This is a genomic window from Micrococcus sp. KRD012 (genome assembly GCF_017168555.1).
GTDB lineage: Bacteria > Actinomycetota > Actinomycetes > Actinomycetales > Micrococcaceae > Micrococcus > Micrococcus luteus.
Genome location: NZ_JABFBB010000003.1, coordinates 438,242 through 483,608, shown reverse-complemented (window position 1 = coordinate 483,608; position 45,367 = coordinate 438,242). Strand labels below are relative to the sequence as shown.

Here is a 45,367-nt window from a genome sequence, read left to right as displayed (position 1 = left end):
CCCCTGACCCACCCCTGCATCCCAGCCCCAGCTCATTCCCACCCCGACGGCACGGTGCCGTCGCCACCGACCGAAACGGATCCCTTCGTGAGCACACCGACCCGCAATCCGACCCCCTCTGATCCGTCAACACCGGGCACCACATCCCGCAAGGCCAAGACCATCGTCTGGGTCGTACTGGCCGCTGTGGTGCTGGCCGGGCTGATCGTCGGAGTGGTGGCCGCCAGCGGCCCCCGCGACGCCGCCCCCCAGGGCTCCGGGCAAACTGCCTCCTCCGGGACCGGGCAGAGCGCCCCCTCGGAGGCCACGCCGGTGATGCGCCCAGACAGCCGGGTACTGTCCAAGGCCCCGAACGAGCAGGCCGTGCTGGTGGAGTTCCTGGACTTCGAGTGCGAGGGCTGCAAGGCCGCCTACCCGGTCGTGGAAGAACTGCGCGCCGAGTACGCCGACACGGTGACCTTTGTGCACCGCTACTTCCCGCTGCCCGGACATCCCAACTCGATGACCGCCGCCGTAGCCGTGGAAGCCGCCGGCCAGCAGGGACAGTACGAGGCGATGTATCAGCAGATGTTCGACACCCAGGAGCAGTGGAGCCATACCACTGAGGACCGGAGCCCGGTGTTCCGCGGTTACGCCGAGGATCTCGGCCTGGACATGGCCGCCTACGATGCCGCGGTGGCTGACCCGGCCACCCGCGACCGCATCGAGGCCGACGTGGCCGACGGGACCGCGCTGGGCGTGCAGGGCACCCCGACCTTCTTCCTGGACGGACAGATGCTCACTCTGAACACCCTCGAGCAGTTCCGCGCCGAGGTCGACGCCGCCGCCACGACGGACTGACCGGGCCCATGAGTGTCCCCGACACCGACACCAATTCACCCGTGACGATCCCCACGACCACCACCGACCGCCCTGCCGGTACCGGGCAGGCCTCCGACGTAGCGGGGATACCGACTGTCGCCCGGCACCGTCCGTTCGGCCTGGTGCTGTTGATCACCGGGGTGGTCGGCTGGGTGGCCTCGGCGATCCTGGTGCTCGAACGCCTGGAGCTGTACGAGGATGCCGGGTACATCACCAGCTGTGACATCAACCCCTGGGTGTCTTGCGGGAAGGTGATGGGGACCTGGCAGTCCGAGCTGTTCGGCTTCCCCAACCCGTTGATCGGCATCGTGGCGTTCGCCGTGGTCATCACCACCGCCATGGTGACCCTCTCCGGGGCGAGCCCCGGGCGCTGGTACTGGGCCGGCCTGCAGGCCGGGGTCACCGCCGGCACGGTGTTCACCATCTGGCTGTGGTCCCAGGCGTTGTTCGAGATCCACATCCTGTGCCTGTACTGCATGATCGTGTGGGCGGCGATGATCCCGCTGTTCATCCTGCTCACCGTGCGCAACCTCGCCCACGGCGTGATCCCCGCGCACGCCGCGGTGGTGCGGTTCTCCGCCGGCTGGGCCGGAACCCTGGTGGCCATCGCCTATGTGGCCGTGGCCGCCTCGGTGTTCTGGACCTTCTTCCCGGCCCTCACCGGTTACTGACACACCAGCCGCACTACGGCCCGCCCACGCGCCCGCAACGAGGAGAAACCACACCATGGCCGAGACCGACGTGCTAGTTGTTGTGGGTCATGAGGTTCTTGCCACGGGGTACGGGCTGAGATGAGACGAGCGGGCCTCTCCCGCAGGATGGAAGTTCCTCAACAACCCACCTGCCAGAAGAGACCCGCTCATGACTCACGCTAACGCACCCCTGACCCCGACCGGCCGTCTCAGGATGGTCCACCGCCACCTGCACGACGGGATCCCGCAGGCACACGTGGCAGCCGAGTTCCGGGTGAGCCGGCCCACGGTGGCCACCTGGGTCGCCCGCTACCGCGCCCAGGGAGAAGCCGGCCTTCAGGACCTGCCCAGCCGGCCGCACCGTTCACCTGCCCAGCTCGATCCGGTCCTGGTCGCCCAGATCCACGCCCTGCGGCGGGAGCGCAAGTGGTCCGCACGGCGCATCCATCACCACCTCGCCTCCGAAGGCCACCAGCTGTGCCTGCGCACCGTGGGGAGGTGGATGCACCGGCTGGGCATCTCCCGGTTGCGAGACCTCGCGCCCACGGGTGAGGACCTGCGCCAACGACCACAGAAGATCACCGCCCGCGGCCCGGGGCACATGGTGCACCTGGACGTGAAGAAAATCGGGCGCATCCCCGAGGGGGGCGGCTGGCGTGCTCACGGCCGGGACTCCGAGAACGCGCGAGCGGCCAAACGCGGGCCTGGCCGGCGGGTCGGCTACACCTACCTGCACTCGGCGATCGACGGGTACACCCGCCTGGCGTACACCGAGGCGTTGGAGGACGAGAAGGCGGTGACCACGATCGGGTTCTTCTGCCGGGCGAGGGCGTTCTTCGCCGCCCACGGCATCACCGTGGACCGGGTGATCACGGACAACGGCAACAACTACCGGGCCGCGGACTTCACCCGGAAGGTGGTCTCGCTCGGAGGCCGGCACCACCGGATCCGCCCCTACACCCCGCGTCACAACGGGAAGGTCGAGCGGTACAACCGGCTGATGGTCGACGAGGTCCTCTACGCCCGCCCGTACTCCTCAGAGCACGCACGGCGTGAGGCCCTGGCGGTGTGGGTGAACCACTACAACTACCATCGGCCTCATACCTCCTGCGGAGACGCTCCTCCGGCCTCACTGGCACCGACCCGAGTCAACAACGTCATGCCCTCCTACAGCTAGTGATCGGCGCCCGCCAAGCAGGGCTGGCGCTCGGGCACTACCTGAGGCGTGAGGAGCCGAGCTGTCGGCAAAGCCGGACACAGGTTGGGAAACCGAGAAGGGCAGGCAGTAGGTTCCTTGTCCAACAGGCCCTCTACCGCCACGTCGCGACAACCGGGCAGCTCCGTGAGGATGGAGGCAAGGTCCTCGCCCGGAAAGGAAGTACATGATCGGCTGGCTGGAGCGGTGGCAGATTCCCTTGTACCTGGTTGCCCTGGGAGCCGGTGCCGCTTGCGGAAGCGGCATAACCGAACCGACACCGTGTCCACGATCAAGGGCCAAGGCCCCACTCCTACTCCGGCCTCACCTGACCCCGCTCCGGCACCACCACCGCGGCCGAAGTCGCCGACGTTTGATCGCCTCGATGAAGGGAAATTCGCTATGCCGCCGATCGACCAGTGGGTCACGTTCGAACCCCTCACCGGCTCACCCGTCGGCATCGCCGCTCTGCTGTTCGCGGCACTGTATCTGCGAGGAGCGATCTGGATGTGGCGAAACAGGCGCCGTTGGGCGATCGCCCGCACAGCATCGTTCCTGATCGGGTGCGCCCTGATCTTCGCTATCACGATGTTCGGTGTGAACCGTCTCGCGACGGAATCCATCACAGCGCTGGTGTTCCAGCAGATCACCCTGCTGACCGTCGTTCCGCCGCTCCTCATCGCAGGGTCACCCGGGCTGCTGCTCCTGCGCAGCACACCGCACACCGGCCTCGGGCGTCTCGTGCTCCGTGCCGCGCACGGGGGACTGCGCTCACGATTCTGGAGCGCCGCACTGCACCCTGTGGTCGCCATCGTCATTGCGATACTGCTGTACCCGGTCCTCTACCTGACCGACGCGATCAGCGTCATCATGCGCATCCCCTTCGGCCAGGACGCCTTGCTCTTCGTCATCCTCGTCCTCGGCATCGTCTCGGCAACACCGCTATGGTCCTCCGATCCGCTACCGCGCCAACCCTCCTTCGCCGCACGATTCGTCGATATCGCCGTCGAGATCCAGATCCACGCCATTTTCGGCCTGATCCTGCTCCGTACCGCCACACCGCTGTTCAGCGCATACGCCACCCCCACAGGCAGCCATGACCCCGTCATCGACCAGGCGATCGCCGGCACGCTGGTATGGACCTACGCGGAGCTGCCGATGTTCGTAGTGCTCATCGTCTGCCTGTCCCGCTGGCGAGCCCGCGACGTGCGCACCTCGAGACAGCGACAGAAAGCCGAGGACGCCGAACTCGACTCTTACAACGAGTACCTCGCCAGCCTCTCCCGAAGACGGAACGAGAGCTAGGGCATGTCTGACAATCGTTTGGACCACGCGAGCACAGCGTTCAACACCACGGCGGCCCGGTAGACGATCGCGTACTTGTCGTACCGGGTCGCCAGGCCCCGCCATTGCTTCAGGTGCGCGTACTGGCGCTCGATCACGTTCCGGCCCTTGTAAGCCTGCGAGTCCAGGCCCACGGGACGGCCACCGGCCGAGCCGCGGCGCCTGCGGTGGCCCTGCTGATCCGCCGGTTCAGGGATGACCGCCTTGATACCGCGGGCACGCAGGTGGGAGCGGATCGCCCTGGAGGAGTACGCCTTGTCACCCAGGACCGCGTCGGGGCGGGTGCGAGGCCTTCCTACCGGCCGTGCCACACGCAGTTGCCCCAGTAGGGGCAGCAGCATCGGGGAGTCTCCTGCTTGGCCGGGGGTGATCAGGCTGACCAGCGGCAGCCCGGTCCCGTCCACGAGCTGATGGATCTTCGTGCTCAGCTCGCCCCGTGAGCGCCCGACGCCGTGATCGGTCGGCTCCTCATGCGGATTCTTGTAGTTCGACCCATCCCCCTTGTGTGGCGGGTGATGTTCGTGGCGTGCTGGTGGGCGCGGGCGATCGTGGAGTCCACCGAGACCGACCAGTCGATCAGACCTTCAGCGTCCGCGGCGGCGGTCAGCGTCGCCAGCACCGTGTCCCAGGTGCCTTCTTCGGCCATGCGCCGATGCCAGGTCCACACGGTCTGCCAGGGCCCGTAGACCTCGGGCAGATCCCGCCAAGCGATTCCGCACCGGTATCGGTAGATGATCGCCTCCACCATGGTGCGGGCATCGGCGAACGGCCTGCCGGCCCGGCCGGTCCGGGCAGGGAGCATCGGGGCGATCAACTCCCATTGGGCATCGGAGAGCATCTGGAACCGGGACATGCCCCCAGGGTGCCAGCTGACCCGTGGATCCATTCTCAGACACGCCCTAACCCCTGGGCCTCGCCCCGCGACGTGCGCCAGCAGGTGCGTCCCTCTTTCCGCAGAAGGTCGGGGGTCCTCAAGACCTTGTGCAACTGGTGTCACCCCAGAGCCGCTCGGAGCGTCCAGGCGGGTATGCCAGAAGCGACCCCCTGTCCCTCAGGGGATGGTGGGGGCGTTGTCCTGGTGTGAGGGCGAGGTCCTGATCCTTCAGAGGCGGCATGGCGGTCCGTCGTGCGGGGGTCAGATCAGCGGTGCGGCGCTCACGGACAGGTTGGTGCCCACACCCGTGGCGTTGAGGTAGACGACGGTGGTGCCGTAGCCGGAGACCGTGATGGACCGGTAGAGGGAGATGGCCGTGACGGCGGTCGAGCTGGCGCCCGTGGACCCGGCGACGCTGTAGGGGGACTGCCCCGTGGTGCCGCAGGCCTCAGTGCGGTCCAGGCCGAGCCGGCAGGTACCGTCGGTGCGTCCTACGGATCCGTTGGCCGGGACGGCGAGGCCGTTGGTCGCGTTGTAGGTCTTCCCGTTGTTCAAGGCGATCCGGGAGGTGCCGCCGTTGCTGGTGGAGGAGACGGATCCGGTGCGCACCCCGCAGGCCGCGGCCTCGTCGCTGAGGCGGAAGTCGAAATCGAGGGCCACCTGCTTGTTGGACAGCCTGCCGAGCGTCTCGTTGGTGATGCGCAGGTAGGTCAGGGTGAACGCCGAGGCTGGGAGGGGCTTGCCTGCGGTGTACCCCGCGCAGGAGGAGGCGGCCATGGCGGGCGCGGCCGTCGATGCGGCCACGGCCGGCACGGCCCAGGCGAGGCCGGTGGCTACTGAACGGCGGGAGATTTCCATGAGGGGTACTCCAGTTAGGGCACACAAAAGAATTCAGGTGCACACGATTAGGTTCGTGAAAGCAGGAGTGTTCGGCTACGGCCGTCGGTGCATCTGAGACTGCCGGGGTGCCGGGGTGTGGTCAGACCACCTGTCTCCTCAGAGTTCAGGTATGTTAAATCTCATGCATGCATCGCCATTGGAGCCTCGGATGACCGCCGGTGTGGATCGGCCGGCGGATGGCAAGGTCGCCGTGGAGAGGGTGGATCGCCCCGGTCGTCGGGGAATGCGGCTGCTGGGGCCGGCCTTCGTGGCGGCGGTGGCCTATGTGGACCCCGGCAATGTGGCTGCGAACCTGACGGCGGGGGCCCAGTACGGGTACCTGCTGGTCTGGGTGCTGGTCGCAGCGAACCTGATGGCCATGCTCGTGCAGTACCTCTCGGCGAAGCTCGGGCTCGTCACCGGCCGCTCGCTTCCGGAGCTGCTGGGGCACCGGTTGCCGCGCGGGCGGCGTTTGGCGTACTGGGTGCAGGCGGAGATCGTGGCCGCCGCCACGGATCTGGCCGAGGTGATCGGAGGGGCCATTGCCCTGCACATCCTCTTCGGTATCCCCCTGCTGGCCGGCGGGGTGATCGTCGGGGTGGTCTCGATGATCCTGTTGGGTGTGCAGTCCCGGCGCGGGCAGCAGCCCTTCGAGTTCGTCGTCATGGGCCTGCTGGCCGTGATCACCCTCGGGTTCGTCTCGGGACTGTTCTACGGGCCCATCTCCTGGGGTGAGGCCGTGGCGGGCATGGTCCCCCGGTTCGAGGGAACCCAGACGGTGCTCCTGGCGGCCGGCATGTTGGGGGCCACGGTGATGCCCCACGCGATCTATGTGCACTCAGCTCTGGCGCGTGACCGCCATCAGGGGGCCCACGCTCATCCGGGCACCCTTGGCAGGCTGCTGCGGGCCACCCGGTGGGATGTGGGGCTGTCGCTTCTGGTGGCAGGGTCGGTGAACATCGCGATGCTGCTGCTGGCGGCGGCCAATCTCTCCGGGGTCTCCGGGACGGACAGCATCGAAGGTGCCCATGCGGCGATTACGGCCGCGCTGGGCCCCACGGTGGGTGTCCTTTTCGGCGTCGGCCTGCTGGCCTCCGGGCTGGCCTCCACCGCGGTGGGCTCCTATGCGGGGTCGGAGATCATGGGCGGGCTGCTGCACTGGCGCATCCCTCAGATGGTGCGACGGGTGCTCACGCTGATCCCCGCGCTGTTGGTCATCGCCTCCGGGGTGGATCCCACCTGGGCGCTCGTCCTCTCCCAGGTGCTGCTCAGTGTCGGCATCCCCTTCGCCATGATCCCCCTAGTCCGCCTGACCGGTGCCCGGGCCGTGATGGGCCGACACGTGAACTCCGCGCCCCTGCAGACGGCGGCATGGGTGGTCGTGGCTCTGATCGTGGCCCTGAACGCCGTGCTGCTGTGGCTGACGTTGACCGGGCAGGAGTGAAGGAGGCCCCGCTATCGTGCAGGCCATGAGCCTTGACGAGATCACTCCGGTGGCCCAGGACTACCTCAAGGCAATCTGGTCTGCCACGGAGTGGGGAGACGCGCCGCTGAGCACGAAGAGCCTGGCCGCACGAATGGGCACCACCGCGCCCAACGTCACCGAGACGGTCAAGCGCCTGGCAGCTCAGGGCCTGGTCGAGTACCAGCCCTACAAGCCCGTGACCCTCACCGGGAAGGGACGCGAGCACGCGATCGCGATGGTGCGCCGACACCGGCTGCTGGAAAGCTTCCTCGCCGCGACCCTGGGCTACTCCTGGGACGAAGTCCACGCGGAAGCCGAACGACTCGAGCACGCCGCCTCCGACGAGCTGATCGAGCGGATCGATCAGATGCTGGGCCGCCCCACGCGCGATCCCCACGGCGACCCCATTCCCACTCCCGAAGGGCAGCGGGCACAGCCAGCCCACGCGGTCCGCCTGGACGTGGCCGAGCCGGGGTTCTACCGGGTCCTACGCATCTCCGACGCCGACCCGCAGCGTCTGGTCCGCTTCCAGCAGGCCGGACTCGTTCCCGGCACTGTCGTCGAGGTGACCGAGGCGGGCCACTCCCGACTGCGCGTGGTCGCAGTCGGGCCCGTGGAACTCATCGAGACGGATGCGGCTGCCATCTGGCTGGTGCCGAGCGCGACTCGAGGATGAATCGTCCTCACCTTCATTGCGCAGCGGTGCCGCCCCCGTCGAGAAGCAGGCTGTCCAAGGGGGTATACCCCTTTACACACCCCCCGCCGCCACGAGAGGGTCACGTCAGAGTGGGTTCAGTTCGGGCCCGTTGGACATACCTGACGGAGGGTCTTAAACGTGGTTGGACAGACCGTGGGGTACGTGCGGGTGAGCTCGGCGGAGCAGAACCTGGACCGCCAGCTCGAGGCGGTGGGGGAGTGCGACCGCGTCTTCGAAGACAAGATCTCCGGCAGCTCCCGCGCCAAGCGCGCCGGGTTGGCCGAGCTGATGAAGTACGTGCGGGAGGGGGACCTGGTGAAGGTCGCCTCGATGGACCGGCTGGGACGGGACACCCGGGACCTATACGCGATCGTGGATGAGCTCACCGAAAAGGGGTGCGCGGTGCAGTTCGTGTCCGAGCGGATCACCGTGGACAAGTCCGGCAGCTCCCCGGTGGACGGGCTGATGCTGGGCATCCTGGCCGCGTTCGCTGAGTTCGAGCGCCGGCGGATCAAGGAGCGTCAGGCCGAAGGCATCGCCCTGGCCAAGGCCCGCGGCAAGTACGTGCAGGCCCCGAAGCTCTCGGACACCGACGTGGAGCAGGCGCGGGTGATGATTCAGATGGGGATCCCGAAGGCGGAGGTGGCGCGCACGTTCGGGGTGAGCCGGCAGACGCTGTACACCTCGCTGGCTCGGGGTGTGGAGACGGGGGGCTGAGCCTGGCCTGGAAGAGGGTTGCGATTTTTTCGTTTCGTCTCCCATACTGCTTGCATGACCACCACGCTCAACGACAAGCACACGGTGATGCCTCCCACGGACCTGGAGGAGATGCTCGATTTGAGCAGGTTCCTGGGGGGCTTGACGCAGCCGGCCGCCCTGCTGGGACCTGACGGGCAGACCGTTCCTCTTCCGCTGGAGGCGTTCAACGTCCTGCGCGACGTGGTCGAGGCCATGCGGGTGGGCAAGGCCATCACCGTGGCCCCGGTCGATCAGATGCTCACCACTCAGGAGGCGGCCAACTTCCTGGGCATCAGCCGTCCCACGCTCGTGAAGCTGCTGGAGAGTGGGCAGCTCCCCTACGAGTTGCCCTCCGGGGGACGCCACCGGCGGCTGCGCCTGCAGGACGTGGTGGAGTACCAGGAACGGAAGCGCCGGGATCGTCGTGCTGCCCTGCAGGAGCTCGCGGGCTCGGCCTCGGAGGCGGGGTTGTACGCCGAGGACGCGGATCGCTACCGGGACGCGCTCCGGCAGGCGCGCCGCGACCTGGGGCAGGAGGCCGAGTAGTGGCGCGCTTCAGTGCCGTGCTCGACGCCTGCGTGCTGGTGCCCATCGCGCAGGCGGACACTCTGCTCTCCCTGGCAGACGCCGGCCTCTACCGGCCGTTGTGGAGTGAGCGGATCCTCGAGGAAACCATCCGTGCGCTGGAGGCGATCCATCCGGACATGAAGGAGTCCGGGGCGGCCCGTCACCGCGCTGCCGTGATGAACGAAGCGTTCGACGATGCCTGCGTGGAAGGGTGGGAGGAGCTTCTGAGCGCGATCAGCCTGCCTGATGAGAACGACCGGCACGTGGTGGCCGCGGCGATCCAGGGGCGCGCGGATTTGATCGTGACGGCCAACCTCAAGGACTTCCCGACGGAGGTGCTGGGGCGGTTCAACCTGGAGGCCCAGCACCCGGACGAGTTCTTCGTGAACCAGCTCGACCTAGACCCCGCTGAGGTGATGCGTTCCTTGCAGGTGCAGGCATCGGCCACCCGCAACCCGGCTCTCACCGTGGCGGACATCCTCGCGAGCTTGGAGCGGTGCGACGCTTGGAGGTTTGCCGAGGCGGCCCGAGCTCAGACCTGGCGGCTGGAGAGCTCGCAGGTGGGAGGCGGAGGAGTCGCAGGCGGGGTTGCCCCACTGAGCAGTGCCGACCGATGAAGATTATACTTCAGTTTTCATCAAATTATGATCATTGGTGCTTCGCTTCTGGACTTGTCGAGGCGGCCATGCTTTACTGTCTGCGTGGATCGAGCCGAAGAAGCAGCCCAGGGCGCCTTGCACGCCATCACTATCGCCTGCACCGAGAGCGGCCTTACTGACGCCTTGCGCGGGCTGGTGCAGGAGGTCTACTCGATCAACCTCGCTCGATACGAGCCTGACGAGCTCGGTGACACTGCGAGGTCCCTCGGCTTCCAGGGCCACGAGAACATGACGGAGCGGGCCCTGCGGCGATTCCGCCACGATGACCGTGAGCGCGCCGACACTCACTGGAGCATTGACGGGCTTCATGTGGCTACTCCGCGGAACGTCCTCACCTTCGAGCTCGCGGGCGCGAGCTTTTTGACGATGAAGGTCCCACCTGCGCAGCGGCGTACTCCTGACTGGGAGGGTGGCATCGACTGGAGGCAGAAGAGTAACGCCCGGTTGGCGTTCGCCACCGAGAACTCGGAAGTTCTGAAGCACAGGACCCCTGCCACCGGCATGGTGCCTCTCTTCTCATTCTCTGGTGCCCCCGGAATTGTGCGGAAGTTCATGTTCCTCTGGGCAGGGGAAGCCAGCACCGGGCTGACCGCGGGCTGGCTGGCCGTTCCCGTGCTCGGTGAGAGGCCCTTCCTCGCCCATCAGAGGCTCTGGTGGGACACCGACCTCGACACGCAGGCCACGCCGACGCCCATGGCTGATCGTGGCCCGAACTTCGATGAGAGACCCGCAGCAGCCCTGTCGATGGCCCTCAAGCGGCGGCCTCAGGAAGGCCAGGCGTGACCCGACCTTCGCATCTCTCCGCTGCGGGTACGGACTTCGATGGCACTCGGCTCACTGTGGCTAGAAGGCTGCGCCGGAAGACCAAGGCGACTCTCGCCCGGGAAGTGGGAGTCACCCCCACGGCCATCGGGCAGTTCGAGAAGAACCTCTCGAAGCCGACTCAAGGCGTCCTGGCCCGGCTTTGCTTGCAACTGGGCCTGCCTCGGGAGTTCTTTGGCGCAGGACGACCCTTGGCGCTCCTGCCCGCGTCCGGGGCCCACTTCCGCTCGTTGCGCTCTACGTCTGCGGCGTCCAGGGAGCAGGCGCTGGCCTATGGCGAGCTGTGCCTGGAGCTGGTTGACCTGGTGGGTGCCTACGTCGACCTTCCTTCGGTGTCGCTGCCCGAACTGGAGCTACCCGAGGAGCTGACCGATGAGGCCGTTGTTGAGGCGGCTCGGCTTACTCGTGCGGCGTGGGGCATCGCCCCTGGCCCTGTGCCATCGGTCGTCCAGGCTCTGGAAGCGCATGGAATCATCGCCTTGCGGTTGCCGACGGAGACGGATGCGGCTGTGGACGCGTTCTCGACATACTCCGGAGCAAGACCACTGGTTTTCCTCTCCCCGACCAAGGATGACAAAGCTCGTAGTCGGTTCGACGCGGCCCATGAGTTGGGCCATCTGGTTCTGCACCCCGACACGGAGCCTGGGTCGAAGCTAGTGGAGCAGCAGGCTCACCAGTTCGCCGCTGAGTTCCTCATGCCTCGAGACGAGATCGTTGAAGACCTGCCCCGGCGTATCAACTGGCCGGCGTTCCATGAGCTCAAGCGCCACTGGGGGGTCAGTCTGCGTGCCCTGGTTTACCGTGCTCACTCGCTGGGGCGGCTCTCCGAGGCCTCGTATCGACGTGCCAACCAGCAACTCTCCGTTTGGGGGCATCCCGAGCCCGGGCCTCTCGGCCCGGCAGAATCGCCGCAGGTGCTCGGGATCGCTCGGCAGCTGATCACTGATGGCGGGTACGACTTCGAGGCCATCATGGCCGCTGGCCGTATCGCTCCCGAGGTTACTGAAGCGGTCATGGATGCTGCCTCGACTGTGCGGCCGAAGTTGCAGTTCGTCGTCTGAGAGGGGCAGACCTCTACTCCGGCGCCGGTGCTTCTATTCCATCCGCCGTATAGGGCGTTGCTACGAGGTCAGCTCCGCATATCGGGTGAAGAGCAGCTCCTGACGTTCTAGCTCGGTACGGCACCGGCGGGGTGCTCCCATGATCTTGTCCATCACCGTGTCCAACCCGTCGTGGGCCCTCACCAGGACCGGGTCCATGCTCAGAGGTGCGTAGTGCTGAGCCAGGGATCGCTCGGGGTGGAGAGCCCGGGCTTCGAGGACGTTCTGGCCGGCCTTGGCCAGAGAGGCCCGGTCCTTGTTGGTCAGAGCAGGCAGGGGGAAACCGTTCCAGGTAATCGTGCTGGAGAAGGACAGGTCGGACTTCATACGTCCGCCGACGGTCTTCATCCAGGTGATGAACATCGAGGAGGAGGCCACGGCGAAGACGATGCCGTCGGGGTCCACGGCACCGTAGACCTTGTTGGAGATGATGACGTCGGGCTCGAAGTGGGCCACGGGCAGGTAGGCGCGCCCCTCACTGCTGACTTCTGGGATCCCGACGAAGGGCACATCGGAGACGAGGCCGCGCTGGCGGAACAGGTGGGGGAAGCGCGCCCAGTCCCGGGTGGAGGCGGCCTTGGACTTGGCCCGTTCGGCGGCGACACCCTCGAGACGGCGCTTGAGCTCGGGGGAGCGGGAGGGCGCATCCGGGTCCATATCGGTCAGCCAGAGGCACCAGCGTTGCTGGCCGCGGATCAACTCGACCGCGCCGACGTAAGGGCGCACGTAGGGGGCCATCACGGGATCGGCCATCACGGCCTGGTACTGCTCTGCGGTGACGATGAGGTTGCCGTCATCCGTGGGCTTGGAACCATAGACGACCTCCGGCATGTCGGGGGCGAGTGGGGTGCTGCGCTTCTGCACCAGCACGTTGGGTCCGTCCACCAGGTAGGCGTTGATGGTCTTCACCGCGGACACTTCGCGGGCCTCGCCGCGTGCATGCTCGTACTTGAACAGGCGCGCCTTGGCGTCGGGCTCGCGGGTGAAACCGACGATCACGCAGTGCACCGCGGCCTTGCCAGGGGCCTGGGAGTCCCACGCGAAGGTGCGGTGGGCGAACTTGATCCGCCAGCCGGCGGCGAAGATCGGGGCGAACAAGCGGGCCGGCTGGTCCCCCTGCACGATCGAGTTCGTCGTCACGAACGCCCACTCCCCATCCCGCTCAGCCAGCAGGCGCAGGGTCAGTGCGTGCCAGGAGGTCACGAAGTCCAGGCGGGAGAGCTGCTTGCCTTCTCCCCAGGCCGCCTGCATTAGCGCCAGCTGGGCAGCCGTGCGGGTGTGGTCACCTAGGAACGGGGGGTTGCCGAACACGAACGTGCGCCCGGCCGGGGCGGGGAGGGCCTGAGACCAGTCGAGGGTGAGCGCGTCGTGTTGGTAGATCGTGGCGGTGATCTTGATCGGCAGGCGTACCGGGGCCTGGCCGAGCGCGGCGGCCAGCTGCCGGTTGGCCTGGTGGTCCACGAGGAACATGGCGGTCTCGGCGATCTTGGCCGGCCACCAGTTGATCTCGATCCCGTAGAACCGGTCGATGTGGATCCGCTGGTCCAAGCTCACGTCCAGGGACAGGTCCTGGGACCCGGTGCGGCGGCGCTGGTCGGCCAGCAGGTCCGTCTCGATCTCGCGCAGCTTGGCGTAGGCCAGGTTCAAGAAGTTGCCGGCTCCGCAGGCCGGGTCGACGTAGATGTTGGCGGCCATCTCCTCGATCAGCCCGATCACCTCACGCCGGGTGGTGGTCTTGTTCTGGATGAGCCGGTCCGCGCGGGCGCGGTACTCGTCCAGGAAGAGCGGGCCGATGGTCTTGAGGATGTTCTCCTCGGAGGTGTAGTGCTCTCCGTCCCCGCGGCGGGCCTGCTTGGACTTGACCAGTTGGAACATGGAGCCGAATACGGCCGGGGAGATCTGGGTCCACCGGAACCGGCAGGCGGCCACGAGCGCGTCCCGGAAGTCGTTGGTGAGGAAGCCGGCCGTGGAGGTGCCGTCGAAGATGCCGCCGTTGACGTAGGGGAAGCGGGCCAGAGAGTCCGGCACGCCGCGGCGCCGGTTCTCTGGGGTGTTGAGCACGCGGAAGAGCGCGTCGAGCTGGGGGCCGAGGTTGTCGGCGGTGGTGTCCCACTCCACCCAACGCTGGAACAGGTCGGCCTCCCACAGGCCGGCGTCGTCTCCGTAGAGCAGGAACAGCAGCCGGGTGAGCAGGATCGAGGCCTGCTGGGTGGCGAACTCCTCCTCTTCGGCGTCCTCGGGGGCCTCCTCGCCCACGGGTACGTCCACCTCGTCCCCGACGAGGGCGGTGAACATGGAGGCCATCAGCTGCGCGGCCGCGATGGAGGCCTCTTGTTCCTCGGTCTTGGTCACGGTGTCCCGGCCGGCCAAAAACATCAGCTCGTCCACGTGATCGGCGGCGTCCTGCACCGCGAACTCGGACACCCAGCCGGCCTCGCCCAGACGTTCGACACGGATGCGGGCGAAGTCGGTGACCAGCACGTACTTGGGCCACTCGTGCTGACCGATGGATCCGCCAGCCAGGTAGTCCAGGGCCTGGTCGTGGGCGACGTCGAGGTCAGAGCCCAGGGACTTGGCCTCGCCCAGGGCGACACCGGACCAGAAGAAGTCGATGTAGCCGGCCCCACCGGTGGAGGCGCGCGCGGCCCCGCGCTCGAACAGGTCGATGCGCTCGGGGATCACCTCGAAGGTGCGCAGCAGGTCGGACCAGAACTGCTGGGCGAAGGACTTCTCCGTGTGGGTTTGTCCATCGGCGCGCCAGCGGGCGATGCGTTGACCCCAGGCATGTCCGAAGTCGTCCAGGGCTGCGCGGATGACGCCGCGATCTGCAAGTTGCTCCACAGGCACAACGTACACGGGGCCCTGCCGTTCTAAACCTAAGAATCGGGGCCGAGAGGGTCAGCTGGAAACGGGCGGTTTCTCTACGTGGGTGTCGATGAGGAAGCCGGCGATGGCGAACCCCGCGTTGACCGCGAGCTTGGCATGGCGAGGTGCCGGCCCCACAGAGCGCTTGCCTCGACCGTGGGCGTCGCTGAGGGCATTCCTCATCGCGGCCAGTCCTCCAACAAGCGTTGCCGCCCCACTGAGGATCTGCTTGATGATCTGTTCGCTGTGCTGATCCGGTGCCACCTGCATCGCACTTGAGGTGGCCTTGTAGAGCCGAGCGAGATCCCACCCGTCTTCGTACTTCACTCCGCGTTCATCGCAGATGTGCTTGCACACGCTCTCGATGGTGGTGCGGGTCGCGGTGATAGCTCCGTCGGGGTCGTCCTGGACTTTGGTCAGCGCGGCCTGCCAGGACCTGTTGACGGCCTCCCAGTCCTCGAGCTTCTGCAGGGACTCCTGTGCTGCCTGCGCGCCGGGGGTGCCGGCGGAGAGGAGCATGCCCCGTAGCCGGGTGAGCTCCCCTTCAGGGGGGCGGCCGTTTTTGAACTCGCCGTCGTAGGAACACAACTCCAGTAGCACGGCGCGTTGTTGAGGCGGCGGAAGAGAATGCAACCCGGTCTGGAAGATCTGCCATCGGGAGGGGCTCCCGTTCCACCGATAGGGGCCCAGCACGTCGGTGTAACGAGCGAAGAAGTCATGGAGCTGGGGGCCGCTGAAGCCTGTCTCCTTGGCGAAGAGCGAGGTGGCTAGAGAATCGATCCGGAACGGCAAAAGCGTTGGAGAGGTAGAGGCCATATACGCTCCTAGGGCGTGTCTGACAAACAGTCTAGGGGCCCACTGGCACCTTGGAAGGCATGTCCCGTTTCCAGATGCTCTCCGATGCCCAGTGGGAGCTGATCGCCCCGATGCTGCCTACTCACACGGGCCGGCCCGGCAGGCCCTTCTCGGATGCGCGGATGATGATCGAGGCCATCATCTACCGGTACCGGTGCGGGATCGCCTAGCGCGATCTGCCCAAGGTCTTCTGGCCGCGGCAGAGAAGTGTGGACCTGGTATCGACGCATGGCCGAAGAAGGCACCTGGGATCGGGTGCTTCAGATGCTGATCGCCGCAGCGGACGCGGGCGGTGCTCGCGTAATCCAAACGATTGTCAGACACGCCCTAGTGGCTGTGCTCACCCTCCTGGCCACCATCGTGCTCAGCTGGGTCGGTCTGGGAAGTTAGGCAGCCGCCGACGCCTGAAACGCCGGTAGCGTCGGCCGCGCGGGACACGGGGTACCCCTAACGACCAGCAACTGGGCTCATGTTGGGGACCTTGGCGGCATCCTAAGGCGCTCCCCTGAAGAGGGCCGCCTTGTGCACCACCGCAACGCTGACCGTCACTCGGTACTGACCTGGCAGGTCCCATCGGTGCCCGCGTCCTTAACTGCACTTGGTTAGGGGCGGGCGCCGTCGTATGCGGTGGCGGCAGACCCTAGTGATTCCACGGCCGGTGTGCAGGGTCTGGGTCTGGGCCAGGTTGGGGGGGGGGAGTCTCTTAGACGGGGGTGGTGAAGGTTCCGGCGAGGTTCTGGAGTTGGTAGATCCACGCCGTCCAGATTCCGGTGGCCATCAGGACGCCGACCAGCACGAGCAGGGTGCCGCCGGCGATATTGAAGGCGCGCATGTGGCGGCGCACGAAGCCCAGTGCGGTGCTGACCCAGCCCAGGCCTCTGGCGACGAGCACGAAGGGTATGCCCAGTCCCAGGCAGTAGACGAAGCCGAGCAGGGCCCCGCGCCATGCCCCTCCGGTGGTGGTGCTCAGGGCCAGCACGGCGCTGAGGGTCGGTCCCATGCAGGGTGTCCAGCCCAGGCCGAAGCCCAGGCCCAGCAGTGGGGCTCCGGCCAGGCCGGTCCGGGGGGTGAAGGAGGGGGTCGTGGTCCGTTGCAGGAAGGTGAGCATGCCCATCAACGCCAGTCCCATGAGGATGACGAGGACGCCGAGGATGCGGATCAGCAGGTCCTGCCAGCGCAGCAACCAGCCGCCGATCAGACCGAAGGCGGCCCCGTAGAGGGTGAAGACGGCGGCGAAGCCGAGGATGAACAGGCCCACTCCGGTCATCACCCGGCGGCGGTTGTCCGGGCGGGTGGGGTCGGACAGTCCGGAGACGTAGCCCAGGTATCCGGGCACGAGCGGCAGGATGCACGGCGAGAGGAAGGAGACGATTCCGGCGATGGCGGCCAGGGGGATGGCCAGCAGCAGGGCGCCGGATTGGACCGTCTGAGCGAAGTACTCGCCCATTTATTTCCTCCTACGGGTCAGGACGGGGGTGCCGGGCCAGAGGTCTCGGGCGGGCTGGGCACGGTGGTCAGTGGATGTAGGAGAAGACGCCCATCATCCCGGCCTCGGCGTGGTAGGCGTTGTGGCAGTGGGTTAGCCACTGGCCCGGGTTGTCCGCCTCGAAGTCGAAGACGATGGTTTGCCGGGGTTTGATGATGACCGTGTCCTTGCGGGCGCCATGGTCGGCCAGCTGGAAGGTGTGGCCGTGCAGGTGCATGGGGTGCCACATGTCGGTGTCGTTGGTCATCGTGACCCGCACGCGTTCGTCCAACCGGAGTTCGAAGGCGCCCTCGAAGGGGTTGGCCGGGTCGAAGCGTCGCCCGTTGATGCCCCAGTCGTACTCCATCATCGATCCGGTGAGGCGTACCTCGTGGGTCCTGGTCGGGTCCTTGGGTGGGAGCAGGACGGATTCGTGTGCCTTCAGTCGGCTGCCATCGAGCACGGTTCCGCCCAGGGTCTGCGGGAGCCGACCGGAGAGCGTGGTCTTTGGACCGGCTGCGATGATGCCGTAGGCGTGGCCGGTCTTGCCCTCGGGCAGGGCCAGTACGGGCACCGCCTGGTCGCCGAGGGTGATCAGCACGTCCAGGCGTTCGCCCATCCCCAGGACGACGGCATCGGCCTGGCGGGGCTGGACCGGGAACCCGTCGGTGTGGGTGATGGTCAGTTCCTGGCCGGGGATCCCGACCCGGTAGGCGGTGTCTCCGGCCGCGTTGATCAAGCGCAGGCGGATCCGGTTGCCCGGGGTGCTGGAGAAGGTGTCCGGGTCGGATGGGGGGCGGCCGTTGAACAGGTGCACGGGGATCTTCACGTCGCCGGCGTCCCCGCCCAGATAGTCGCTCTCAGCGCCCATGAGCATGTGCTTCATGGGCATGCCCGAGGAGCTGTCCTGGCTCATGGACCCGTGGTCCATGCCCGCCATGCCGGCCATGCCCTCCATGTCGCCGGACATGTCCATCCCGGCGGAGAGTTCCTCGACGACGTCCTGCGGTGTTCCGGTGATCCCGTCGAGCCAGTCGTCCAGGATCACGACCCATTCCTGGTCGTAGCTGAGGGGCTCGTTGGGGTCCTCGACGATCAGGGCCCCGTACAGGGCGCGTTCGCGCTGGGTGTCGAAGTGGGAGTGGTACCAGTACGTGCCCGGATGGGACAGCCGGAAGCCGTACGTATAGCGTCCTCCGGCGGCGATGGGGTCCTGGGTCACCCCCTGGACTCCGTCGGCGTCGTTGCGCAGGGCCAGCCCGTGCCAGTGCACGCTCGTGTCCTCGGGCAGGTCGTTGGCGACGCTGACCTTGAGCAGATCCCCGGTCTGGGCGCGCAGCAGCGGCCCGTTGAGGCCGTCGTTGTATCCCCAGGTGGTCAGGCCCCGACCCTGGAGGGAGGTCTCGAGGGGTGCGGCGGAGAGCCGGTGGGTGACGGTGGTGCCCGAGGCGGCGCGTCGTTTCTCGTACTCGGCGACCAGCGGGTCGGTGGGCAGGATGCGCCCTGACGGTTGGGGGCTGATGGCGGGATCGGCGCAGGCGGCCAGCCCGGCCAGCGCCAGGGCCCCGACGGAGGCGCCCAGGAAGGTGCGGCGGGTGGTCAGTGAGGAGGTCATCGGTTCTTCTTTCCGTCGTCCGGCCCCGTGTCGCAGGCGGGCGCGACGGGGCCGGGCATGGCTGATCAGTTGCTGGGTGAGGCCGGTGGCGTACCTGGGCTGCGTGCCGCTGTCACCCGGAGGTATTGGCGGACCCTGCGCTCACCGGTGGGGCGCGGCCGGGGGCTTTAGGTGCGGCTGATGGCCAGTTGAGCCAGTGAAGGGTCCACGGGGGCCGGAAATGGGCAACCCAGGGCAGGGGTGGTGCGGTCAGTCCCCCACCGGGGCTAGACAGGAGGGCCCGGGAGGCCAAGTGGGAGACGACAGGTGCCTTGGTCAGGGCCGAGGCGCAGGTATCGTCCACGGCCTCCAGGGCACAGACCGGCAGCCCGGGGTCGGCTGCCTCATCCCCGGCAGGCTCGGCCGGGAGCACGACCTTGGGGACCATGCCGGCCGGACCGATGGCCCCCGGCCCGAGGTGATGAACAGTTGTGGCGGCGGCCGTACCGGTGGCGGCCCAAGCCGCGCTGGTGCCCGTACCAGCGTGCATCCCGAGCAGGCTCAGGATCAGCGCGAGGGTGCCCAGAACGGTTCGCAGGGCGGGCCAGCCGGACAGGGGGTGGCGGGAAGTGCTTCGGTGTCCTGCCGCCATCCGCGTTGTCCTTTCCTGTCCGTCTGCGCTGATCGAGGTTCGGGTCCGGGCCGGCTGGGGGCGGTGGGGCCCGGTCACAGCAGCTGTTCGGTGGTGTTCCCGCCGTCGGTGGTGGACAGCACGGTCGAACCGATGACCAGCAGTGCTTCGGTCTGCCCGTCGTCGGTGATGCCGGCGCCCAGGGCGGAGGCCGTGCCGACCGGGCGGTCGCTGGCGGTCCAGGTGTCGCCGGCGTCGGTGCTGGTCAGCAGGTGTCCCTCGGTGCCGGCGCCCACGGCGGTGGTGTCATCGGCCCAGGCGACCAGGTGCATCAGCTGGGGGGTGTCCAGGGTGGTCCAGGTCGCGCCGTGGTCGGTCGAGCGCAACATGCCGGTTTCGGTGGTGGCCAGCACGGTCCCGGTTTGGGGGGAGATCGCCAGCGATGCCGGGGCGACGGGGATCTCAAGGCTCTGCCAGGTGAGGCCGTCGGTGCTGGCGCGCAGTTGCCCATCGAAGCCGAGGACCCCGTTCGGGCCGGCGGCCAGGGCGTGGAAATCGGATGCGCCGCCGCGGGAGAGCACCGTCCAGCTCTGGCCCCGGTCGGTGGACTCGGCCAGGCCCAGCGGCTCGGGCAGGTCGGTGCGCGGCGCGGGGTGACCCGAGGCCAGGTAGCGGCCCTCGGGAGTCAGGGTGAAACCCATGAAGTCCACGACCGGACCGACCTGGGTCAGCTCCCCGTCCTGGAGCCGGAACAGGCCCTGGTGGGTGGCCAGCAGCACCTCACCGGACTCGGGGTCCCGGGTGAGGGCATGGACGTGGGTGATGGCCGTGCCGGTGCCCTGCGTGCCGGTGCCGGCCGCCGGGGATGTCGCGGGGTTCGGCGCGGCGCAGGCGGTGAGGGTGCCAGCGCCGAGCAGGGTCAGCCCGCCGGCGATCAGGGTTCTGCGGGTCAGGGGGGTCATGGAGCCTTTCCGCCCCGGGCCAAAAGGCGGGGCTTATACCATTGTCGGCCGGTGACGCGCCGGGATGAGGCGGTTTGCCTTGAAGATTCGATGAAGATTCCCCGCCCCGGCACCGTTCTGAGCCGCCGGGGCGCGAGACAGAGCGAGACTGGACCCATGAACTCTGGCACTGGGACTGACACTGGGACTGGTCCGGCGGCCGGCCGGGTGTTGGTGGTCGATGACGAGAAGCCGCTGGCGCGCATGGTGGCCACCTACCTGGAGCGGGCCGGCTACGGGGTGGCTCTCACCCACACCGGCCCGGCCGCAGTGCAGGCCGCCCGGGTTCACGAGCCCGACGTGATGGTCCTGGACCTGGGCCTGCCCGGGCTGGACGGGATCGAGGTGTGCCGGCGGGTGCGGGCCTTCTCCGAGTGCTATGTGCTGATGCTCACCGCCCGCGGCGATGAGCACCACCGGCTGGAGGGATTGGCGGTGGGGGCCGATGACTACATCACCAAACCCTTCAGCGTCCGGGAGCTGGTCGCCCGGGTGGGGGCGGTCATGCGCCGGCCGCGCACAACGGTGTCAGCCCCCGAACCGGAACGGGTCTGCGGTGACCTGGTCATCGACCTGGCCGCCCACGAGGCCCGCGTGTCGGGCCAGGTGGTGCAACTAACGCGCACGGAGTTCGACCTGCTGGCCGCCTTGTCGGGGCGCCCGCACCAGGCCTTCTCCCGGCGCCAGCTGATCGATATCGTCTGGGACCCGGCCTGGGTGGGCGATGAACGGCTCGTGGACGTGCACATCAAGAACCTGCGCCGCAAGCTCGACGCGGACCCGGCCCGCTATATCGACACCGTCCGCGGGGTCGGCTACCGGATGGCGGAGCAATGACCGGCCGGCGGCGCTACCAAGGATTAGCGGCCCGGTTCTTCCTCGCCCAGCTGCTGGTGGTGGGGGTCAGCGTGCTGGCCGCGGTGGTGGTGGCCTCCCTGGCCGGCCCACCACTGTTCCACGAGCACCTGGAACAGGCCGGGGCCGGACACGATGCAGCCCAGGTGCTGCACGTGGAGCAGGCCTACCGGGACGCCAATTTCTGGACTCTGGGCGTGGCCCTGGCCACGGCCTTGATCTGTTGTCTGGCATTGACCTGGCATGTCGCCCGCCGGATCCAGAGTCCGATCAACGCCCTGACCCAGGCGGCCAAGGCCATGGCCGGTGGACGGTACGACACCCGCGTGCCGGCCATGGGCGCCGGCACCGAGGTGGAGGAGCTGGCAGGGTCTTTCAACACCATGGCCGCACGGCTTCAGCGCACCGAGGACACCCGTCGACGGATGCTCTCGGACCTGGCCCACGAGCTGCGCACCCCCGTCTCCGTGCTGACCGTCTACCACGAGGCCCTGCAAGACGGGGTGTCCCACTGGGACGAGCCCACCGGTGAGCTGATGGGCGAGCAGCTGGCCCGGTTGACCCGGCTGGTGGAGGACATCAACGACGTCTCCCGCGCCGAGGAGGGCCGGATCGAACTGGACCGCAGCCCCCAAGGGGTCAGCGGGCTGCTGCATGCCGCGACCGAGGCCCACAAGGAGGCCTACGCCACCAAGGACGTGGCCCTGACCATGGACGCCGATCCGGGCCTGGCCGTGGACGTGGACCGCCAGCGCATGGGCCAGGTCCTGGGCAACCTGCTCACCAACGCCCTGCGCCACACCCCGGCCGGGGGCCGGGTCACCCTCGAGGCCCGACAAAGCCCGTCCGGGGTCACGCTCAGCGTCACCGACACCGGGGAGGGGATCTCTCCCGAGCACCTGCCGCACGTCTTCGAACGCTTCTACCGCGGGGACACCGCCCGCGACCGTGACCACGGCGGCTCCGGGGTCGGCCTGGCCATCTCCCGAGCTCTCATCCAGGCCCACGGCGGCACCCTGAGCGCCACCTCCACCACGGCCGGGGCGACGTTCACCATCGACCTGCCCACCAAGCAGCCCCCCGACCAGCCCACCTACCGGCGCACCCGTTTATCCACCGTGAACACCGGCGCTCCACCCCTTGAATGATACCCCCGGGGGGTATATACCAAGAGGAGAGGCGCCGTCCGGCGCCGCCCTCAGACCTGAAGGAGACCGTCATGACCGAATCCGCCCGCACCCCGCTGCTGGGGGCCACCAACGGTTGCTCGTGCTGCGCCCCAGCCGCCGACGCCACCGCCCCCGCCGGGCGCCAGAGTGCCGACCCAACCGGGACGAGCGCCGGCGCCGCGACCTACCAGGTGGAGGGCATGACCTGCGGACACTGCGTGGGCTCCGTCGCCGAGGCCGTGAGCGCCCTGGACGGGGTGGACGATGTCCGGGTCGAACTGGTCGCCGGCGGGGCCTCCCCCGTCACCGTGACCGGGCCCGCCTCCGCGGACTCCGTGCGGACGGCCATCGAAGCGGCCGGCTACCGCGTCCGGATCTAACCGACCCATCCCCTCGAGGTCGGCGCCCCACCGCCGAGCCGGTCGCCGAACAGACCGCCGAGCAGAAGGAACACCATGAGCACCCCGCACCACCACGATCACCCCACCGACCAGACCGCCGAACACCCAGACCCGAACCCCCACGCCGGCCACGCCAACCACACCGACCATGCCGCCCACCACCCCGCGGACGCCGACACCCACGGTCAGGCCATGCCCCAGGGCCACGCCCACTCGGCCCTGGACGAGGACCACCAGGTCCACGACCACGGTCAGCACGCCGGGCATTCCACCGCGATGTTCAAGAACCGGTTCTGGGTCTCACTGGTGCTCTCCATCCCGGTGGTGTTCTTCAGCCACATGGTCGGGCAGCTGCTGGGCTACCACGTCCCCGAGTTCCCGGGCTCGGCGTGGATCGCCCCGGTGCTGGGCACCGTGATCTACCTCTATGGCGGCATGCCCTTCCTGAAGGGCGGGCTGACCGAGTTGCGCGCCCGCCAGCCCGGGATGATGCTGCTGATCGCGATGGCCATCACGGTGGCCTTCGTCGCCTCCTGGGTCACGACCCTGGGCATCGGGGACCTGATGCTGGACTTCTGGTGGGAGCTGGCGCTGCTGGTGGTCATCATGCTGCTGGGCCACTGGATGGAGATGCGCGCCCTGGGCGCGGCCTCCTCCGCCTTGGACGCGCTGGCGGCGCTGCTGCCGGAGGAGGCCGAGAAGGTCGTGGACGGTGACACCATCACCGTGCCGATCACCGAGTTGGCCGTGGGCGATGTGGTGCTAGTGCGGGCCGGGGCCCGGGTGCCGGCCGACGGGACCATCCTCGAGGGCACCGCGGAGTTCGACGAGGCGATGATCACCGGGGAGTCGAAGCCCGTGCTGCGCCAGGCCGGGGACACGGTGGTCGCTGGGACCGTGGCCACCGACAACACCGTGCGGGTGAAGGTGGCCGCCGTCGGGACCGACACGACCCTGGCCGGGATCCAGCGGATGGTCGCCGACGCCCAGGAATCCTCCTCCCGCGCCCAGGCGTTGGCCGACCGGGCGGCGGCCCTGCTGTTCTGGTTCGCCCTGGTCGCGGCGATCATCACCGCGATCGTGTGGACCGCGATCGGCCAGCCCACCGACGCGGTCACCCGCACCGTGACCGTGCTGGTCATCGCCTGCCCGCACGCCCTGGGCCTGGCCATCCCGCTGGTGATCGCCCTCTCCACGGAGAAGGCCGCCAAGTCCGGGGTCCTGATCAAGGACCGGATGGCCCTGGAGCGGATGCGCACCATCGACGTGGTCCTGTTCGACAAGACCGGCACCCTGACCGAGGGCGCCCACGTCGTCACCGCCGTCACCGCGATGCCCGGCGTGTCCGAGGCAGAACTGCTGGCGGTGGCCGCCGCGGCCGAGGCTGACAGCGAGCACCCCGTGGCCCGGGCCATCGTCACCGCCGCCGGGCAGCACCCGCAGGCCAGCACGTTGCGCAAGCGCGGCACGGACTTCAGTGCTGCCATGGGCCGCGGGGTGCGCGCCACCGTGGACGGCTCCGAGATCCTCGTCGGGGGCCCGAACATGCTGCGCGAGCTTAACCTGACCATGCCGGCGGAGATCACTGAGCACACCGCCTCCTGGACCGCGCGCGGGGCCGGGGTGTTGCACGTGCTGCGCGAGGGGTCCGTTATCGGCGCGGTCGCCGTGGAGGACAAGGTCCGCCCCGAGTCCCGGGCCGCCGTGGCCGCCCTGCACGCCCGCGGCATCAAGGTCGCGATGATCACCGGCGATGCCCGCCAGGTCGCCGAGGCCGTCGGGGCGGACCTGGGCATCGACGAGGTCTTCGCCGAGGTCCTCCCCCAGGACAAGGACACCAAGGTCACCGAGTTGCAGTCCCGGGGACTGTCCGTGGCCATGGTGGGCGACGGCGTCAACGACGCCCCGGCACTGGCGCGGGCCGAGGTCGGCATCGCCATCGGCGCCGGCACCGACGTGGCCATGGAGTCCGCCGGCGTTGTGCTGGCCAGCAACGACCCCCGCGCGGTGCTGTCGATGATCGAGCTCTCCCAGGCCAGCTACACCAAGATGATCCAGAACCTGGTGTGGGCCACCGGCTACAACGTGCTCGCCGTGCCGCTGGCCGCCGGCGTGCTCGCCCCGATCGGGTTCGTGCTCTCCCCCGCGGTGGGCGCGATCCTGATGTCCGCCTCCACCATCGTGGTCGCCCTCAACGCCCAACTGCTGCGCCGGATCAACCTGGACCCGGGCCACCTGGCCCCCCTCGGCGCCCCCCGGCCGGAGGCTGCCCTTCAACCCGCGACCTCCTGATCGCGCCTCTTGGCGCGAACTCTGATATGAACCCTCAACCCACTATGGAAGGACCCACCATGAAACGCACCATGACGCTGACCGCCCTGGCCCTGGCCTCCGCCCTGACCTTGACCGCCTGCGGCACCGGCGCCCAGGACGAGAACGCCGGCGCTGAGGCCTCGGCCACTGCGACCAGCTCCGCCCCGGCCGCCACCCCTGCGGCCACGGCCACCGCGACACCGTCCACCACGGCGACCGGTTCGGCTGAGGAGGTCTCCGCCGAGCACAACGACGCGGACGTGATGTTCGCCCAAATGATGATCCCGCACCACCAGCAGGCCGTTGAGATGAGCGAGATGCTGCTGGCCAAGGATGACGTCCCGGCGGAGGTGGCCGCGTTCGCCCAGAAGGTCATCGACGCCCAGGGGCCGGAGATCAAGCGCATGAACGCCATGCTCACCGCCTGGGGCCAAGACCCCGTGGACACGGACGGCATGGACGGTATGGAGGGCATGGACCACGGCGGGATGTCCGGGATGATGTCCGAGGAGGACATGACCGCCCTCGACCAGGCCCAGGGCACCGAGGCCGCCCGGTTGTACCTGGAGCAGATGACCGCCCACCACAAGGGCGCCGTGGACATGGCCAAGGACGAGGCCAAGGACGGCCAGAACCCGCAGGCCGTGCAGCTCGCCGAGCAGGTCATCGCCGACCAGGAGGCCGAGATCACCGAAATGCAGCAGATGCTCGACAAGCTCTGAGCACCGTCGTCCGCTGCGGGCATCCGGTGAGACGCGGCTGGCGATAGACCCCGAAACCGGAACGGGTCCTCCAGGAAAGGAGACGAGCATGCAGGACAAGATCAAGGTCGCGGTGAACGGGTACGGGGTCATCGGCAAACGCGTCGCCGACGCGGTCCGGGCCCAGGAGGACATGGCGCTGGTCGGAGTCAGTGACGTCATCGCTGACTACCGGATCGCGACTGCGGCCGGGAAGGGTATCCCCGTCTACGCCTCTACCGAGCAGGCCCTACCGGTGATGGCGGATGCCGGCCTTCCCGTCGTCGGAGGCCTGCACGACCTGCTCGAGAACGTTGACGTCGTGGTGGACTGCACCCCGGCCCAGGTGGGCGCCGGCAACCTGGAGCTCTACCGTGCCCACGGGGTCAAATCCGTGTTCCAGGGCGGGGAGAAGCACGATCTCACCGGCCACTCCTTCGTCGCCCACGCCAACTACGCCACCGCCCTGGGCCGGGACAGCACCCGGGTGGTGTCCTGCAATACCACCGCCACCGTCCGGGCCCTTACCGCGCTGAAGGACGTCGGACTGCTGTCCAAGGCCCGGGGGGTGCTCATCCGCCGGGCCACCGATCCGTGGGAATCGGACCACTCGGGGATCATGAACACCATCGTCCCCGAGGGCCGAATCCCCAGCCATCAGGGGCCCGACGCCCAGTCGGTGGTCCCGGACCTGGACGTGGTCACCATGGCCGCCAAGGGAGCCCACACTCAGAACCACCTGCACTACTGGACGATCGAGCTCATCCGCCCGGCCGAGAAGCAGGAGGTGTTGGAGGCGTTCCGGGCGATGCCGCGGATCGCCTTCGTCCGGCGCTCGGACGGCGTCGTGGCGGTCAATAGCACCGTGGAACTCATGGAGGACCTGGGCCGGCCCCGGGGTGATATGTATGAGGTGGCCCTCTGGGAAGACATCCTCACCGTGGACGGCAACGAGCTGTACTACACCTACACGGTGGACAACCAGGCGATCGTCGTCCCCGAGAACATCGACGCGATCCGGGCCCTCACCGGAACCGTCGACGACGGCGGCGAGTCCATCCGGCGCACCGACCGCGCCTTGGGGGTGCGCCAGGACTTCGTGCGCTCCTCGGTGGCTGCCCGTTGAACTGCGCGGCAGACGCCGCTGAGGCGGTGCCCGGCCCCAGGAATGGGGGGTGGTCGGACACCGCTTCGGCGGCCGCGGACTACCGCAGCGGTCCTATGGCCTCCGGTCAGGTGCGAGAGGCCGTCGCGATCGCGTTGATGGCCTCATCCAACACCGCATTGAACTGCGCTGGGCTCTGGGCCGTACTCAGCCCTTCGGTCAGGGCGCGGGAGAAGCTGGCGATCACGCCGTGGTTGCGGGCCAGCAGGGTGGTGGCCTGGGCCCGGGTATAGCCGCCCGACAGGGCCAGGACGCGGATCACTCGGGGATGGTCCACGAACTCGCGGTAGAAGTCCGCCCGCTCCGGCAGCGTCACTTTGAGGATGACCGACTGGTCGTCTCCGAGCTTGTCCAGTTGGGCGAGGATTGCCGCCTTGAGCTGGTCCTCCACCTCGGCCTTGCGGGGGCTGCGGATATCCACCTCGGGCTCGATGATGGGCACCAGCCCGGTAACGAGGATCTGACGGGCGAGCCCGAACTGCTGCTCCACGACGGAGCCCACCCCGTCCCCGGGCAGCTTGATGACCGAGCGCATCTTCGTCCCGAACATGTGCTTTTCGACGGCTCGGGACAGTAAGTCATCCAGGTGCGGGATGGGTTTCATGAGCTGGGCGCCTTGCTGTTCCGGGGCCAAGCCCTGGTCGATTTTGAGGAAGGGCACGATGCCTTTGCTGTTCCACAGGTAGTCGCCCGTGGGGGAACCCTCCACCTGGCGGTTCATTGTGTTCTCGAACAGGATGGCCCCCATGACGCGCTCACCGTCGAAGCTGGGGCTGGTGATGATACGTGTGCGCACCTGGTGTACCAGGTCGAACATCTCCTCTGGGCCGGAGTAGGCATCCTTGTCGATCCCGTAGAGGTGCAAGGCCGCCGGGGTGCTGCCCCCGCTCTGGTCCAGCGCCGCGACGAATCCGGCACCGTTCCTGACCCTCTGATACTTCTCCGAGTCCATGGGAGCCTTCCGCGGCGAGGGAGCACGGTGGTCCGGGTTCCCTGCGCGCGTCATGGACGACTGGCCGCCCTCAAGGGGGAACGGTCATCAGCAGGCTCAACCCAGGGTGACGAGCAAGTCCGCGCAGGCCTGCTCACACCGGCGGCAGGCCTCGGCACACACCTTGCAGTGCTCGTGCATCTGGGCGTGGCTCTCGCATTCGTCCCCGCACGTCTTGCAGGCGGCCCGGCAGGCCTCGAGCAGGGCGCGGGTGGTCTCGACGTTGGTGCCGGTCTGCCGGGACAGCATCCGGCCTGTGGCGGCGCAAACATCGGCGCAGTCCAGGTTCAACCGGATGCACTGCCTCAGGTCGGCCACCATGTCCTCGGCCAGGCAGGCGTCCGCGCAGGCGGTGCACGTCTGGGCGCACTCGAAGCAGGCCTGGATGCATTCGGCCAGTTTCTGCCGATCGATGTTCCCCACCTCCTTCGGGTAGGTCTCCAGCATGGCGCTCACGTGATGGGTCATGATGTGCTCCTTCGTCGATCTGATCCGACGCACCGGCCTTCGCCGGCCCGCCCTGCCATCGACTGTAGACCGCCCCGCCGACGCGGGTGAAGGGCTCAACCTTGAAGGTTCCGTGAAGATCGCCGGCCACGGAGGCCCGCGGACTCCTTTACGGGCAGGGATGACGCAGGTGTGACCAGCCGCCCCTCAGCCCGGCCGACGGCCCTGAGGACCACGCCGACGGGGAGGACCAGCAGGGCTCGCCTCAACGTGGATCCTGTCGGACCGGACGGTCGGTGTCGGGAAGAGCGCTTATGCGATCCGACCAGGGGCGTCGAGGCCGCCGGTGCAGGCCGCCCCGGGCTCAGGCGCGTCGGGGGACTGCCAGTACTCGGCCACGAACTGCTCGATCCGTTCATCCTCCGGGGAATCCACCGCCACCTGCGCCTGCCAGGCCGAAAGCACGATGGGCGAATCCAGGCCCTCGTAGGGGGCCAGGACGACATAGGCGTCCGGTAGGGCCGTCCGCAGGGCATCGACTTGCTCCTGTGAGAGCGCCTCGGAATCGTAGGCGACCCAGGCGGCACCGTGCTCCAAAGCGTGCACGGCATTCTCGTTGGGTACTGGTTCGGTGTAGACCCCACAGTTGAGCCAGGCGCCGGCATGATCGCCACCCACCGGCGGCGACTGCTCGTAGTCCACAGGGGTGCTCACGTGGTTAGCGCTGAGCCCCTCGAAGGTCTGCAGCCCGGCGATCTCAATGTCCTCCCGAGCCTGGGGCGGAGGATTCTGAATCACGGCGAGTGTCACCAGCCCGCCGACCACGGCGATGGCGGTGAGCGCTCCCGCTCCGACCGGAACCTTCCGCCGACGTTCAGCCTTGGCTTCCGGGACTGGTGTGTGATCAGGTGCCAGGTGGATCGAGCCGCCTGGCTGGCATCGGACGGAACCGGGGCACGACGCCGTCGGCGACGTCGGGGCACAGGAGAAGGCGTGCCGTCTCGTAGCCTGCCGTTCGTGGCGGGGCAGGTCTGGGATCTGCTCGGCTTCGGTAGACGCGCGTCGCCGTGGAGGGAGCTTCGTCGATGACGGTCTTCGGGATCATCTGGCTCAGTGTGCTCACCCACCTGCCGTCCGGAATCGACCCGTTCCGGGCCGTGTGCCTCCATCTGGGGGCAGCCGCGCTCAGCGGCTTCATCCTCCACGTGCTGACGGGCGGTTCTGCCGACCGGGCGGCATGCACCACCCCCGCGAGCGCCGTCTCGCGTCCCGCACTCTAATGTGCCCGCCCGCGCCCTCACTCCGCCAGGAACCCCAGCAGGATCCGGTTGAACTCCTCGGAGTGGCTGATGCTGAATCCGTGCGGGGCGTCCTTGACCAGTTCGACGCGGCTGCCGTCGATCGCCTTGTGCGTCCGCTTGCCGGAGCCCTTGAACGGCACGATCTGGTCGGCGTCGCCGTGCAGGACCAGGGCCGGCACGGTCACCGCCGGCAGGTCGCGGCGGAAGTCGGTGGCCCCGAACGCGTCCATGCAGGCCAGCGCCGCCGTCTGGTCGGACTGCAGCGCCATCCGGATGGCCTCCTGGCGCTGCTCCTCGGTGACCTTGAGGCTGCTGGTCAGACCGGCCAGCTTGGGGGTGGAGAAGAACGTCGTCGTGAAGTCGTCGAAGAACGACTCGCGGTCCTTCTCGAGGCCCGCCCACATCTCGGCGGCCTGCTTCTCGGTCAGCGGGCCGTCGGGGTTGTCGTCGGTCTTCAGCAGGTACGGGGGCACCGCGCCGGCGAACACCACCGAGTGGATCCGGTCCGAGCCGAACCGGGACATGTAGCGCGCCACCTCGCCACCGCCCATCGAGAAGCCCACGAGCGTCACGTCACGCAGGTCGAGCTCGGTGAGCAGACCGTGCAGGTCGGCGGTCATCGTGTCGTAGTCGTAGCCGCCGGCGGGCTTCTCCGAGACGCCGAAGCCCCGCCGGTCATAGGTGATCACGCGGTAGTGCGGGGACAGGGCTGCGACCTGGTCCTTCCACGAGTCGAGGGTCAGCGGCCAGCCGTGGATGAGGACGACGGGACGCCCGTGGCCGGCCTCCTCCACGTTCAGCCCGATCGTGCCGTGGTCCGTGGGGATCTGCCTGAGGGTCATGTGCGTCTGCCTTCCTGTGCTCTCGGGGGACGACGGCGGCGCTCGGCCGCCGCTTCCTCCTCACGCTAGGCACGCGCTCGGCACGTGTCAGGCTTCGGTCTCCGCCATCCTGCGCAGCGTCAGCGCGTTGAACGCGGCGTGGCCGTGGTTGTCGTTGTTGAAGTAGACGTAGGCGGGGCGCGCGCCCGCCGCGTCCCCGGCCGGGCCGCCGTCGTCCGCGCCCGTCAGCTCCCGCAGCCGCCCCACCCAGGGTGCGAGCTCGGCATCGGAGAACGATCCGCCGTAGCGCCAGTCCGGGTCCGCGTTGTGGAAGCGCACGTAGGCGAGGCGCCCGGTCGCGCGCAGCACCGGCTCCCGCCCGGCGATCACCGAGACCACGAACCCCGCCCCGTGCCGGTCGAGGAGGTCGAACACATCCTCGTCCAGCCAGGACTCGTGCTGGACTTCCACCGCCACGCGCACCCTCTCGGGCAGCAGGCCGAGGAACCCGGCGAGCCGGTCGTCGTCCCGGTGCAGGTGGGCCGGCAGCTGCAGCAGCAGCGGCCCGGCGTGGTCACCGAGCAGGTCCAGGGTGTGCACGATGCGCTCCACCCAGTCCTGCGGCTCGTTGAGCTTGCGGTAGTGGGTGAGGTAGCGGGAGGCCTTGACGGCCATCTCGAAGCCGGCGGGCAGGCGCTCGCGCCATGCCTCGACGGTGCTGTCCGCCGGCCAGCGGTAGTGGGAGCCGTTGAGCTCGACCGTCCGGAAGCGCTCCGTGTAGTGGTCGAGCTGATCGGCGATCCGCAGCCCCTGCGGGTAGAAGGTCCCGCGCCAGTGCTTGTAGGTCCAGCCGGAGGTCCCGATCCGCACGTCCATCCCCCGACGATAGCCCCGGCCCGGGTCCCCGGGTCTTGCCTTGACTCGCCGCGGCAGGCGTAGCGTCCCGCTGATCATCGCGGTGGCTCAGAGGTACGACCGGAAGATGGGCATGACTCCCTGATCGCCACGATGCTCCCGTCCTCGATCGCCTTCCTGCCCGCGTGGACCGGCATGGTCATCGGCTGGATGTGGCTGGACCTGCCGCTGGGCCCGAATGCCCCGGTCCAGTGAACGCCGTGACCGGCCCGGCACCCGCCCGCGACCCGGGCGCCCGCCCACTACTGTGACAGGAATGGACACGACGCGATTCGACGACGACCTGCGCGCGATGCTCGACGAGGTGGAGTCCGACCGCCGCGGCGAGCCCTCCGACTACCTCGAGGACGTCGCCGGCCAGCATGTGGACGGCCTCGCCGTGGCGGTGTGCACGGTGGACGGCCACCAGGCCGCCGCCGGGGAGACCGAGCACGCCTTCGCGCTGCAGTCGGTCTCCAAGGTCCTCACCTACGCGGTGGTGCTGCAGGAGATCGGCCTGGACCACGTGCTGGAGGACGTGGGCGTCGAGCCCTCCGGTGAGTCGTTCAACCACCTGTCCCTGCACGACGACGGCCGGCCGTGCAACCCGCTGATCAACGCCGGCGCCATCCTGGTCCACTCCCTCCTGCCCGCCGGGGACGAGGATGAGCGGACGGGCCTGCTGCTGCGCCGCTACAGCGCGCTGGCCGGCGTCGAGCTGGAGGTCTGCGAGGACGTCCTCGACGCCGAGCGCACCCGCGCCGACCGCAACCTGGGCCTGGCCCACCTGCTCGCCGACGCCGGCCGGCTGCCCATCTCGGCCCGCGAGGCCGTGGCCGGGTACCTCGCGCAGTGCTCGGTCCTGGTCACCGCACCCCAGCTGGCCGTCATGGGCGCCACCCTCGCCGCTGGCGGCACGAACCCCGTGACGGGGGAGCGGGTGCTGGACGAGTGGGTGGCGCAGCAGGCGATGTCCGTGATGCTCACCTGCGGCATGTACGACGCCAGCGGCCAGTGGGTGGCCGAGGTCGGCGTGCCCGCGAAGTCCGGCGTCTCGGGCGCGCTGCTCGGCGCCGTGCCCGGGGCCCTGGGCCTCGCCACGTGGTCGCCGCGCCTGGATGAGCAAGGTAACTCCCGGCGTGGCATCGGGTTGTTCGAGGGGCTCAGCGCGCGCTGGGACCTGCACGTGCTCCAGCACCGTGGCGCCCTGCGCGGCCTCAGCGGGCCCCGCTGACGCCTAGGGCGTGTCTGAGAATAGATGCACGAGTCAGCTGAGACCCTGGGGACATGTCCCGGTTCCAGATGCTCTCTGACACCCAATGGGAGTTGATCGCCCCGATGCTCCCGACCCGGACCGGCCGCGCCGGCAGGCCGTTCGCCGACGCCCGCACCATGGTGGAGGCGATCATCTACCGATACAGGTGCGGAATCGCTTGGAGGGATCTGCCCGAGGTCTACGGGCCCTGGCAGACCGTGTGGACCTGGCATCGGCGCTTGGCCGAAGAAGGCACATGGGACACGGTGCTGGCCACGCTGACCGCCGCCGCTGACGCCGAAGGCCTGATCGATTGGTCGGTCTCGGTGGACTCCACGATCGCCCGCGCCCACCAGCACGCGACGAACATCACCCGCCACACAGGGGGATGGGTCGAACTACAAGAATCCGCGTGAGGAACCGGCCGATCACGGCATCGGGCGCTCCCGTGGCGGGCTGAGCACGAAGATCCATCAGCTCGTCGATGGGACCGGGCTGCCGCTGGTCAGCCTGATCACCCCCGGCCAGGCAGGGGACTCCCCGATGCTGCTTCCTCTTCTGGAGCAGCTGCGCGTGACCCGGCCAGTAGGGCGGCCCCGGACCCGCCCTGCGGCGGTGCTGGGCGACAAGGCGTACTCCTCCCGGGCGATCCGCACCCACCTACGCGCCCGTGGGATCAAAGCGGTCATCCCCGAACCGGCCGACCAGCAGGGCCACCGCAGACGGCGCGGTGCCCGCGGCGGGCGCCCCATTGGCCTCGACGCGGACGCCTACAAGGGCCGCAACGTCATCGAGCGTCAGTACGCGCACCTGAAGCAGTGGCGGGGTCTGGCGACCCGGTATGACAAGTACGCGATCGTCTACCGGTCCGCTGTGGTGCTGAATGCTGTGATCGCATGGTCCAAACGATTGTCAGACATGCCCTAGCCGCCGCGCCGCCGTCGCGAGGGCCACGCCGACGACGCCGCGCCCCGTCCCTTGTCACCCTCTGACGCGCGCCGCGTAGCATCCGGCCCATGACCACTCCAGAGAAGAAGGACGACGCCCCCGCGATCCCCGTGCAGGACTCCCAGCTGGCCCATGACGACCCGCGCACCCGCCACCCGAAGCTCCATATCACCAAGCAGCGCCAGCCCGAGCCGGGCCTGGACGTGAAGACGGATCCCGTCCCGGACATCGGTCTGGACTCGTACCGGGGGATGGGTCGGCTGACCGGCCGCAAGGCCCTGATCACCGGCGGGGACTCCGGCATCGGTGCCGCGGTCGCCATCGCCTACGCCCGTGAGGGTGCGGACGTCGCCATCGCCTACCTGCCTCAGGAGCAGCCCGACGCCGACCGCGTCCTGGCGGCGATCGAGGCGGCCGGGCGCACCGCCGTCGCGCTGCCGGGCGACCTGATGGACGCCGACTACCGCGCCTCCCTCGTGGACGAGGCCGCGCAGCGCCTCGGCGGCCTGGACATCCTCGTGAACAACGCGGGCAAGCAGTTCATCTCCGATGACCTGACCGATCTCACCGACGAGCAGGTCCACGAGACGTTCCAGATCAACATCATGTCCATGTTCACGCTCAGCCGCGCCGCGCTGAAGCACATGGGCCCGGGTAGCACGATCGTGAACACCACCTCGGTGCAGGCCTACAACCCCAACCCGAGGCTTCTCGACTACGCGGCCACCAAGGGCGCCATCAACAATTTCACCAAGGGCCTGGCCGAGCAGCTCGGCCCGAAGGGCATCCGTGTCAACGCGGTGGCGCCCGGGCCCATCTGGACGGTGCAGCACGTGTCCTACGGCGAGCCCGAGGAGAAGCTGCCCGAGTTCGGCCACAGCACCCCCATCGGCCGCGCCGGCCAGCCCGTGGAGATGGCGCCCGCCTACGTGTTCCTGGCCTCGGGCGAGTCCAGCTACGTCAACGGCGAAACCCTCAACGCCAACGGCGGCACGCCCACCCCGTGACCGCCCGCCTCCTCGCCGACGTCGACACCGGCATCGACGATGCCTGCGCCCTGCTTTACCTCGTGGGCGCCCACCGCCTCGGCGCCGGTCCCGAGCTCGCGGCCGTCACCACCACGGGCGGCAACGCGACCGCCCGGGACTGCGCCCTCAACACCGCCGCGGTGCTGGACCTGGCCGGTCGGGCCGACGTCGAGGTGGCCGTCGGTGCCGAGACCCCGCTGCGCCGCCCTGCGGTCACCACCCCGGAGACCCACGGCGACGGCGGTCTCGGCCATGCCCGGATCGTTCGGCGCCCCGAGCGGCTCTCGTCCCGGCCCGCCGTGGACGTGTGGCTGGACGAGCTGCGGGCCCACCCCGGGGAGACGACGATCCTCTGCACCGCGCCGCTGACGAACCTGGCCCTCGCTCTGCGCGCCGAGCCGCGCCTGCCGTTCCTCGCCCGCGGCATCGTGATCATGGGCGGCTCCTTCTATCATCCGGGCAACACCACGCCCACCGCCGAGTGGAACACCTGGGTGGACCCGGACGCCGCGAAGGAGGTGTTCACGGCCTTCGAGGGCCTGCCCGAGGACCGCCTGCCGATCGTCTGCGCGCTCGAGACCACGGAGCGGATCGAGTACACGCCCGCCCTGCTGGACGGCCTCCTGGCCGACGCCGGCGCCCACCCCGTCGGCTGGTCCGCGGACCGACCGCGGGTCGCCGGACCGGACGCCGCGACCGGCAGCCCCGTCCTGGACGTGCTCGCCGACGCGCTGCGCTTCTACTTCGAGTTCCACCACGACTACGACCAGGGCTACATCGCGCACCTGCACGACCTCTTCGCCGCCCAGGTGGCCGCGGGCCAGGCCCGCATCGCCACGCGGGCCACCGTCGTCGACGTCGAGGCGGACTCGGAGCTGCTGCGCGGCACCACCGTCCACGACACGCGGGACATCTGGGGCCGGCGCCCCAACGCCCGGCTCGTCACGGCCAACGACCCCGCTGAGGTGTTCGCGGCCTTCGCCCGCGCGGTGGGCGCCGTCGTCGCGGGGGAGCGGACGCCCGACGGCGGCGCCCCGGCCCGGTGACCGCCGTCGGGAATGCCCCCCGTCCGCGTGCGGTTGCACCCGAGGCATCCGCCCGACCCCGACCCTCCAGGAGCTCCCTCATGACCGACGTTCCCACCGTCCCCTTCCACGACGGCCAGCAGATCCCGCAGCTCGGGCTCGGCGTGTGGCAGGTCGAGGACGACGTCGCGGCCGACGTCGTCGAGCAGGCGATCCGCGCCGGCTACCGCCACATCGACACCGCCGCGATCTACGGGAACGAGGAGGGCGTGGGCCGCGGCATCGCCGCGTCCGGCGTCGCCCGCGAGGAGCTGTTCCTCACCACCAAGGTGTGGAACTCGGACCAGGGCTACGAGGAGGCGCTCGCCGCCCTCGACGTCTCGCTCGACAAGCTCGGCACCGACTACGTCGACCTCTACCTCATCCACTGGGCCAAGCCGGCGCAGGGGAAGTACCTGGACACCTGGAAGGCCCTGATCGAGGCGCAGAAGCAGGGCAAGGTGCGCTCGATCGGCGTCTCCAACTTCCCGGCCGCCCAGCTCGAGGAGATCATCGAGGCCACCGGCGTGGTGCCCGTGATCCACCAGGTCGAGACCCACCCGTACTGGCAGCAGCGCGAGCTGCGCGAGGTCGAGGGCCGCCACGGCATCGTCCACGAGTCCTGGTCCCCGCTCGGTCAGGGCGGCGACCTCCTCGCCGACCCCGTGGTCACGGAGATCGCCGAGGCCCGCGGCGCGACGCCGGCCCAGGTGGTCATCGCGTGGCACCTCGCCCACGGCTTCGTGGTCATCCCCAAGTCCGTGACGCCCGAGCGCATCGTCTCGAACCTCGAGGCCGCGGGGGTGGAGCTGACCGACGACGACGTCGCCCGGATCGACGCCCTCGACCGCGAGGACGGCCGTCTCGGCCCCGACCCGGCGGTCATCGACTTCTGATCCAGCCGCCATCGCGCGCACCCGGCCCGTCCCCCTGGGGGCGGGCCGGTGATAGCTTTGCTCGAGAATGCCCGGCGACCGCCGCGCCGCCCGGGCGCATCTGTCCAGGCACTCCACGGAAGGCATGCACCATGTCCCACCAGGCTCCCCCCGCCGATGCGTCGAAGGTCCGCGCGCCGCGGACCGCCGTCCCGGTGACCCCGCAGACCCGCGCGAGCTCGCTGACCGACCTGCTCGGCGCCGTCGTGCGCCTGTTGCCCCTGCAGATGAAGGACGAGCTCGAGCTCGCCAAGAGGCACGTGGCCGCGAAGGGCAAGAAGGCCGGCATCGGCGCCGGCATCGCGGTGGTGGGCCTGTTCTTCCTCGCACTCATGGTGGTCGCCCTCGTGGTGACCCTGATCGGCGCCTTCGCCGACCCGACCTTCTGGTTCCCGGCGCTGATGGTGGCGCTGGCGTTCCTCGTGCTCGGCCTGATCTTCGCCGGCGTCGGCCTCATGATGGTCAAGGGCGCCATGCCGCTCGTGCCGCAGGAGATCGTGCGCAACCTCGAGTACGACCTCGGCTACCTCAAGGAGGGCAACGCCTTCGATCCGGCCGAGTACGACCGCCTCAAGGCGGAGCGCGCCGAGGCCAAGCGTGTCGAGGCCGCCCGCGAGGCCGAGCGGAAGAAGGTGGAGAAGGAGGAGAACAAGAAGGCCCGCAAGAACGGCGAGGCCGCTCCCCATCCGGACCGCGCCGACGCCAGCGAGGCGGAGATCCGTCGCCGTGCCGACCTGCGCCGCCGCCACCTGGGCGACATCCGCTCCGGCCTGGACGAGAAGACCAGCGTGAAGGGCCAGCTCGCGGCCTTCGCCGCGCAGCGCAAGGGTCGCGGCGTCACCCCCGAGACCGCACACGCCACCGAGCAGACCGCGCCGTTCACCGGTGCCGCCCGCGCGGGGGAGCGGACCGCCGAGGCCGAGGACTACGTGAAGGACAACTGGCAGCCGCTCGCGCTGCTCGGCGCCTCCTCCGCCGCGTTCGTGGCGCTCGCCGGCCGCCTGCGCCGCCGCTGACCCGGGGGGGTGCCCGCCCTCCCCGGCCCCTGAGGCCCCGATCCCCACGGATCGGGGCCTCGTCGTCTGCGGGGAGGGGCGACGGCGTCGGTAGGCTGGGCGTGTGGGGCGCCCGGCGGGGGCGTCCGCCCGCGGACCCTGGAGGAGCGACCCATGCGTGTGATCGACGTCGGCCTGCGCGAGGGCCACGAGTACCGCGTCCGCGACACCTGGCTGACCGTGCCGAACCTCATCACCCTGGCCCGCTTCGCCCTGGTCCCGGTGTTCGTGTGGCTCACCGTCGACGGCCGGCACCTGGACGCGTTCGTGATCCTGGCGGTGCTCTCCGGCACGGACTGGGTGGACGGCTACGTGGCGCGCCGGTTCGACATGATCTCCACGGTCGGGCGGTGGCTCGACCCGGTGGCGGACCGCCTCTCCCTGCTGGTGGTGGCCGTGACGTTCGTGGCCACCGGTATCGCCCCGCTCTGGCTCGCCCTGGCCATCGCGATCCCGGACCTCGTGCTCGCCGCCGTGTGCCTGTGGCTGTTCGGCGGCAGCCCGGACCTGCCGGTCACGGTCCTGGGCAAGGTGCGCACCGCGCTGCTGCTGGTGGGCACGCCCCTGCTGCTGCTCGCCCGTGTGCCGGGGGTCGACGGCGGCCCGTGGAGCGGCGTGGCCCTGGCTCTGGTCGGCGCCGGTTGCCTGCTGCACATCCTCGCCGCGGGGGACTACCTCGTGCGCGCGGTGGGCAAGGCCCGCGGCCTGCGGGCGGACGGTCAGGACCCGCGCGAGCACCCGTCCCGCCGGGGCTGACCCCCTCGCGCATCCTCGTGCCGGCGCCGACGGTTGCTACCGTGGGACGCGCGCCGTGCCCGCGGCCGATCCTCACGGCACGGGCCGGGCGCCGTCGTGCCATCGCCACCACAGAGAGGGACCGCCGTGTCCGACCGTCCCGGGATCGCCGCCGACCGCCCCCTGAAGGTGCTGATCGCCGCAGACACCTATCCGCCGCACGTCAACGGGGCCGCCACCTTCGGCCACCGCCTCGCCACGGCGCTGCACGCGCGCGGCCACGAGGTCCACGTCGTGATGCCGCGCAGTGACGCCGGCCCGGACACCGTGGAGCACCGGCCGGAGGCCACCGTGCACCTGCTGCGCTCCCTGCCGGCGCCGACGCACGAGTACTACCGTGTGGTGCTCCCGCGGCATGCCAAGATCTCCTTCCGCCGCATCTACCGCGAGGTCCAGCCGGACGTCGTGCACGCCCAGTGCCACTACATGATCGGCGAGGCCGCCATCAACGAGGCCGAGCGGCGCCGCATCCGGATCGTCTCCACGAACCACTTCATGCCGGAGAACCTCGAGCCGTTCCTGCCGTTCCCGCAGTGGTTCCTGGACATCGTCTCCCGGGTGTCGTGGAAGGACATGGGTCGACTCATGGGCAAGGGCGCGGTGGTCACCACCCCCACGGCCCTCGCCGCGCAGGCCATGGCCGAGCACGCCGGCCTGGACAACGTTCTCCCGGTCTCCAACGGCATCGACGCGAGCGCCTACGAGCTGCAGCCGGGGGAGAGGGTGGACCATCCCGGCCATCCGGTCGTGCTCTTCGTGGGGCGGCTGGCCGTGGAGAAGAACGTGGAGGTGCTGATCCGTGCGATCGCGCACCTGGCCCGCACCCGCCCCGACCTGGACGTGCACGCCGAGATCGTCGGCGACGGCGAGCAGCGCGACCGCATCCGTGCCACGGTGGACGAGGAGGGGGTGGCCGACCGCGTCCTGCTGCGCGGCCACGTCTCCGAGGAGGAGCTGCGGGCGGCCTACCTGCGCGCCGACGTGTTCTGCCAGCCGGGCACGGCGGAGCTGCAGTCCCTCGTGACCCTCGAAGCGCTCAGCGCGTCCACCCCGGTGGTCCTCGCGGACGCCCTCGCGTTGCCCCACCTCGTGGACGAGGGCGTCAACGGCCACCTCTTCCCGCCCGGGGACCACGTGGCCCTGGCCGATCGGATCGCCCGGATCCTCGACCTCTCGGACGCGGACCGCGCCGCCATGGGCGAGGCGTCCCACGCGAAGGCCCTGCATCATTCCGCCCAGAAGACGGTGGACATCTTCGAGCGCCTCTACCGCGGCGCGACGGCCGCCGAGGTCCGCGCGATGCTCTGAGACCCGTCGGTAGGATGGGCGGGTCCCGCGCGATGCCGCGGGGGAGGGGCGTTAGCTCAGTCGGTCAGAGCAGGGGACTCATAATCCCTGGGTCGCGGGTTCAAGTCCCGCACGCCCTACAGAAAACGGCCCCCGGCCGCGCGGTATGGCGCGGGCCGGGGGCCGTCGTCGTGCCGGTGCTCAGTAGCGGGCGGCCACCGCGAGCATGTCGGACTTCATGATCGTCGTGGAGGTGAACACTAGGCCCGCGTCCTCGTTGAGGGCGTGGGCGAGCTGGCCGCCGCCCATGTACATGGCCGTGTGGTAGATGCGGCCGGTGGACTGGTTCGCATAGAACACGAGGTCGCCGGGCTGGGCCTGGGAGATCGGCACGTAGGACTTCGCGGCGAGGTACTGGTCGCCGGCGCGGCGCGGGATGGAGATGCCGGCCCGGGCCATGGCCTGCTGGGTGAGGCCGGAGCAGTCGAAGCCGGAGGGGCCGTTGCCGCCCCACACGTAATAGGAGGACGGGTTCCGGACGGCGGAGCGCACGTAGTCGACGGCAGCCTGCTTGGACGCGGGCGCCGGCGCAGGGGCGACGGCGGGGGCGCTGGAGGTGGAGACCGAGGTGGTCTTCAGGACCATCCCCGGGTGGAGCATGGTCGAGGAGCTCATGCCGTTGATGGACTGCAGGATCGAGGCGGACACCCCCGTGCGGTAGGAGATGATCCACCAGCCGTCGCCGGCCAGCACGGTGTAGGTCGAGCCCGAGGTGGACGGCGCCGGGGCCGGGGTCGGGGTGGCAGTGCCGGAGGTCTTGAGGACCATGCCGGGATGCAGCACGGTCGCGGCGGTCATGCCGTTGAGCGACTGCAACCTGGACATGGAGACGCCGGTGCGCTGGGCGATGATCCACCAGCCGTCGCCGGAGCGGACGGTGTAGGCGGTCTCGGCGGCCTGGGCGGTCTCGGCGACGGACACGGTGCCGACGCCGGTCAGGGCGGCGGCGCCCAGGGCGAGGGCCACGGAGGCGGCGGCGGTGCGGGGGGCGCGACGCACAGCGGCGTGCGAGGAGGTCACGGACATCGGATCTTCTTCCCGGACAGGACCTGCGGCCCGTGAGGGCGGTGCCTCCGGGCGATGCCCGGAACGAGGCCGGACCGCGGGTGCGAGTTGACGAGCAGTGCGGATGACCGGGTACGCGAGGACGCGGAGGAAGCCCCGGTGTGGCGGATCGGCTGTAACCGATCCGTGATCAAGATACACGATCGTTATCGAAACGCAATCAGAAATTCGGATGACGTCCAGGTGGCCGATCGGCGCTCGACGCGCCCCGGTCGGCACCTACCGTGCGCGGCTGTCCCCGCCCCTCTCCGGCGCGGCGCTAGCGTGGTGCGGGTGAGCCCCTCCCGCCCCCTGCGCCTGCTGATGGACGCCCGCTACACCCGCACCGACTTCCACGACGGCATCTCCCGCTACGGCGCGAGCCTCATCGAGGCGGTCGCCCGCCGGACCGACGCGCCGGGCCCGGAGGGGGCCGACGTCGAGGTCGAAGTCGCGATGCTGATCTCGGACGAACGACAGCTGGCCCTGCTCCCGGACGGCGTGCCGTGGCACCTCGTCTCCGGCCCCACCTCCCCACGCGAGCCGTTCGTGGCCCGTCAGGTCGCGCGCCTGCGACCGGACGTCGTCTTCTCGCCCATGCAGACCATGGGGTCGTGGGGGCGGGACTACGCGCTGATCCTCACGCTCCACGACCTCATCTACTACGAGCACCGCACCCCGCCGCGGAACCTGCCCGAGCCGATCCGCTGGCTGTGGCGGGCCTACCACCTGACCAAGACCCCGCAGCGGCTCCTGCTCGACCGCGCGGACGCGGTCGCCACGGTCTCCCGGACGACGGCGGAGCTCATCGACCGGCACCGCCTCACCCGGCGTCCGGTCCACGTCATCGCCAATGCGGCGCAGACGGTACCGGAGCCGCGTGACCCGGACGAGACCCCGGACCGCACGCTGCTCTACATGGGCTCGTTCATGGACTACAAGGACGTCGAGTCCCTCGTGGCGGCCGCGCCCCTGCTGCCGGGCTACGCGCTGCACCTGCTCTCCCGCATCAGCCCGGAGCGCCGCGGGCAGCTCGAGGCCCGGCTGGCCGCGCGCCGCGCCGCCGCGGGGGCCGCCGGCGCGGACGTGGTCTTCCACGACGGCACCGACGAGGCCGAGTACGTGCGCCTGCTCCGCCGGGCCACCGCGGCCGTCACCCTCTCCCGCGCCGAGGGCTTCGGCCTGCCCGTGGCCGAGGCGATGGCCCATGGCACGCCGGTGGTGTGCTCGGACCTGCCGATCTTCCGCGAGATCGCCGGCGCGGGCACCCCGTCCTTCCGGGGTGTCCCGCTCGAGGGGGACCGGGCGGCCGCGCTCGCGGCCCGTGTGCGGGAGCTCGAGGACCCCGCCGAGTTCGCCGCGGCCTCCCGGGCGAGCGTCGCCCAGGCGGCCCGGTTCAGCTGGGACGAGTCCGCCTGCCGGCTTCTGGACCTCACGGCCGCGCTGGGTGTGGCGCGGCGTGTGGCCAGAGCACGGACGGGCCGCTCCAGCCGATGAGCACCAGCGGGTCGAGGTAGCGGTCGAAGGCCGCGTCCCCCACCCGCCAGCCATCGGGCTCCCGCACGCCCCAGTGCACGCACGCCCGCGGGCAGTGGGGTGGCGTCCCGGCCAGCCGCCCCACGGGGTCGCCCGCGTCGACGACGGCCCCCACCGCGACGTCGGCCTCCACCGGCTCGAGGGAGCTGCGGGTCCCGTCCGCGTGCTCGAGGGTCAGCACGGGGCGGTCGACCACGACCCCGGCGAACACGACCCGACCCGCCGCCGGCGCCCGGACCACCGCGCCGGACGGCACGGCGAGGTCCACGCCCCGGTGCCCCCGACCCCACGGTCGCTCGGGCGCGACGAACGCGCGGAGCACGTCATCCGGGGCGGCGCCGGCAACGGGCGGGTGCCACGCGACCGGCGCGGCCGTCGCGTCCGGACCTGCCGGGGACGCCGCGACGAGCAGCAGCGCGTCGCGCGTGGACGGTGCGGGCGTGGACCGCGACACGGGGTCGAGGTCGCCCATCCCCAGGACGAGCCAGGCGAGGAGGGCTGCCGCGACGCACCCCGCGATGCGCGGACGCGGGATCGGACGGGGGAGGAGCGTGCGAGGGGTCATGGCGTCAGCCTGGCGTCCCGGGCGGCCGCGTGGCGGGCCCGCAGTCCGATCGTGGAGAGCGCCCGCCGCACCGGCCCCTGTGCAGGAGTCGGCGATGGGAGTGGACGCCCACCTGGGGTAGGATTCACCTCAGCGGTGTCCTGTGGCCGGCCCTGTGCTGTGCCCCGGACACCGACTCCGCGCATTGCGGTGGGTCGCTTCAGCGGCCCAGCCCCCACGCTCGGTCCCGTCCCCGCCGTCCTCCTGGAGAGGGCGTCGGCGCGGGTGCTCGTGGGGCCCGGCAGCCCGCCGTCGTGATGCCAGGGGCCGCCCGACCGGGCCGGCCGCCAACCGTCAAGAAATCGACCGGCAGACCGCCCGCGCGTGAAGCGCGGGGTGCCACGGCTGCCACAGAAGGGAACGTCATGCCCGTCGTGACCATGCGCCAGCTCCTCGACTCCGGTGTCCACTTCGGCCACCAGACCCGCCGCTGGAACCCCAAGATGAAGCGCTTCATCTTCACCGAGCGCAACGGCATCTACATCATCGACCTCCAGCAGTCGCTGTCCTACATCGACCGCGCCTACGAGTTCGTCAAGGAGACCGTCGCCCACGGCGGCACCATCCTGTTCGTCGGCACCAAGAAGCAGGCCCAGGAGGCCATCGCGGAGCAGGCCGGCCGCGTGGGCATGCCCTACGTGAACCACCGCTGGCTCGGCGGCATGCTGACCAACTTCTCCACCGTCTCCAAGCGCGTGCAGCGCATGAAGGAGCTCGAGGAGATCGACTTCGAGGACGTGGCCGGCTCGCAGTTCACCAAGAAGGAGCTGCTGCTGCTCAACCGTGAGCTGGAGAAGCTGCAGGCCAACCTCGGCGGCATCCGCAACATGGCCAAGACCCCCTCCGCCGTGTGGGTCGTGGACACCAAGAAGGAGCACCTGGCCGTCGACGAGGCCCAGAAGCTCGGCATCCCGGTCGTCGCCATCCTGGACACCAACTGCGATCCGGACGAGGTCGCCTACCCGATCCCGGGCAACGACGACGCCATCCGCTCCGTGAACCTGCTGACCCGCGTGGTCGCGGACGCCGTCGCCGAGGGCCTGATCGCCCGCCAGGGCGGCAAGTCCGGCCAGGCGGCCGCCGAGCCGATGGCCGAGTGGGAGCGCGAGCTGCTCGAGCAGCACAACGCCCAGCAGGCTGAGCAGGCCGAGGCCCCCGCCGCCGAGGCCCCCGCCGCCGAGGCGCCGGCCGAGCAGGCCGAGGCCCCCGCCGCCGAGGCCGCCCCGCAGGGCGAGTGATCCCGGCCGGCCCGTCGGCCCGGCCCCAGCCGGCCGGGCCGACGGGCCGGATCAGACCCCGAACATCCCGCACAACCCACACCACGGGAAGGACCGAACGAGCATGGCGAACTACACCGCTGCTGACATCAAGGCCCTGCGCGAGCGCACCGGCGCCGGCATGATGGACGTGAAGAAGGCTCTGGACGAGGCGGACGGCGACGCCGAGAAGGCTATCGAGATCATCCGCGTGAAGGGCCTCAAGGGCGCCACCAAGCGCGAGGGCCGCTCCGCCGCCGAGGGCCTCGTGGCCGCGACCGTCGAGAACGGCGTCGGCGTCATGATCGAGCTCAACTGCGAGACCGACTTCGTGGCCAAGGCCGACAAGTTCATTGCCCTGGGCGACGTGGTGCTGCGCGCCGCCGTCGCCTCCGGCGCCACCGACGTCGACGGCCTGCTGGCCTCCGACTACGAGGGCCGCACCCTGGGCGACTACGTGACCGAGGAGGGCGCCCTGCTGGGCGAGAAGGTGGCCGTGCGCCGCCTGGCCCGCGTGGAGGGCGCCTTCGTGGACGCCTACCTGCACAAGACCTCCAAGGACCTGCCGGCCCAGGTGGGCGTGCTCCTCGCCGTGGACGCCGACTCCGCCGACGCCAAGACCGCCGCGCACGACATCGCCGTGCACACCGCGGCCTACTCGCCCACGTACCTCACCCGTGAGGACGTGCCGGCCGAGACCGTCGAGAACGAGCGTCGCATCGCCGATGAGACCGCCCGTGCCGAGGGCAAGCCGGAGCAGGCCCTGCCGAAGATCGTGGAGGGCCGCCTGACCGGCTTCTTCAAGGAGATCGTGCTCGTGGACCAGCCGTTCGCGAAGGACCCGAAGCAGACCGTCGGCAAGGTCGCCTCCGACGCCGGCACCAACGTCACCGGGTTCGCCCGCTTCCGCGTCGGCAACTGACCGCCGCACCCGGACCGGCCGCTCCCGGTCCACGCCCCGCGGGGGCGTAGGATCGGGAGCGACCCGAGGTCCACTCCGGCGCCGGACGGCGCCGACGACCATCGCATGACGGGGTGGCCGCCCCGACCGGGCGGCCACCCCGTCCGCGTGTCCGCCCCCGGACGGCCGTCCCCGGCC

General features: G+C 69.7%; 43 protein-coding genes, 1 tRNA gene and 1 pseudogene. 31 read left to right on the top strand and 14 right to left on the bottom strand.

Annotated elements, in window-relative coordinates:
- Window positions 1-87: 87 nt before the first annotated feature.
- The 4 genes from J1M37_RS02675 (at window position 88) to J1M37_RS02660 (ending at window position 4,053) form a co-directional block, all read left to right on the top strand.
- Window positions 88-840: a DsbA family protein gene (locus J1M37_RS02675; RefSeq protein WP_036317487.1), complete on the top strand. Its 753-nt coding sequence runs from the start codon at window positions 88-90 to the stop codon at window positions 838-840.
- An 8-nt stretch (window positions 841-848) separates the two neighbouring features.
- Complete coding sequence (locus tag J1M37_RS02670) at window positions 849-1,532, top strand: vitamin K epoxide reductase family protein (RefSeq protein ID WP_080695921.1); 684 nt, start codon at window positions 849-851, stop codon at window positions 1,530-1,532.
- A 190-nt stretch (window positions 1,533-1,722) separates the two neighbouring features.
- Window positions 1,723-2,730 (top strand): IS481 family transposase, encoded by a 1,008-nt coding sequence (locus J1M37_RS02665; protein WP_036317479.1) that lies wholly within the window; start codon window positions 1,723-1,725, stop codon window positions 2,728-2,730.
- A gap of 300 nt (window positions 2,731-3,030) precedes the next feature.
- Window positions 3,031-4,053: a cytochrome c oxidase assembly protein gene (locus J1M37_RS02660; protein ID WP_223247519.1), complete on the top strand. Its 1,023-nt coding sequence runs from the start codon at window positions 3,031-3,033 to the stop codon at window positions 4,051-4,053.
- On the opposite strand, the gene J1M37_RS02655 is transcribed toward J1M37_RS02660, so the two are convergent.
- A protein-coding gene (locus J1M37_RS02655) for an IS5 family transposase (protein ID WP_206452043.1) occupies window positions 4,050-4,945 on the bottom strand; the annotation gives its coding sequence in 2 pieces (ribosomal slippage) (window positions 4,050-4,592 and window positions 4,595-4,945; 894 coding nt in all). The genes J1M37_RS02660 and J1M37_RS02655 overlap by 4 nt on opposite strands.
- A 282-nt stretch (window positions 4,946-5,227) precedes the next feature.
- Window positions 5,228-5,824, bottom strand: a complete 597-nt coding sequence (locus tag J1M37_RS02650; protein ID WP_036317467.1) for a hypothetical protein — start codon at window positions 5,822-5,824, stop codon at window positions 5,228-5,230.
- 190 nt (window positions 5,825-6,014) lie between these two features.
- On the opposite strand from J1M37_RS02650, the gene J1M37_RS02645 reads away from it, so the two are divergent.
- The 7 genes from J1M37_RS02645 to J1M37_RS02615 all read left to right on the top strand — a co-directional run bounded on the left by J1M37_RS02645 (window position 6,015) and on the right by J1M37_RS02615 (window position 11,854).
- On the top strand, window positions 6,015-7,289 hold the full coding sequence (locus J1M37_RS02645) for an Nramp family divalent metal transporter (protein ID WP_080981713.1): 1,275 nt from the start codon (window positions 6,015-6,017) through the stop codon (window positions 7,287-7,289).
- 25 nt (window positions 7,290-7,314) lie between these two features.
- Entirely contained in the window at window positions 7,315-7,986 is a 672-nt protein-coding gene (locus tag J1M37_RS02640; RefSeq protein ID WP_206452042.1) for a metal-dependent transcriptional regulator, read from the top strand.
- Window positions 7,987-8,145: 159 nt separating this feature from the next.
- The gene (locus tag J1M37_RS11650) at window positions 8,146-8,724 is read left to right on the top strand and encodes a recombinase family protein (protein ID WP_206452041.1); all 579 of its coding nucleotides are present in this window, start codon (window positions 8,146-8,148) and stop codon (window positions 8,722-8,724) included.
- 54 nt (window positions 8,725-8,778) lie between these two features.
- Entirely contained in the window at window positions 8,779-9,291 is a 513-nt protein-coding gene (locus J1M37_RS02630; RefSeq protein ID WP_002854161.1) for a helix-turn-helix domain-containing protein, read from the top strand.
- Window positions 9,291-9,929: a PIN domain-containing protein gene (locus J1M37_RS02625; RefSeq protein ID WP_206452040.1), complete on the top strand. Its 639-nt coding sequence runs from the start codon at window positions 9,291-9,293 to the stop codon at window positions 9,927-9,929. Before J1M37_RS02630 ends, J1M37_RS02625 begins: the two co-directional genes overlap by 1 nt.
- A gap of 84 nt (window positions 9,930-10,013) precedes the next feature.
- A complete protein-coding gene (locus tag J1M37_RS02620) occupies window positions 10,014-10,754 on the top strand; it encodes a hypothetical protein (protein ID WP_002854159.1) in 741 nt (246 codons plus the stop codon).
- On the top strand, window positions 10,751-11,854 hold the full coding sequence (locus J1M37_RS02615) for an ImmA/IrrE family metallo-endopeptidase (RefSeq protein ID WP_206452039.1): 1,104 nt from the start codon (window positions 10,751-10,753) through the stop codon (window positions 11,852-11,854). Before J1M37_RS02620 ends, J1M37_RS02615 begins: the two co-directional genes overlap by 4 nt.
- A 60-nt stretch (window positions 11,855-11,914) precedes the next feature.
- Here J1M37_RS02615 and J1M37_RS02610 read toward each other — a convergent pair whose 3' ends face one another.
- Complete coding sequence (locus tag J1M37_RS02610; protein WP_342345104.1) at window positions 11,915-14,749, bottom strand: DNA methyltransferase; 2,835 nt, start codon at window positions 14,747-14,749, stop codon at window positions 11,915-11,917.
- 42 nt (window positions 14,750-14,791) lie between these two features.
- The gene (locus tag J1M37_RS02605; protein ID WP_241250746.1) at window positions 14,792-15,574 is read right to left on the bottom strand and encodes an abortive infection family protein; all 783 of its coding nucleotides are present in this window, start codon (window positions 15,572-15,574) and stop codon (window positions 14,792-14,794) included.
- Window positions 15,575-15,633: 59 nt separating this feature from the next.
- Here J1M37_RS02605 and J1M37_RS11765 point away from each other — a divergent pair.
- Window positions 15,634-15,730: pseudogene (locus J1M37_RS11765) on the top strand (IS5/IS1182 family transposase); the annotation flags it as partial.
- Window positions 15,731-16,316: 586 nt separating this feature from the next.
- Here the strand turns inward: J1M37_RS11765 and J1M37_RS02595 are convergent.
- The 3 genes from J1M37_RS02595 to J1M37_RS02585 all read right to left on the bottom strand — a co-directional run bounded on the left by J1M37_RS02595 (window position 16,317) and on the right by J1M37_RS02585 (window position 20,265).
- Window positions 16,317-17,060: a cytochrome c biogenesis CcdA family protein gene (locus J1M37_RS02595; protein ID WP_002854293.1), complete on the bottom strand. Its 744-nt coding sequence runs from the start codon at window positions 17,058-17,060 to the stop codon at window positions 16,317-16,319.
- A gap of 67 nt (window positions 17,061-17,127) precedes the next feature.
- Window positions 17,128-18,693: a multicopper oxidase family protein gene (locus J1M37_RS02590; RefSeq protein WP_065573797.1), complete on the bottom strand. Its 1,566-nt coding sequence runs from the start codon at window positions 18,691-18,693 to the stop codon at window positions 17,128-17,130.
- Window positions 18,694-19,398: 705 nt separating this feature from the next.
- Window positions 19,399-20,265: a F510_1955 family glycosylhydrolase gene (locus J1M37_RS02585; protein ID WP_060775534.1), complete on the bottom strand. Its 867-nt coding sequence runs from the start codon at window positions 20,263-20,265 to the stop codon at window positions 19,399-19,401.
- A 156-nt stretch (window positions 20,266-20,421) separates the two neighbouring features.
- Here J1M37_RS02585 and J1M37_RS02580 point away from each other — a divergent pair, with 156 nt between their 5' ends.
- From J1M37_RS02580 to J1M37_RS02555, 6 genes are all read left to right on the top strand, one after another.
- Window positions 20,422-21,141: a response regulator transcription factor gene (locus tag J1M37_RS02580; protein ID WP_206452038.1), complete on the top strand. Its 720-nt coding sequence runs from the start codon at window positions 20,422-20,424 to the stop codon at window positions 21,139-21,141.
- Window positions 21,138-22,307: a sensor histidine kinase gene (locus J1M37_RS02575; protein ID WP_206452037.1), complete on the top strand. Its 1,170-nt coding sequence runs from the start codon at window positions 21,138-21,140 to the stop codon at window positions 22,305-22,307. The genes J1M37_RS02580 and J1M37_RS02575 overlap by 4 nt, the downstream gene beginning before the upstream one ends.
- 71 nt (window positions 22,308-22,378) lie before the next feature.
- Window positions 22,379-22,708, top strand: a complete 330-nt coding sequence (locus tag J1M37_RS02570) for a heavy-metal-associated domain-containing protein (protein WP_206452036.1) — start codon at window positions 22,379-22,381, stop codon at window positions 22,706-22,708.
- Between the two features lie 75 nt (window positions 22,709-22,783).
- Window positions 22,784-25,021, top strand: coding sequence for a copper-translocating P-type ATPase (locus J1M37_RS02565; RefSeq protein ID WP_446724880.1), 2,238 nt, complete (start codon window positions 22,784-22,786; stop codon window positions 25,019-25,021).
- 59 nt (window positions 25,022-25,080) lie between these two features.
- Window positions 25,081-25,764 (top strand): DUF305 domain-containing protein, encoded by a 684-nt coding sequence (locus J1M37_RS02560; RefSeq protein WP_206452035.1) that lies wholly within the window; start codon window positions 25,081-25,083, stop codon window positions 25,762-25,764.
- 88 nt (window positions 25,765-25,852) lie between these two features.
- Complete coding sequence (locus J1M37_RS02555) at window positions 25,853-26,908, top strand: type II glyceraldehyde-3-phosphate dehydrogenase (RefSeq protein WP_206452034.1); 1,056 nt, start codon at window positions 25,853-25,855, stop codon at window positions 26,906-26,908.
- 106 nt (window positions 26,909-27,014) lie between these two features.
- On the opposite strand, the gene J1M37_RS02550 is transcribed toward J1M37_RS02555, so the two are convergent.
- From J1M37_RS02550 to J1M37_RS02530, 5 genes are all read right to left on the bottom strand, one after another.
- On the bottom strand, window positions 27,015-27,899 hold the full coding sequence (locus J1M37_RS02550; RefSeq protein ID WP_049160235.1) for a fructose bisphosphate aldolase: 885 nt from the start codon (window positions 27,897-27,899) through the stop codon (window positions 27,015-27,017).
- A gap of 96 nt (window positions 27,900-27,995) precedes the next feature.
- Window positions 27,996-28,406 carry a four-helix bundle copper-binding protein gene (locus J1M37_RS02545; protein WP_044659891.1) on the bottom strand — a complete coding sequence of 137 codons (411 nt, stop codon included), beginning with the start codon at window positions 28,404-28,406 and terminating at the stop codon, window positions 27,996-27,998.
- Window positions 28,407-28,697: 291 nt separating this feature from the next.
- Window positions 28,698-29,195 (bottom strand): DUF3105 domain-containing protein, encoded by a 498-nt coding sequence (locus J1M37_RS02540; RefSeq protein ID WP_342345103.1) that lies wholly within the window; start codon window positions 29,193-29,195, stop codon window positions 28,698-28,700.
- A gap of 487 nt (window positions 29,196-29,682) precedes the next feature.
- The gene (locus J1M37_RS02535) at window positions 29,683-30,528 is read right to left on the bottom strand and encodes an alpha/beta fold hydrolase (protein ID WP_206452033.1); all 846 of its coding nucleotides are present in this window, start codon (window positions 30,526-30,528) and stop codon (window positions 29,683-29,685) included.
- A gap of 87 nt (window positions 30,529-30,615) precedes the next feature.
- Window positions 30,616-31,377 (bottom strand): DUF72 domain-containing protein, encoded by a 762-nt coding sequence (locus J1M37_RS02530; RefSeq protein ID WP_098471836.1) that lies wholly within the window; start codon window positions 31,375-31,377, stop codon window positions 30,616-30,618.
- A 138-nt stretch (window positions 31,378-31,515) separates the two neighbouring features.
- Between J1M37_RS02530 and J1M37_RS02525 the strand changes: the two genes are divergently transcribed.
- The 10 genes from J1M37_RS02525 to J1M37_RS02480 all read left to right on the top strand — a co-directional run bounded on the left by J1M37_RS02525 (window position 31,516) and on the right by J1M37_RS02480 (window position 39,908).
- Window positions 31,516-31,617, top strand: a complete 102-nt coding sequence (locus J1M37_RS02525; RefSeq protein WP_199489685.1) for an AbgT family transporter — start codon at window positions 31,516-31,518, stop codon at window positions 31,615-31,617.
- A 61-nt stretch (window positions 31,618-31,678) separates the two neighbouring features.
- Window positions 31,679-32,635, top strand: a complete 957-nt coding sequence (gene glsA / locus J1M37_RS02520; RefSeq protein ID WP_206452032.1) for a glutaminase A — start codon at window positions 31,679-31,681, stop codon at window positions 32,633-32,635.
- A 53-nt stretch (window positions 32,636-32,688) separates the two neighbouring features.
- Window positions 32,689-33,583, top strand: a protein-coding gene (locus tag J1M37_RS02515; RefSeq protein WP_206452031.1) for an IS5 family transposase whose coding sequence is annotated in 2 segments (ribosomal slippage) — window positions 32,689-33,045 and window positions 33,047-33,583 — 894 coding nt in all. Because the reading frame shifts where the segments join, the coding sequence is not laid out codon by codon here.
- A gap of 89 nt (window positions 33,584-33,672) precedes the next feature.
- Window positions 33,673-34,611 (top strand): SDR family oxidoreductase, encoded by a 939-nt coding sequence (locus J1M37_RS02510; RefSeq protein ID WP_241250745.1) that lies wholly within the window; start codon window positions 33,673-33,675, stop codon window positions 34,609-34,611.
- The gene (locus J1M37_RS02505) at window positions 34,608-35,678 is read left to right on the top strand and encodes a nucleoside hydrolase (protein ID WP_206452030.1); all 1,071 of its coding nucleotides are present in this window, start codon (window positions 34,608-34,610) and stop codon (window positions 35,676-35,678) included. The genes J1M37_RS02510 and J1M37_RS02505 overlap by 4 nt, the downstream gene beginning before the upstream one ends.
- 80 nt (window positions 35,679-35,758) lie before the next feature.
- Window positions 35,759-36,592 carry an aldo/keto reductase gene (locus J1M37_RS02500; protein ID WP_044659469.1) on the top strand — a complete coding sequence of 278 codons (834 nt, stop codon included), beginning with the start codon at window positions 35,759-35,761 and terminating at the stop codon, window positions 36,590-36,592.
- A gap of 131 nt (window positions 36,593-36,723) precedes the next feature.
- On the top strand, window positions 36,724-37,647 hold the full coding sequence (locus tag J1M37_RS02495; protein ID WP_078026177.1) for a phage holin family protein: 924 nt from the start codon (window positions 36,724-36,726) through the stop codon (window positions 37,645-37,647).
- A gap of 153 nt (window positions 37,648-37,800) precedes the next feature.
- On the top strand, window positions 37,801-38,442 hold the full coding sequence (locus tag J1M37_RS02490; protein ID WP_020624488.1) for a CDP-alcohol phosphatidyltransferase family protein: 642 nt from the start codon (window positions 37,801-37,803) through the stop codon (window positions 38,440-38,442).
- A gap of 126 nt (window positions 38,443-38,568) precedes the next feature.
- Window positions 38,569-39,789: a glycosyltransferase gene (locus J1M37_RS02485; RefSeq protein ID WP_020624489.1), complete on the top strand. Its 1,221-nt coding sequence runs from the start codon at window positions 38,569-38,571 to the stop codon at window positions 39,787-39,789.
- Window positions 39,790-39,834: 45 nt separating this feature from the next.
- Window positions 39,835-39,908 (top strand) — tRNA-Ile (locus J1M37_RS02480).
- Window positions 39,909-39,969: 61 nt separating this feature from the next.
- Here J1M37_RS02480 and J1M37_RS02475 read toward each other — a convergent pair.
- Window positions 39,970-40,854, bottom strand: a complete 885-nt coding sequence (locus tag J1M37_RS02475) for a LysM peptidoglycan-binding domain-containing C40 family peptidase (RefSeq protein ID WP_036339471.1) — start codon at window positions 40,852-40,854, stop codon at window positions 39,970-39,972.
- A 312-nt stretch (window positions 40,855-41,166) separates the two neighbouring features.
- Between J1M37_RS02475 and J1M37_RS02470 the strand changes: the two genes are divergently transcribed.
- Window positions 41,167-42,369, top strand: a complete 1,203-nt coding sequence (locus tag J1M37_RS02470; RefSeq protein ID WP_206452029.1) for a glycosyltransferase — start codon at window positions 41,167-41,169, stop codon at window positions 42,367-42,369.
- On the opposite strand, the gene J1M37_RS02465 is transcribed toward J1M37_RS02470, so the two are convergent.
- Entirely contained in the window at window positions 42,305-42,973 is a 669-nt protein-coding gene (locus tag J1M37_RS02465; protein WP_240968783.1) for a murein hydrolase activator EnvC family protein, read from the bottom strand. The genes J1M37_RS02470 and J1M37_RS02465 overlap by 65 nt on opposite strands.
- Before the next feature lie 404 nt (window positions 42,974-43,377).
- On the opposite strand from J1M37_RS02465, the gene rpsB reads away from it, so the two are divergent.
- Together rpsB and tsf are read left to right on the top strand one after the other, a co-directional pair.
- Window positions 43,378-44,250: a 30S ribosomal protein S2 gene (gene rpsB, locus J1M37_RS02460; RefSeq protein ID WP_170721398.1), complete on the top strand. Its 873-nt coding sequence runs from the start codon at window positions 43,378-43,380 to the stop codon at window positions 44,248-44,250.
- Window positions 44,251-44,353: 103 nt separating this feature from the next.
- A complete protein-coding gene (gene tsf, locus J1M37_RS02455; RefSeq protein WP_010079157.1) occupies window positions 44,354-45,190 on the top strand; it encodes a translation elongation factor Ts in 837 nt (278 codons plus the stop codon).
- Window positions 45,191-45,367 lie beyond the last annotated feature (177 nt).

What these genes read in the sequence shown, in the direction of transcription:
- J1M37_RS02670 (WP_080695921.1), top strand. Translation starts at nt 849, where the DNA reads ATGAGTGTCCCCGACACCGACACCAATTCACCCGTGACGATCCCCACG.
- J1M37_RS02665 (WP_036317479.1), top strand. Translation starts at nt 1,723, where the DNA reads ATGACTCACGCTAACGCACCCCTGACCCCGACCGGCCGTCTCAGGATG.
- J1M37_RS02650 (WP_036317467.1), bottom strand. Translation starts at nt 5,824, where the DNA reads ATGGAAATCTCCCGCCGTTCAGTAGCCACCGGCCTCGCCTGGGCCGTG.
- J1M37_RS02645 (WP_080981713.1), top strand. Translation starts at nt 6,015, where the DNA reads ATGACCGCCGGTGTGGATCGGCCGGCGGATGGCAAGGTCGCCGTGGAG.
- J1M37_RS02640 (WP_206452042.1), top strand. Translation starts at nt 7,315, where the DNA reads ATGAGCCTTGACGAGATCACTCCGGTGGCCCAGGACTACCTCAAGGCA.
- J1M37_RS02630 (WP_002854161.1), top strand. Translation starts at nt 8,779, where the DNA reads ATGACCACCACGCTCAACGACAAGCACACGGTGATGCCTCCCACGGAC.
- J1M37_RS02605 (WP_241250746.1), bottom strand. Translation starts at nt 15,574, where the DNA reads ATGGCCTCTACCTCTCCAACGCTTTTGCCGTTCCGGATCGATTCTCTA.
- J1M37_RS02595 (WP_002854293.1), bottom strand. Translation starts at nt 17,060, where the DNA reads ATGGGCGAGTACTTCGCTCAGACGGTCCAATCCGGCGCCCTGCTGCTG.
- J1M37_RS02590 (WP_065573797.1), bottom strand. Translation starts at nt 18,693, where the DNA reads ATGACCTCCTCACTGACCACCCGCCGCACCTTCCTGGGCGCCTCCGTC.
- J1M37_RS02585 (WP_060775534.1), bottom strand. Translation starts at nt 20,265, where the DNA reads ATGACCCCCCTGACCCGCAGAACCCTGATCGCCGGCGGGCTGACCCTG.
- J1M37_RS02580 (WP_206452038.1), top strand. Translation starts at nt 20,422, where the DNA reads ATGAACTCTGGCACTGGGACTGACACTGGGACTGGTCCGGCGGCCGGC.
- J1M37_RS02575 (WP_206452037.1), top strand. Translation starts at nt 21,138, where the DNA reads ATGACCGGCCGGCGGCGCTACCAAGGATTAGCGGCCCGGTTCTTCCTC.
- J1M37_RS02570 (WP_206452036.1), top strand. Translation starts at nt 22,379, where the DNA reads ATGACCGAATCCGCCCGCACCCCGCTGCTGGGGGCCACCAACGGTTGC.
- J1M37_RS02565 (WP_446724880.1), top strand. Translation starts at nt 22,784, where the DNA reads ATGAGCACCCCGCACCACCACGATCACCCCACCGACCAGACCGCCGAA.
- J1M37_RS02560 (WP_206452035.1), top strand. Translation starts at nt 25,081, where the DNA reads ATGAAACGCACCATGACGCTGACCGCCCTGGCCCTGGCCTCCGCCCTG.
- J1M37_RS02555 (WP_206452034.1), top strand. Translation starts at nt 25,853, where the DNA reads ATGCAGGACAAGATCAAGGTCGCGGTGAACGGGTACGGGGTCATCGGC.
- J1M37_RS02550 (WP_049160235.1), bottom strand. Translation starts at nt 27,899, where the DNA reads ATGGACTCGGAGAAGTATCAGAGGGTCAGGAACGGTGCCGGATTCGTC.
- J1M37_RS02545 (WP_044659891.1), bottom strand. Translation starts at nt 28,406, where the DNA reads ATGACCCATCACGTGAGCGCCATGCTGGAGACCTACCCGAAGGAGGTG.
- J1M37_RS02535 (WP_206452033.1), bottom strand. Translation starts at nt 30,528, where the DNA reads ATGACCCTCAGGCAGATCCCCACGGACCACGGCACGATCGGGCTGAAC.
- J1M37_RS02525 (WP_199489685.1), top strand. Translation starts at nt 31,516, where the DNA reads ATGCTCCCGTCCTCGATCGCCTTCCTGCCCGCGTGGACCGGCATGGTC.
- glsA (WP_206452032.1), top strand. Translation starts at nt 31,679, where the DNA reads ATGGACACGACGCGATTCGACGACGACCTGCGCGCGATGCTCGACGAG.
- J1M37_RS02510 (WP_241250745.1), top strand. Translation starts at nt 33,673, where the DNA reads ATGACCACTCCAGAGAAGAAGGACGACGCCCCCGCGATCCCCGTGCAG.
- J1M37_RS02500 (WP_044659469.1), top strand. Translation starts at nt 35,759, where the DNA reads ATGACCGACGTTCCCACCGTCCCCTTCCACGACGGCCAGCAGATCCCG.
- J1M37_RS02495 (WP_078026177.1), top strand. Translation starts at nt 36,724, where the DNA reads ATGTCCCACCAGGCTCCCCCCGCCGATGCGTCGAAGGTCCGCGCGCCG.
- J1M37_RS02490 (WP_020624488.1), top strand. Translation starts at nt 37,801, where the DNA reads ATGCGTGTGATCGACGTCGGCCTGCGCGAGGGCCACGAGTACCGCGTC.
- J1M37_RS02475 (WP_036339471.1), bottom strand. Translation starts at nt 40,854, where the DNA reads ATGTCCGTGACCTCCTCGCACGCCGCTGTGCGTCGCGCCCCCCGCACC.
- J1M37_RS02465 (WP_240968783.1), bottom strand. Translation starts at nt 42,973, where the DNA reads ATGACCCCTCGCACGCTCCTCCCCCGTCCGATCCCGCGTCCGCGCATC.
- rpsB (WP_170721398.1), top strand. Translation starts at nt 43,378, where the DNA reads ATGCCCGTCGTGACCATGCGCCAGCTCCTCGACTCCGGTGTCCACTTC.
- tsf (WP_010079157.1), top strand. Translation starts at nt 44,354, where the DNA reads ATGGCGAACTACACCGCTGCTGACATCAAGGCCCTGCGCGAGCGCACC.